Annotated in this window: 48 protein-coding genes (1 of these 48 cut by a window edge); 10 read left to right on the top strand and 38 right to left on the bottom strand. The window is 66.0% G+C overall.

Translation table 11 applies throughout. The features are described from left to right. Positions 1-176: 176 nt before the first annotated feature. On the bottom strand, positions 177-1,127 hold the full coding sequence (locus VN706_11860; GenBank protein HXT16320.1) for a YMGG-like glycine zipper-containing protein: 951 nt from the start codon (positions 1,125-1,127) through the stop codon (positions 177-179). A gap of 106 nt (positions 1,128-1,233) precedes the next feature. Here VN706_11860 and VN706_11855 point away from each other — a divergent pair, with 106 nt between their 5' ends. The 6 genes from VN706_11855 (at position 1,234) to VN706_11830 (ending at position 9,750) form a co-directional block, all read left to right on the top strand. Next, positions 1,234-3,165 carry an ABC transporter ATP-binding protein gene (locus VN706_11855; GenBank protein ID HXT16319.1) on the top strand — a complete coding sequence of 644 codons (1,932 nt, stop codon included), beginning with the start codon at positions 1,234-1,236 and terminating at the stop codon, positions 3,163-3,165. A gap of 9 nt (positions 3,166-3,174) precedes the next feature. Next, entirely contained in the window at positions 3,175-4,014 is an 840-nt protein-coding gene (locus tag VN706_11850; GenBank protein HXT16318.1) for a HAMP domain-containing sensor histidine kinase, read from the top strand. 13 nt (positions 4,015-4,027) lie between these two features. Further along, entirely contained in the window at positions 4,028-4,387 is a 360-nt protein-coding gene (locus tag VN706_11845) for a response regulator (protein HXT16317.1), read from the top strand. A 291-nt stretch (positions 4,388-4,678) separates the two neighbouring features. Next, entirely contained in the window at positions 4,679-6,289 is a 1,611-nt protein-coding gene (locus VN706_11840; protein HXT16316.1) for an alkaline phosphatase family protein, read from the top strand. Positions 6,290-6,311: 22 nt separating this feature from the next. Further along, the gene (locus VN706_11835) at positions 6,312-8,603 is read left to right on the top strand and encodes a TonB-dependent receptor (protein HXT16315.1); all 2,292 of its coding nucleotides are present in this window, start codon (positions 6,312-6,314) and stop codon (positions 8,601-8,603) included. Next, positions 8,584-9,750 carry a DUF4249 family protein gene (locus VN706_11830; GenBank protein HXT16314.1) on the top strand — a complete coding sequence of 389 codons (1,167 nt, stop codon included), beginning with the start codon at positions 8,584-8,586 and terminating at the stop codon, positions 9,748-9,750. Before VN706_11835 ends, VN706_11830 begins: the two co-directional genes overlap by 20 nt. A gap of 52 nt (positions 9,751-9,802) precedes the next feature. On the opposite strand, the gene VN706_11825 is transcribed toward VN706_11830, so the two are convergent. The 6 genes from VN706_11825 to priA form a co-directional block, all read right to left on the bottom strand. Continuing rightward, entirely contained in the window at positions 9,803-10,219 is a 417-nt protein-coding gene (locus tag VN706_11825) for a hypothetical protein (protein HXT16313.1), read from the bottom strand. Further along, positions 10,216-11,337, bottom strand: coding sequence for a hypothetical protein (locus VN706_11820; GenBank protein HXT16312.1), 1,122 nt, complete (start codon positions 11,335-11,337; stop codon positions 10,216-10,218). Before VN706_11820 ends, VN706_11825 begins: the two co-directional genes overlap by 4 nt. A gap of 32 nt (positions 11,338-11,369) precedes the next feature. Further along, a complete protein-coding gene (locus VN706_11815) occupies positions 11,370-13,067 on the bottom strand; it encodes a M56 family metallopeptidase (GenBank protein HXT16311.1) in 1,698 nt (565 codons plus the stop codon). Continuing rightward, positions 13,060-13,461: a BlaI/MecI/CopY family transcriptional regulator gene (locus tag VN706_11810; protein HXT16310.1), complete on the bottom strand. Its 402-nt coding sequence runs from the start codon at positions 13,459-13,461 to the stop codon at positions 13,060-13,062. Before VN706_11810 ends, VN706_11815 begins: the two co-directional genes overlap by 8 nt. Positions 13,462-13,773: 312 nt before the next feature. Further along, on the bottom strand, positions 13,774-14,844 hold the full coding sequence (locus VN706_11805) for a hypothetical protein (GenBank protein HXT16309.1): 1,071 nt from the start codon (positions 14,842-14,844) through the stop codon (positions 13,774-13,776). A 326-nt stretch (positions 14,845-15,170) separates the two neighbouring features. Further along, on the bottom strand, positions 15,171-17,426 hold the full coding sequence (gene priA, locus VN706_11800; protein ID HXT16308.1) for a primosomal protein N': 2,256 nt from the start codon (positions 17,424-17,426) through the stop codon (positions 15,171-15,173). Between the two features lie 94 nt (positions 17,427-17,520). Between priA and VN706_11795 the strand changes: the two genes are divergently transcribed. Beyond that, positions 17,521-17,823: a DUF4160 domain-containing protein gene (locus VN706_11795; GenBank protein ID HXT16307.1), complete on the top strand. Its 303-nt coding sequence runs from the start codon at positions 17,521-17,523 to the stop codon at positions 17,821-17,823. 31 nt (positions 17,824-17,854) lie between these two features. Here VN706_11795 and VN706_11790 read toward each other — a convergent pair whose 3' ends face one another. From VN706_11790 to VN706_11740, 11 genes are all read right to left on the bottom strand, one after another. Next, the gene (locus VN706_11790) at positions 17,855-18,070 is read right to left on the bottom strand and encodes a hypothetical protein (GenBank protein HXT16306.1); all 216 of its coding nucleotides are present in this window, start codon (positions 18,068-18,070) and stop codon (positions 17,855-17,857) included. Between the two features lie 150 nt (positions 18,071-18,220). Then, entirely contained in the window at positions 18,221-19,522 is a 1,302-nt protein-coding gene (locus tag VN706_11785) for a hypothetical protein (protein HXT16305.1), read from the bottom strand. A gap of 7 nt (positions 19,523-19,529) precedes the next feature. Then, positions 19,530-20,777: a hypothetical protein gene (locus VN706_11780; protein HXT16304.1), complete on the bottom strand. Its 1,248-nt coding sequence runs from the start codon at positions 20,775-20,777 to the stop codon at positions 19,530-19,532. Positions 20,778-20,836: 59 nt separating this feature from the next. Next, on the bottom strand, positions 20,837-22,150 hold the full coding sequence (locus VN706_11775) for a hypothetical protein (protein HXT16303.1): 1,314 nt from the start codon (positions 22,148-22,150) through the stop codon (positions 20,837-20,839). A gap of 2 nt (positions 22,151-22,152) precedes the next feature. Next, a complete protein-coding gene (locus tag VN706_11770) occupies positions 22,153-23,409 on the bottom strand; it encodes a hypothetical protein (GenBank protein HXT16302.1) in 1,257 nt (418 codons plus the stop codon). A gap of 7 nt (positions 23,410-23,416) precedes the next feature. Next, positions 23,417-24,700, bottom strand: a complete 1,284-nt coding sequence (locus VN706_11765; protein HXT16301.1) for a hypothetical protein — start codon at positions 24,698-24,700, stop codon at positions 23,417-23,419. After that, on the bottom strand, positions 24,700-28,404 hold the full coding sequence (locus tag VN706_11760) for a carboxypeptidase regulatory-like domain-containing protein (GenBank protein ID HXT16300.1): 3,705 nt from the start codon (positions 28,402-28,404) through the stop codon (positions 24,700-24,702). Before VN706_11760 ends, VN706_11765 begins: the two co-directional genes overlap by 1 nt. A gap of 26 nt (positions 28,405-28,430) precedes the next feature. Continuing rightward, positions 28,431-30,077, bottom strand: coding sequence for a M56 family metallopeptidase (locus VN706_11755; GenBank protein HXT16299.1), 1,647 nt, complete (start codon positions 30,075-30,077; stop codon positions 28,431-28,433). Further along, complete coding sequence (locus tag VN706_11750) at positions 30,074-30,475, bottom strand: BlaI/MecI/CopY family transcriptional regulator (protein ID HXT16298.1); 402 nt, start codon at positions 30,473-30,475, stop codon at positions 30,074-30,076. The genes VN706_11755 and VN706_11750 overlap by 4 nt, the downstream gene beginning before the upstream one ends. Before the next feature lie 271 nt (positions 30,476-30,746). Further along, positions 30,747-32,981, bottom strand: coding sequence for an ATP-binding protein (locus VN706_11745; protein ID HXT16297.1), 2,235 nt, complete (start codon positions 32,979-32,981; stop codon positions 30,747-30,749). A gap of 11 nt (positions 32,982-32,992) precedes the next feature. Further along, a complete protein-coding gene (locus VN706_11740; protein HXT16296.1) occupies positions 32,993-33,730 on the bottom strand; it encodes a GvpL/GvpF family gas vesicle protein in 738 nt (245 codons plus the stop codon). Positions 33,731-33,929: 199 nt separating this feature from the next. On the opposite strand from VN706_11740, the gene VN706_11735 reads away from it, so the two are divergent. Then, positions 33,930-35,423 (top strand): M20/M25/M40 family metallo-hydrolase, encoded by a 1,494-nt coding sequence (locus tag VN706_11735; GenBank protein HXT16295.1) that lies wholly within the window; start codon positions 33,930-33,932, stop codon positions 35,421-35,423. A gap of 8 nt (positions 35,424-35,431) precedes the next feature. Here the strand turns inward: VN706_11735 and VN706_11730 are convergent, their stop codons facing one another. From VN706_11730 to VN706_11705, 6 genes are read right to left on the bottom strand one after another with little or no spacing between them, the layout of a single operon-like run. Beyond that, a complete protein-coding gene (locus VN706_11730) occupies positions 35,432-36,853 on the bottom strand; it encodes a carboxypeptidase-like regulatory domain-containing protein (protein HXT16294.1) in 1,422 nt (473 codons plus the stop codon). After that, positions 36,850-38,199, bottom strand: a complete 1,350-nt coding sequence (locus tag VN706_11725) for a carboxypeptidase-like regulatory domain-containing protein (protein ID HXT16293.1) — start codon at positions 38,197-38,199, stop codon at positions 36,850-36,852. Before VN706_11725 ends, VN706_11730 begins: the two co-directional genes overlap by 4 nt. A gap of 60 nt (positions 38,200-38,259) precedes the next feature. Further along, on the bottom strand, positions 38,260-40,962 hold the full coding sequence (locus tag VN706_11720; protein ID HXT16292.1) for a carboxypeptidase-like regulatory domain-containing protein: 2,703 nt from the start codon (positions 40,960-40,962) through the stop codon (positions 38,260-38,262). A 14-nt stretch (positions 40,963-40,976) separates the two neighbouring features. Beyond that, positions 40,977-41,777 carry a hypothetical protein gene (locus VN706_11715; protein ID HXT16291.1) on the bottom strand — a complete coding sequence of 267 codons (801 nt, stop codon included), beginning with the start codon at positions 41,775-41,777 and terminating at the stop codon, positions 40,977-40,979. 12 nt (positions 41,778-41,789) lie between these two features. After that, complete coding sequence (locus tag VN706_11710) at positions 41,790-42,260, bottom strand: hypothetical protein (protein ID HXT16290.1); 471 nt, start codon at positions 42,258-42,260, stop codon at positions 41,790-41,792. A gap of 3 nt (positions 42,261-42,263) precedes the next feature. Continuing rightward, a complete protein-coding gene (locus VN706_11705; GenBank protein HXT16289.1) occupies positions 42,264-42,749 on the bottom strand; it encodes a hypothetical protein in 486 nt (161 codons plus the stop codon). 170 nt (positions 42,750-42,919) lie between these two features. Between VN706_11705 and VN706_11700 the strand changes: the two genes are divergently transcribed. After that, on the top strand, positions 42,920-43,597 hold the full coding sequence (locus VN706_11700) for a response regulator transcription factor (protein ID HXT16288.1): 678 nt from the start codon (positions 42,920-42,922) through the stop codon (positions 43,595-43,597). A gap of 375 nt (positions 43,598-43,972) precedes the next feature. Here the strand turns inward: VN706_11700 and VN706_11695 are convergent, their stop codons facing one another. Genes VN706_11695 through VN706_11680 form a run of 4 tightly spaced genes read right to left on the bottom strand, consistent with a single transcriptional unit; the run spans position 43,973 to position 47,671 of the window. Then, entirely contained in the window at positions 43,973-45,004 is a 1,032-nt protein-coding gene (locus tag VN706_11695; GenBank protein ID HXT16287.1) for a dipeptide epimerase, read from the bottom strand. 13 nt (positions 45,005-45,017) lie between these two features. Beyond that, positions 45,018-46,016 carry a serine/threonine-protein kinase gene (locus tag VN706_11690; GenBank protein HXT16286.1) on the bottom strand — a complete coding sequence of 333 codons (999 nt, stop codon included), beginning with the start codon at positions 46,014-46,016 and terminating at the stop codon, positions 45,018-45,020. 11 nt (positions 46,017-46,027) lie between these two features. After that, the gene (locus tag VN706_11685) at positions 46,028-46,672 is read right to left on the bottom strand and encodes a GvpL/GvpF family gas vesicle protein (protein ID HXT16285.1); all 645 of its coding nucleotides are present in this window, start codon (positions 46,670-46,672) and stop codon (positions 46,028-46,030) included. Then, positions 46,673-47,671, bottom strand: coding sequence for a magnesium transporter CorA family protein (locus VN706_11680; protein HXT16284.1), 999 nt, complete (start codon positions 47,669-47,671; stop codon positions 46,673-46,675). 80 nt (positions 47,672-47,751) lie between these two features. On the opposite strand from VN706_11680, the gene VN706_11675 reads away from it, so the two are divergent. Next, positions 47,752-48,870 (top strand): carboxypeptidase-like regulatory domain-containing protein, encoded by a 1,119-nt coding sequence (locus VN706_11675; GenBank protein HXT16283.1) that lies wholly within the window; start codon positions 47,752-47,754, stop codon positions 48,868-48,870. A gap of 5 nt (positions 48,871-48,875) precedes the next feature. Here VN706_11675 and VN706_11670 read toward each other — a convergent pair whose 3' ends face one another. The 10 genes in view from VN706_11670 to VN706_11625 are tightly spaced (at most 20 nt apart) and all read right to left on the bottom strand, a layout consistent with a single transcriptional unit that may run on beyond the window. Then, positions 48,876-49,802, bottom strand: a complete 927-nt coding sequence (locus VN706_11670) for a histone deacetylase (protein HXT16282.1) — start codon at positions 49,800-49,802, stop codon at positions 48,876-48,878. Continuing rightward, positions 49,799-51,103 carry a hypothetical protein gene (locus VN706_11665; GenBank protein HXT16281.1) on the bottom strand — a complete coding sequence of 435 codons (1,305 nt, stop codon included), beginning with the start codon at positions 51,101-51,103 and terminating at the stop codon, positions 49,799-49,801. Before VN706_11665 ends, VN706_11670 begins: the two co-directional genes overlap by 4 nt. Beyond that, entirely contained in the window at positions 51,087-51,707 is a 621-nt protein-coding gene (locus tag VN706_11660; GenBank protein HXT16280.1) for a DUF4159 domain-containing protein, read from the bottom strand. The genes VN706_11665 and VN706_11660 overlap by 17 nt, the downstream gene beginning before the upstream one ends. A 20-nt stretch (positions 51,708-51,727) precedes the next feature. Beyond that, entirely contained in the window at positions 51,728-53,767 is a 2,040-nt protein-coding gene (locus tag VN706_11655) for a DUF4175 family protein (protein HXT16279.1), read from the bottom strand. Next, complete coding sequence (locus tag VN706_11650; GenBank protein HXT16278.1) at positions 53,764-55,035, bottom strand: BatA domain-containing protein; 1,272 nt, start codon at positions 55,033-55,035, stop codon at positions 53,764-53,766. The genes VN706_11655 and VN706_11650 overlap by 4 nt, the downstream gene beginning before the upstream one ends. Then, on the bottom strand, positions 55,032-55,901 hold the full coding sequence (locus VN706_11645; GenBank protein ID HXT16277.1) for a DUF58 domain-containing protein: 870 nt from the start codon (positions 55,899-55,901) through the stop codon (positions 55,032-55,034). The genes VN706_11650 and VN706_11645 overlap by 4 nt, the downstream gene beginning before the upstream one ends. Then, complete coding sequence (locus VN706_11640; protein HXT16276.1) at positions 55,898-56,917, bottom strand: MoxR family ATPase; 1,020 nt, start codon at positions 56,915-56,917, stop codon at positions 55,898-55,900. The genes VN706_11645 and VN706_11640 overlap by 4 nt, the downstream gene beginning before the upstream one ends. A gap of 10 nt (positions 56,918-56,927) precedes the next feature. Then, the gene (locus tag VN706_11635) at positions 56,928-57,260 is read right to left on the bottom strand and encodes a hypothetical protein (protein HXT16275.1); all 333 of its coding nucleotides are present in this window, start codon (positions 57,258-57,260) and stop codon (positions 56,928-56,930) included. Further along, entirely contained in the window at positions 57,257-57,538 is a 282-nt protein-coding gene (locus VN706_11630) for a hypothetical protein (protein ID HXT16274.1), read from the bottom strand. The genes VN706_11635 and VN706_11630 overlap by 4 nt, the downstream gene beginning before the upstream one ends. Before the next feature lie 7 nt (positions 57,539-57,545). Next, positions 57,546-57,671, bottom strand: partial view of a GAF domain-containing sensor histidine kinase gene (locus VN706_11625; GenBank protein ID HXT16273.1) — the final stretch only. Its footprint extends 1,191 nt past the window's final position; 126 of the gene's 1,317 nt are visible here — the last part of the coding sequence; its start codon lies beyond the right edge, outside the window — the gene reads right to left on this strand; it ends in the stop codon at positions 57,546-57,548.

Genomic DNA, 57,671 nt, shown 5'->3' with positions numbered 1-57,671 from the left:
TCGGTGCGCGTCGGTGCGCGGCGTCCCAGCGCGCGCCGCGACTGACGGAGGGGCAACGCGAAGGGCCGGGATGTCTGGAGGCGAGGCGTGGCAATAGTGCCCGGCAGTATCGGCACTATTGCACTCGCTCGCCGGAAGACATCCCGGCCCTGAGCGCTTTGAGCGCGCGAAACAACTTACACGCGCACCGTCGCCGGCGAAGTGAGCTTCACCACGATCGACCCGCCCGACGGCACACACCCCTGATAGTTGGCGGTCGCCGACGCAGCCGCCGCACCCGCCGCGGCACCGGCAGCGCCGCCAATCACCGCGCCCTTGGTCGAATGACCGAGAATCTTCCCCGCGATCGCACCCGCCACCGCACCGATCGCGACCTTCTGCACGTCCTTGCTCTGCGGCTGATCCTTCACGCGATCCACCGACGCCGACGCGACCGTCGCCTCGATCGGATACGTCTTGCCGCTGAACGTCACCGAGTTCACCGCGAACTCCAGGACGATCGGATCGTTCGCGTTCTCGCTCCGCTTGAGACGCGTCACCGTGAGATTGACCGTCGCGCCAGCGGGAATGACCGCGCCGTTCGAGCCCGACACCGCGTTGTCCAACGTCGCCGTCACGTGATCGCCGACGTTGCTGGTGTTCGTGCAGACGCGCGAGTTCGAATGCGTGTTGAGCGTCGCGCCCGCGGGAATCATCCCCACGGCACCGCCGCCCGCCGCACCCGGATTCGACGCATTGCCCGGCGTCGTCGACGCCGTATTGCCACTCGGCGTCGTCGTGGTGGTCGTCGCCGGCGCCGGCGTGCGATCAACCGGACGCGAAATCGGACCGCTTTGCGCCCGCGGATGCGTCACGCGCGGTTGCGGCCGCGGCGTCGACCGATTGGTCGCCGGCGCCGGTGCCGCCGTCGTGGCAGCAGGCGTGTTCGGCACGTCCTTCAGCTGCGGCTGCGCCGTCGTGTCACGGTTCGCCAGCGCGAGATCACGATTGAGTGTGGTGTCCGTACCGAGCGCGGTGCTGTCCGCCTTCTTGTCGGCGCCGTGGCATGCAGCCAGCATCGCCGCGGCAGTCACCGTCGTCACCGTCGTCACCAAGGATGCTGCCAGGCGGCGGGTATATTTCGTCATGGGAATTCCTCCTGGAGTGAGCTGAACCGTGGCAACGAGTATGCCAACGCTGAGCTCTCTTCGACGCCTACTCCCTTACTACCGCCCCTACCGCGGCGATGTTGCATTGGGATTGGCGCTCGTCGTCGGCGCGGCAGCGTTCTCGAGCGTGGGACCATGGTTTTTGCGCGGCGCACTCGACGGCATTCGCGCGGGCGCCCCGCTCAAATCTATCTGGCTCCTGGGCGGAGCGATGGTAGCCGCGTCACTGATCGGCGGTGCCGGCCGTTACATGATGCGCGAGAAGATCAACGGCTTGAGCCGCTGGATCGAATACGATCTGCGCAACGATCTCTTTCGCAAGCTCGAGGAAGTCGACGCGACGTACTTCACGCGCATGCGCACCGGCGACTTGATGGCGCGGCTCACCAACGATCTGAGCGCCGTGCGTCAGGCGGTCGGTCCGGCGATCATGTACTTCGCGAACACGATCTTCGGCGGTGCGTTCGCCATTGCGTTCATGCTGCACATCTCGTCGCGGCTCACCGCCGTCGCGGTGCTCCCGATGATCATTCTGCCGGCGATCGGACTCTGGCTCGGCCGCCGCATTCATGCGCGCTTCGAGGCCGTGCAGGCGCAGTTCAGCGACATGACGACGCTCGCGCAGGAGAATCTCGCCGGCGTGCGCATCGTGCGCGCGTTTCGCCAGGAAGCCGCTGAAATGGCGCGGTGGGCGACGCTCAACGATGAGTATCTCGACAAGAACATGGGGCTCGCGAAACTCTACGGCATCATGCAGCCGTCATTCGGCATGTTCGCGGGACTCGGCATGGTTGCGGTCGCCGGCTTCGGCGGCGTGTTGGTGATCCAGGGCACCATCAGCGTCGGCAGCTATGTCGCATTCGGTCTCTACCTCGGCATGTTGACGTGGCCGCTCATCGCGCTCGGCTGGGTCATCAATCTCTTTCAACGCGGCGCCGCGTCGACCGCCCGGCTGCTCGACATCCTCGACGCGACGTCGCTGCTCGACGTGCCGCGCGCGCGCGTGCGCTCGCTGCCGACAGTCACAGCCGGACGCGGAATCGAATTTAGAAATGTGGGATTCCATTATCCGACTGAAGCCGGCGCGTCGCCGCGCTGGGTGTTGCGCGACATTACTTTTTCGGTGCCGGCGGGCGCGACGATCGGCGTCGTCGGCGCAACGGGCAGCGGCAAGAGTGCGTTAATGGATTTGGTGCCGCGCCTGTTAGATCCGCAGGAAGGCGAGATTCTGATCGATGGCGTACCGATCCGCGACGTCGAGCTCACCGAGCTGCGCCGCGAGATCGGCTATGTGCCGCAGGAGAGTTTTCTCTTCAGCGATACGATTGGCAGTAATCTCGTCTATGGCACTGAAGAAGGCGTCAACGCGGAATTCCGAGCGGAGGTGCGCAGCGCCGCAGCGAGGAACAATCAAGACGTCAACGCGGAATTCCGAGCGGAGGCGCGCGGCGCCGAAGCGAGGAACAATCAAGCCGTCAATGCGGAATTCCGAGCGGAGGTGCGCAGCGCCGAAGCGAGGAACAATCACCAAGATTCGGGGGCGTGGGCAGCGCGTATCGCACAGCTCGCGGAAACCATCGAATCATTTCCCGGTGGATACGAAACGATTCTTGGGGAACGCGGTATCAATCTGTCCGGCGGGCAAAAGCAGCGTGCGGCACTCGCGCGTGCGCTGGCACGGCGCCCAAGCATCGTGTTGCTCGACGATGCGCTGTCGGCGGTGGACACGCACACGGAAGCCGAGATTCTCCACGCGCTGCATGACGCGCTCGCGGGACGCACGGCGATGATCGCGTCGCATCGCATCAGCGCGATTCGCGATGCGACGTGGATCATCGTGCTGGACGAAGGACGGATTGTCGAGCAGGGACGGCATGAGGATCTTCTCGCCGCGGGCGGACGATACTGGGCGTTGCTCAGCCGCCAGCAGCTCGAGGAATCGATCGAAGCCGATGAGGGAGACGGCGACGGCGATGCGCTCTCCGACGCATTGGCGGAAACCAGCACCAAGGGGTAGTATCAACGCATGAGCCGGGTTGAAAGCGCCGACGAGCGAACCACGCTGCAGGCTACGCCGGAAGACAGTCGCGTGGCCGCGCTCGAAGCACAGCTCAAGGAAGCGGCGCTCGAGATCGCCGAACTTCGCGCGCGCGACGCGCTCAAGACGCAGTTTCTGGCGAACATCTCGCACGATCTGCGGACACCGCTCACCGCCGTCATCACGCACGCGGAAATTCTGCGCGACGGCATCCTGGGCGATCTGTCGCCGCGGCAGATGGAAAGCGTGCGCGGCATCATCAGCGGCGGTCGGCAGCTGCTCAATCAGGTGGGCGAGATTCTCACCTACGCGCGCGGCGCCGCGAATCAATTGACGCTCGTGCCGACCCGCTTCCCCATGCGGGACGTGCTGCGCGAAGTGAGCGGGCTCAATGAGTCTTTGCTCAAGAAGAAGCAGATCACGCTGCACGTCGACGCACCGGCCGAACTGCCGCACGTGACGGCGGACCGCGAAAAGATCGCGCACGTGATCGGCAACCTGTTCGGGAACGCGGTGGATTTCACACCGACCGGCGGGAAGGTGTGGTTGCGCGCGATCGAAGCACCGGAAGACGGCGTGGCCTCGATCCTGGTCGAAGTCGGCGACACGGGCGTCGGCATCGCGCCCGAGCATCACGATCTCATCTTCCGTGAATTCGCGCAGGTCGATTCGACGCCGTCCCGCCCGCACCACGGCACGGGGTTGGGCCTGACGATCGCGCGCAAACTGGTCGAGCTGCACGGCGGGCGCATCTGGGTGGAAAGCGAGCTTGGCGCGGGCAGCCGCTTCTTCTTCACGGTGCCGCTCGAGCCGGTCACGGACGACTGATCGCCTTTCCATCGTGACACACGCGCACGTTCTCCTCGTCGAAGACAGCGAGGCGGTGGCGGGCGCCATGCACATTCTCATCGAGAGCGCCGGCTACCGCTTCACGTGGGCCGAGTCGATCGCCGATGCGATCGCGCGCGGAACGACGGATCCGGCGCAGCTGGTGCTGCTCGATCTCACGCTGCCGGACGGCGAAGGCCTGGCGGCGATTCCGTTGCTGCGCGCCGCGGGCTGTGGACAGTTCGTGGCGCTCACGGGCCACGACGACGCCGCGACACGGCAGCGATGCATCGAGCACGGATGCATCGACGTCCTGGTGAAGCCTGTACCCGCTCGAGAGTTGATGCGGCGGCTGAGCGGGTGGTTGGGGTGACCACGTCCGAGACCGCCCACTACCCGAGAGCACAACACATAACAACGACAACGTCTGACAACATCTGACCAGATCTGGACCCGCGAAGCGATGTCGGTGCGGCGGCGGGAACCGTAGTTCGACAGATTTGGTCAGATCTGGTCAGATCGTGTCGTAGTATCTCTTCTAACGGCCAAACCAATCTCTCCCCCCGCGCCGCCCCGCCACCCTTTTCTCCGCCGGTACTTCGCCCTCAAGTACCGCGTCTTCCGCCGCGAACGGCGTCCCGCCGACGGACGGCGCGGACTCGTCATGCTCCAGATCGACGCGCTCCCGTACGCCGAGCTTCGGCGCGCGATCGAGCTGGGATATTGTCCGACAATCTCCCAGCTCGTGCGCGAAGAGCAGTACACCCTGCGCCGCTGGTTCTGCGGACTGCCCGCCGCGACGCCCTACTGCCAGGCCGGAATCTTCTACGGCACGAATGAATGCATTCCGGCATTCCGCTTCTACGACAAGACCGAACGCCGCGTCATCACCTGCAATACGCCGTCGGGCGTGCAATACATTCGCGATCGCATTCACGCGCCCGGCGCGCTCGCCGGCGGCTCGAGCTACGTGAATCTCCTCGACGGCGATGCGCAGACCGTCGCGTTCACGGTCGCCACGCGCGAAAAGATGTCAGCGTTTCGCCGACTCGGCGGATGGCGCATGGCGATGCTCATTCTCTTGCATCCCATCCGCATGCTGCGCATGGGATTTCAGGCGGTGCTCGAGTGGCTGCGCGAGGAATACGAGCGCGGCGTTGGCGAGCTGCGCGGAAAACGTACGCATAGCGAAGGGTTGTTCCCCTTCATCCGTGTCTTGTCCAACGTCATCGTGCGCGAGCTGCAGACGATGGCGATTCTCCTCGACATCTACCTGGGTGTCCCGATCATCTACAGCACGTTCATGCAATACGACGAGCTGGGACATCACTTCGGTCCATCGAGCTTTCAGGCGTTGCGCGATCTGCGCCGCACCGATGCCCGTATTCGCGAGATCCGTCGCATGATCCGCAACCTTGGCGGCCGTGAGTATGACCTCGTGATTCTCTCCGATCACGGCATGACGCCATCGTCGAGCTATCGGGTGCGCTTCGGCGAATCGCTTGGGCGCACGGTGGAAAAGATTCTGGAGCGCGATGCCACACGCACCGGCGAGCGTCCGCTCCGCTCGGCGGCGAGCTTCGACGTCACGTCTGAATACGCCGACGTCGGCGCGCAGGTCGTCGAGGCGGTGGCGCAAGTCACGCCGGAGAGTCAGCCGCGCTCGCGAAAGTTGATCCGCAAGGTTCGCGATTGGGTGCGCAGCCGATACGGTCTGCGCGAGCTGATTCTGCCGGAGAAGTATCGCATCGAGGAGGATCACGAGGTCGTGGTGACGTACAGCTCGTGCCTGGCGCTGCTCTACTTCGCCGACGACGTCCGCCCGCTCGAGCTCACGGACATCGTGACCGACGGCCGCCGCGCGATGCTCTACGCGGAGCTCATCGAGCATCCGGGCGTCGGCCTGCTCGGAACTCGCAACGGGCCTTCGGTACATCTCGAAAGCAGAATGGGACGCGCCATCGTCGTCGACGGACAGCTCGAGGTGCTGGAGGGCCAGAATCCTCTCGAGCCGTACGGAACGGGTGAGAAGGTGCTGCGCGCCATCGAGCATCTCATTCGGCAATCGAACACCGGTGACATCACCATTTTCGGAGCCTATGACGGATACGAGATCGTGTCGTTCGACGACCAGATCGGCGCGCACGGCGCGGCGGGCGGCAATCAACTGCATCCGTTCCTGATCGGGCCGCCGCATTTGCATCTCGACCGGGCGCGCATCGACGACGCGCGCGACATTCACTCGGCGATCATGCTGCGTTATGCGCGCGACTAGGCGCCGCGCGCTGTCACTCGGGATGACAAAATTGTTATTGCTCGCCGCGAGCGCCCTTCGCGCCCAAGGTGTGATCGCCGGCCACATCATCGATTCGACCACCGCTGAACCCCGCGCCGGCGCGAGCGTCTCGATCGTCGGCACGACACGCGGCGCGATCGCCAGCGAGAATGGCCGTTACGTGATCGCGAATGTCGCGCCGGGTGAAATCACGCTCCGCGCGCGGCTGCTCGGTTATAAGCAAATTGAAAAGCGCGTCGTTGTTTCCGCGAGTGACACCACACGCGTCGATTTCGCGCTCGCGACCGAAGCCACGGTGCTCGGCGCCGTGCGCACGGAAGCACGCTCCGTCGAACGCGACGCATTCGAATCGCGGCCGAGCGTAGGCACGGTGCAAATCACGGCGCGTGCGGCCGAGGGTGTGCCGAAGTTCGCGGAGCCGGACATCATTCGCGTCGTGCAGCTGCTGCCGGGCGTCGAGGCACGCAACGACTTCTCGACCGGGCTGAACGTGCGCGGCGGCGAGGCGGATCAGAATCTCATTCTGATGGACGGATATCCGATCTACAATCCGTTTCATCTCGGCGGCTTGTTCAGCACCTTCATCGATCCAACCGTCGGCGACATCACGCTGATGACCGGCGGCTTCCCTGCCCGCTACGGCGGCCGCCTGTCGAGTGTGCTCGACGTGCATTCGGCTGAAGAGCTGCGCACCGGCGTGCACGGTGCGGCCGACATCTCGGTGCTCGCCTCGACCGGTGAGCTCGGCGGGGCGTTCGCGCAAGGCAAAGGCAGTTGGATGATCGCCGGGCGTCGCACGTACGCCGACAAATTCGTGAAGCTGATCAACCCGAACGATCAGCTGCCGTATCACTTCCGCGACGAGCAAGCGCATTTCAGCTATGCCTTCACGCCGAGCACGAAGCTGACGCTCACGGCGTACGATGGTCGCGACCAACTCGATGCGAACATCGCCACGTTGGGCGACTCGGCAACCGCGAGCGGCGGCGCGTTTCAGTTTGGTTGGGGCAACCGGGTCGTCGGCGCATCGCTGTCCAAGTCGTTCGCGACGCGCCGGCGTTCGGCGCTCGGACGCTTCTTTCTCGGCGACAGCACGACGCTCGAGGAGCGTGCGTCGCTGACGACGTTTTCGACGACACTGGATCTGGGTGACGGCACGCTGACGCTCGCGAATCACGTCAGCGAACGTCGCCTCGCGGGAAGCGTGACCGCGCACACGTCGTCACACGACCGCTCGTTCGGCTACGACGTGTCGGCGTACGGCTTCACCTATGACGCCGTTTCGGAGCAGACCCAAACGTCGCTGTACGATCTTCGCCAGCATCCAACGTCCGCGGGATTGTACTTCGACGATCTCTGGCGCGCGTCGCCCAAGTGGCTCGTCGAAACAGGCGTGCGCGGCGAAGGGCTCACTGGCCGAGCCTGGACGGGCGTCTCGCCGCGCGTGTCGGCGAAGTATTTCCTCACGCCGGACTTCGCGCTGACCGGCGCCGTCGGCCGATTCACGCAGTGGACACATTCCCTCGCGCGCGAAGACATTCCCGTACGCCTGTTCGACTTCTGGGTCGCGAGCGATGCGACGACGCCTGTGTCGAGCGCGTGGCATTACATCCTTGGCTCGGAGCGCTGGCTCAGCCCAACGCGCTACGTGCGCGTGGAAGGATTCTACAAGAAGTACGGCACGCTCCTCGAGGCGAATCCGCAGGAAGATCCAAATGTGCGGGGCGACGAGTTCTTTCCCGTGAACGGCGACTCGTACGGGATCGACGTGCTGTTGCGCCAATTCGAGAAGGGGCCGCTCAGCGGCTGGATCGCGTACACGTATGCCGTCGCGGCCCGGCAGCTGGACACGCTCCGGTACTTTCCGGGACACGACCGGCGCCATGACGTCAATGTCGTCGCGCAGTGGCATCTGGCGCGATATGTCCTCGGCGTCCGTTTCGGCTATGCGACCGGCACGCCGTACACCGACATCGTTGGCCAGATCGTGCGGCGCGTGTACGATCCCGGACTCAATGCGTACGGCACGCGCGGCGGCGGCGCCATCGTGGAATTCGTGGGCGGCGCCCGGAACGCCGCGCGATTGCCGACGACGCAGCGGCTCGACGTCGATGTGACAAGAAATTATCACGTCGGAGGCACGACGATCGCCCCGTTTCTGAGTTTAGTAAACGCATATAACGCCAAGAATGTGTTTCTGTACGTGTTCGACTACACCACCAATCCGCCGACGCGCCAGGCGATCTCGCAATTCCCCTTCCTCCCGTCGGCCGGTGTTTCGATCAAGTTCTAGACTCCTCCTGGCGCTGTGCGCGTTCGCGCTCACCGCGTGCGAGTTCGACAAGATCGACCTCTCGCGCACGACGCCGACCATCGTCGTGCACGCGGTCCTGAACACCACCGCTCCGAACCAGGTCGTGCTCGTCGAGCGCACGTTGACCGGCGCGATCACGGTCGTGGACACGAACTTCACGGCCAACGATCCCATCGCGAGCGCGGGCGGCGACCCGGTGAGCGGCGCCATCGTCGAGATCATCGATTCCACCGGCAACGCCATCGCCGGCCTCGAGGATCGCGTGACGCGATCCGACCACTTGGGCGCCGGCGTGTATCGCGTCCCGCTCGCCGGCACCAACCTTCGGCTGGGCGCGCGATATCAGCTGCGCATTCGCACCGACAGCCAGACGGTCACGGCGTTCACGCGCATTCCTGCGCCGGACGTCACGTCGTCGGGCGGTTTGACACGTCCGTTCAATCGCGATCGCGACACGATGGTCGTGAAGTGGAATCCGGCGGCGATCGCGCGCAGCTACGCGGTGCGGATCGAGAGTCCGTTCAGCCCATTCTTCCTCTTCACCGACAGCACGCACGTGCGGATCACCGGTGACATTCGAAATCCGTTCGCGAGCGATCTCGAGCGCGTGTTGTTCCCGGGCTTTCGCCAGGACATGCTCGTCGCCGCCGTCGACTCGAACTTCTACGACTACTATCGCACCGGCAACGATCCATTCACGGGCAGCGGTGTCATCAGCCGCGTGACGAATGGACTTGGGATGTTCGGGTCGCTGGTGCCGCTGACGAGCGGCACGCTCACGGTGACCGCGGACCAGACCGAGCCCATCGAAGGCCGCTTTCGTCTGCAGCAGACGTCGACGAGCGATCCATCGCCCGTAGCGACCCAGTTCGTGCTCTACATCGAATCGAAAGCCGCGAAAGCGAATGCTCCCGACGCATTGAGCGGGCGCTTCAACTCGAACACGCCGTCTCCGCGCACGGACGGCGTGATCGGCGAGCAGCTCGGCAACGCGATCACGCTCGCGCTGCTCAACAATCAACGCGTCGGCGACACGCTCGACGTGTTCAGTGGCACGCTGCAGGGCACCACGCTCACGGGGACGTATCGCAAGAAGGGCACGACTGCCGTGTTCATCAAACAGTAGTGCTGGTGTCCGCCGCAATGCTCCACGCCAACCGGTACCGCCGCTGCTCCTGTTATGCCGCCGGTTGTCCCCGTGCGGCGATCGCGTCGATGAACGCGCGAACTTCGTCGCCGTCCATGCGCGTCGGCTCGTCGACGTCGCCGGCGCGGCGCTGTACGCCGCGGACGACCGCGTCCACGGTGACGAGCGGCGCGTCCGCCTCGGCGACGACGTTTGACTCCCATTTACCGCGATCGGGACCTTTGAGCGTCAGGCGATAGCGTGCGGTGTACACGACCGGACGAACGTTCGCGGCGCCGGCGTCATCAGGCGTCGCCTCCGGCCACGCCGCGACCACCGCGACGCCGCTCTCGACTCCGCCCTGCTTGATCGGCGAAAAGAAGTGCACTTCGGCGATTCGCTCGGCCGGCACCTGGGCGGCGATCGTCTTTAGAAAACGCTCACGCGTTTCGGTCAGGACGCCGGTCATCGCGCGGCGGGCTGCGACGTACCGCCGGCAATCGCGCGCGATTCGAGCTCGCGCTCGACGTACAATCTGAGAATGTGCATGAAGTCCTGGGCGTTCGTGACGACACCGAACGCCTGGTGAGTACCGCGGTCTTTGAGTTTGCTGACAACGAACTCCGACGAATCGACGCAGATCGTCGGCAGCTCGCGCATCATCCCGTCGTCCTGCTGCACGAACGCGGGCAGCATGTTCCCCGTCGCGATGGCGTGCAACGCCGTCGCGATCATGATGGCGAACGTCGCCTTGATGGCGTGCACTCGCATGGCATCCTGCGCCGCGAGCATGTCGGTGATGACGCCGGGCAGCGGTCCGTCATCGCGAATGGAGCCGGTCAGCACGAACGGCACGTTGTGCTTGACGCACGAATACATGATGCCGTCGGTGATGATGCCCTTCTCGACCGCGTTCGCGATCGACCCGGCGGCGCGCACCATGTTGATGGCGCGCATGTGCAGTCCGTGACCGCCTTGCGTGATCTCCCCGGTACCCGTCATGCCGAGCGTGGTGCCGTAGATCGACGCTTCAATGTCGTGGACCGCGACCGCGTTTCCGGCGAGCAGCGCGCCGACGTAGCCGTTCGCGATGAACCAGCTCATGTCGCTGCGTGCACGAGAATGAACGAGCGCCGGCCCCGTGACCCACACCGGGTACCCGCCCCGCTCCTTCTCCTCGACGAGCAGCCTGGCCATGTTCGCGTAGTCGATCGGCTTTTCGCGCGAGACTTCGCTCGACATGAACGTGAACGCGTCGGGATCGACGCCGTGCGGCACCATGTGCGTCTGCACGAAGATGCCCTGGCTGCCGTCTTCCTTGTCGCCGACCGCGACGAGATCGCCCGCTTTGAGGCGGCGCCCTTCGCGAACGTAGACAGTGCCGTCGCGCATGAGCACCAGGCCGGAATCCATGCGCGGTTCGCGCGGCGCGACCCACTGCCCGTTCACGCGAACGAACGTCGGAAGGTTGGTGGTCGAGAAGAAGCCCTCGGGCAGCACGCCGTCGACGGGAGCGGGAACGAATCGCGCGTCGGGAACGTTGGCAAAGCGCGAATCAGAGAAGTCGGGAGGCGAGAAGGTGGCCACGCCCGCAATTTCGCCGGGCGTGACCAAGGATGCTAGCGGTGATACCGCGCCACGCTGCGCTTGACGGGTCCGTTGTCTTGCGGCGTCTCGGTGACGACGAGGAGATCGCCGTTCGTGTCCAGCCATAGCGTCATTCGGCCGTTGACTTGAATCAGACCAGACTTCGGCCCCGCCGCCAAGGCGAAGTCAACGTGGCCGCTCCTCCACTGGGCATTCAGCGCGACGGTGTCGCGTGTCACGGTCATGGCATACTCGACGCCCTTGATGATCATCGTTCCCGCGATCGGCCCGCGCACGCGCAGCGCGCCGGCGCTGTCCGGTTCGGCGATCTCGAACGTGATCGAGCCCGAGTCCTGGACGAACTTCAACGCGCGATCGGTCTGCTCGAGCGTGTAGGTCTCCTGCGGCTTCCCGCTAACCGAGTCGTACGACACCCAGCGGCCGGAGATGTTCGGGACGCGCTGCGCGCCGGCCGCGGTGGCCGCGAGTGTGAGCGCGGCGCCAAGGGCGAGTGAGCGACGTGGCATGGGTGTACTCCGCGTAGGGTGTTGAACGACTGGCGTCGCATGCATGGCGATCGGCGATGTCATCGACGAAGGCGATGCTGCCGACGATCGGCCCGATGGCCCCGATGGCCCCGATGGTACTGATGCCGCTGATGTCGCTGATGCCGGCGCGGGTACCGACGCGGCGGGCGCGTGGCGCGGCACGGCGATCACGAGCACGACGAGCAGCGTTGCGACCGCCGCGAACCACGATCCGCCGAGCTCCACACGCGAATTCGGTCCGAGGATGATGCGCTCGACGCGGCGCCTGAGCGGTCCGCCGTTCGCCGCCGCCGACAGCGCGAGACTGGCGCGCGACTCCTCGAGCATGAGGAGCATCGTTCCGTATCGCACACGGTCGGCGCCCGAGACGAGGATGGCAAGATCGTCGCAGCAGTTCTCACGTTCTTCGCGAACCCGCGCCGACGTCCACCACGCCGCCGGATGAAAGAAGAGCAGCGTCTCGACGCTCGTCTGCGCGAGATTCACGATCGTATCGTACCGGCGAATGTGCGCGAGCTCGTGCGCGATCATCATCTCGAGCTGCGCCGGTGCCGCGCTCGCGAGCAAGCTGATTGGAACCAGGACCATGGGCTCGATCCAACCGACGACCATCGGCACGTCGACGCGCGCCGACTGGACAATGCGAACGGCGGCGCGAATACCAAGTCGTTGGGCAAGCTCGCCGGCGACTTCGCGGAGCTCGCCGGCGACCGCCGAGATACCGCGGTGTCCGAGCCGCCAGACATGCATGACGCCGACGCATGTGCGCAGCGACAAGAGGGCGATACCGAGCAGCCACGCGGCGACGAGCCACGGCAGTGCGCGGTCGATGTGGACGCGCAGCGAACCGGCGCGCGACGTGAGCGACGGCGATGCCGCCGCCCGCGTGCGCTGCACCGCAACGCGCATCGTGGATGCTGCGGGAGCCGCCGACGAAACAGCCGGCGTTGCATCGATCGCGAACGGCCCACGTTCCGCGTTGAGCGGCGCCGATCGATGAATGGTGAACAGCGTCGTGGCGACCGGCGCCGCGACCATGAGGCCGAGAGCCGAGAGCGCGATGAGATACCGCGTGGCCGCGGACGCGCGTCGCGTCATCCACAGCGCGAGGGCGGCCACGATGGCGATCACACCGCCTTCCCACGCGGCATGCACGAGCGTCCAACCGATGACGTCAATCATCGCGCTCCTCCTCTTCCTCGCGGCGCTTCATCGTGTCGAGCAGTCGGCGGATTTCCTTGATCTCTTCCGGCGATGCACGCCGCGTGGACAGGGCTTGCATCACGAGACCGGCGGCGGAGCCGTCGAAGGCGCTCTCGACCAGGTCGCTCACCAAGCGCCGCTTCACGGCCGTTTCGTGCACGGCCGCGGCGTACACGTGCGAGCGCGACGATTCGTCGCGCGTGACCAAGCCTTTCTCCGCCATGACCTGCAGCGTCTTGAGGACCGTCGTGTATCCGATGTCGCGCCGTCGCTTGATGCGCTCGTGCACGTCGCGCACGGTCTGGGGCCCGTGACGCCACAGCAGGCGCAGGAGCTCGAGCTCGGCGGGCGTGGGGACGGGGTGGGCGGACATGTGACGCAATCTACGACGGCTCTCGTACTTGTCAATACGAGAGTCGTCGTACTTCGGGTCGAAGCCGCCTGACCACGGCCAGGAGCGGACGGCCACGGACCGGCACGGAGACGGCGTCAGCACGTGCGTTGCACGTGAATTCATTTGAAAAAAACTCAGGATGCTTCGCGTTCCGAAGCATCCTGAGGGTCTCGTTCTTTCGCCGTCGTTCACCGTTCATTCAAGTTCCGTCACAGTTCATTCACACGACACGGCAGTTCACGGTGAACGCCGTCTCCGTGCCGTTCTGTGCTCGTCCGCCGGCGTCCGTGGTTACGGGTACGACAACACGCACCCACCCGCCCCACCATTGAACGCATTGCTCCACAGCGTTTGCACCGGGAACGTTCCCGTGCTGAGCGTGATCTTCGCCGACGCGCCCTGGCCCGATGAAATCCACGCGCACTTGTCGCCGTTCTCCGCACCGCTGCTGTCCAGCCAGCCGCCGTTCGGGAACTGATCGGAGATCGTCTCGGCCAACTCGTGACCGCCGACGATCGTGACCCCCGCGTTCGCGCCCATGTTCAGGAAGTTGGCGCCGCAGCTGGCACCCGCATCCGTGATGTACGGCAGGTTCGTGTACGCGACGTTGCCGGCCGTCGACGACGTCGAGCTGTGATACGCGCAATACTGCGAACCGAAGCCCGAGGAGTTGGCACCATGCGCCGTGGCGATGACGTACTGCGAGCTCACGTTGCTCGACGCCGTGGTATTCCCGAAATGATTCGCCGCACGCACCGCCTCGGCCGCGAGCTGCGACTGCGAGGGACGCCGCGGTGCCGCGGAGGCGTTGTCGAACCACACACCGATCAGAATGTTCGCGGGATTTCCGGCGTGCGTGCCCGACGAGCCGCATTGCACCGTACCCACCGCGACGCCCTGGCAGTACTGCGTCACGCTGTTCAACCAGCTGCTGCCGCCGACGCCTCTCAGGAAATTCTGAACGAGCGTTGCTTCGCCCGACGGATCGTTGCTCCACTGGGAGCCGTAGAAGACCACGTACACACGCGGCGACGTTTCGACGCCGATACCGCCCACACCGCCGTGATACGTGAGATTCGCCCCGGCGGTGGCCGCCGCTCCGGTGGCCGCGTTGCCGTGACTCGCGCGGAATGCATCCATCCCGTCGATCGTCGGGTGAATGATCGCGTGATCGAGCACCTCGTCATTGTCGTTGCCTTGCCCATTCCCCTTGTCGAACGTGGCGGAGATGTCTCGTGGCGCAGGTGGCGCCACGGGACTCGGCGATTTCTCCGAGCACGCGGCAAGGAACATCAGGGACACGATGGCGCCGGCAAACCGCGCGGCGTGGGGGCGGGGGCGGGGGCGGGAACGATGATGCATCTGCGGATTACTCCTGCGAACGATGACGCGTGCAGTCGTAAGCGACGCACGCAAGCAAGCACACCACGGCATCGTGATGGTCAAGCACACACTGGGTGTTTCAGTTGTTCATCGGTGGCGCCTTCGCCAGCCAGTCTTCCGACCGCGACGTTCCAGGACTTTGTGAGGCTCGCTCCGCCTCGCGCGCGTGCAACGCAATGCAACTCAACGCCCGCGCATGGGGGCCGATTTTACGGCGTACAGAAACTGTTAGCTAGATGTTTACGAACAGCGACGCACTAAGATTTTGTAATCTGGGAACTTTTTTGAAGCGGCCTGAAGAGCAGCTAGAGCAGCGCCACGGGGTCCCGATCGAGGGTGACGCGCATCTCTCCGTCCTTCGGCACGGGGAAGCGCTCCAGGAAATAGCGGCCGAGCCGGGTGAGGTCCGCGGCGCGTTCCGCCTTGAGCAGCACGTGCCAGCGCCAGCGGTTCTTGATCCGCTCCACCGGGCACGGCGCCGGTCCTATGATCGAGAGGCCCGCCATCGGTCGCTTGCGAAGCAAGCCGTGCAGCCACGTCGTCGCCGCCGTCGCGAGTGCGGCGGTTCCCGCCTCGGTCTTGCCGCTGAACACCACGTTCGCCAGCCTCACGTTGGGCGGATACGCGGGCGTCACCCGCCCATCCAGCTCGAGCCGCGCGAACGTATGGTAGTCGTGCGACACCGCGCATCGCACGGCGTGATGATCCGGCACGCGCGTCTGAATGAACACGCGGCCGCCCTTCGGACCACGTCCCGCGCGGCCCGCCACCTGGCTCAGGAGCTGAAAGCACCGTTCGCTCGCGCGGAAGTCGGGCAGATTGATCCCGACGTCGGCGTCCACCACGCCGACCAGCGTCACATTAGGAAAGTCTAAACCCTTGGCGATCATCTGCGTACCCAGCAGGATGTCGACCTCCCCGCTCGCAACGCGATCCAGAATCTCGGCGTGCGCCCACTTGCCGCTCGTCGTGTCGACGTCCATGCGGGCGATGCGCGCGCTCGAGAAGCGGTCCGCCAGCAGACGTTCGACTTGCTGCGTACCCAACCCGCGCTGGCGCAACACGGTCCCGGCGCACTGCGGGCACACGTCGCGCAGCGGCTGCGCGTGCTGGCAGTAGTGGCAGATGAGCCGCTCCGGCGTGCGATGATACGTCAGGCTGATCGAGCAATTCGGACACGTCTCGACGAAGCCGCACGCGCCGCACTGCACGAAGCTCGCGTACCCGCGGCGGTTGAGCAGGAGAATGCTCTGCTCCTTTTTCTGCAACCGATCGGACAGCGCGCGCTCCAACTCCTCGCTGATCACGAGCCGCAGCCAGGAACCCGCGTCCTCGGCTTCTCGCTTCGCCTTGCCGGCGTCGCGGCGATCGATCACGTCGACTTTCGGCAGCTTGCCCGCGCCGACACGATCGGGCAGCTCGAGCAACTGATACTTTCCGCCGTGCGCGTTGGTCCAGCTCTCGAGGCTCGGTGTCGCGCTGCCGAGCACCACGATCGCGCCCTCGGCGCGCGCGCGAACGATCGCGACTTCGCGAGCGTGATAGCGCGGCGTCTCGCCCTGCTTGTAGCTCGACTCGTGCTCCTCATCCACGACGATGGCGCCGAGGTTGGCGAGCGGCGCGAAGATGGCGGAGCGTGCGCCGACGGCGATGCGCTTGCGTCCCTCGCGCAGGGCGAGCCATTCGTCGTATCGCTCGCCGTCGCTCAACGCGCTGTGCAGCACGGCGATCTCGTCGCCGAACACGGCGCGAAAACGATCCACCGTCTGCGGCGTCAACGCGATCTCCGGCACCAGCACGATCGCCGACTTCCCCTGCTCCAGCACCACGCGGCGCAGCAACTCGATGTAGACGAGCGTCTTTCCGCTGCCCGTGACGCCGTGCAGCAGGAACACCTCACCGGGAGCGCCGGTGTGCAGGCGATTGATCGCGTCGCGTTGCGCCGCCGACGGTTCGTGCCGCGCCGCCGCTTGCACCGCGCGCCACGCGAATGGATCGCGCGAGATGACTTCGGTTTCGACCGACACGATGCCGCGCGCGACGAGCGCCTTGAGCACCGACGGCGAGAAGCTCAGTCGATCGGTGAGATGCTCGACCGCGACGCGTCCGCCGAGCGACTCGATGAGCTCGAAGAGTGCGCGCTGCTGCGGCGCGCGCGCGAAGATTCGCTCACGGTGAATGAGCGACGGCAGATCGCGCCGCAACTCGGCGACACGGCGCGTGCGGCGCACGGGTTCGGGCGTCGCATGCGACGAGAGCGCGGCGGGCAGCATGCTTCGAAGCGCGAGTCCGAGCGGGACGATGTAGTACTCGGAGAGCCAGCGCGCGAGCGCGAGCATGCGCTCGCTCATCACGGGCTCGGCGTCAGGGAGCGCCTGGACGCGTTTTGGCTTGACGCCTTCCTTCGGCTCGCCGACTCCGACGATGATGCCGACTTCCTTGTGCGTGCGGAATGGCACGACCGCGCGCATCCCGATGCGCGCGCGCTGCGCGTCGGCGTCGTCGACTTCGTAGGTGAAGTTGCGGAAGAGCGGCAACGGGAGGGCGACGTCGACGAGCATGGCCTAGCAAGTTAACGCGGGGGCACCGAGCGATCGTATGCCTCCCCGCGCCTCTTTGGGTCATGGTCCGATCGCGTCGCGCGCAGAACGGATCATGCGCGACCCGACGTTCCTCTCTTGTATAAACCCAACCGTTGGGTTATATATCATGCCGGCTGTGCTGCGTCTCGGCGGCTTCCGCGTTCTCGTTCTGTTTCCGCCGCGCGAACATCCGCCCCCTCACGTGCATGTGGTAAATGCCGACGGGATTGCGGTCATTCAACTGGTACAGGAACGCAAGTGCCAGACAACGATGCGGGTTGATGGCATGAAGCCAAGAGACGTGCGAAAGGCCGAGCAGATCGTCACCGAGCACACGGCGCTACTGCTGAAGCGTTGGAGAGAGATTCATGGCTAGACGATTCAAGACCGGGTCGCCGCGCGCGGCCTCAGCGTGCTACGATGCCCACCGGCACCGCATCGTCATAGAGCTCACGAACGGGTTTTTCGTCGGCGTGCCGATCGCCCGCCTCCGAGAGATTCGAGAGGCCGAGCCCGAACAGATCGCGGACATCGAAGTGATCGGTAAAGGCAACATCCTGCATTTCGAGGCACTTGACGCCGACTACAGCGTGCCGGCGCTGGTCGTCGAGGCGATCGGCCAAAGACTCGCCGCGCGTGAGTTCGCTCGCGTCGCGGGTGGGTCGACGTCGGACGCGAAAGCTGCGGCTGCTCGAGCGAATGGAAAAAAAGGTGGAAGGCCGCGGAAACGCGCCGCTTCAACGGAGTAACAACGCGCGGCGAATGGCGCAGCGCTAGCGCAGTCTCGCCCGCTCCAACCGCACCACTCCGTTGGGATCGATCACCGCCATGTAGATCACACCGGGCCCGAACCCCGCCACACTGCGAAACCTTGGCAATTGGACGCGGTCGATTACCACACCGCGGCGATTCACCACGTCGTACACCGGGCGACCGTCCGCGATTTGCGTCGTGCGAATCCAGAGATTGCCGTCCTCGTCACTCTCGACCGAATGCTCGCCGAACGCCGGAGCATAATCGGCCACCTCAGCGAGCCCCGGCCGCACGGCGATGTTTGGCGTCGGCGACGGATACCGACCCGCGACGCCGCCGCGACCCGCACCGCTGCCTCGGCCGCCGGCGACACGCTCATATTGGTCTTGCCGTTGCGCGACCGCCGAGTCGATCAACTGCCGCTTGCGTGCGTCGTCGACGTGCTGCCAGTCGAACGGAATTTTCGGCGACGACGACCAGTGGCCCGATGGATCGAGCCAATCGATGTGAAAATCGCGGCCGCGCACCACGGCGAGCGTCCCGTCGCGCAGGAGTATCCACTGGTCGATGATCGGCATCGGATCGGGCGTCGTCTCGATCGCGCTCGCCGAGCCGGTTTCGTCGAGCTTGATTTGCCTGCGGAATTTCGGAATGTGAAGCCACGCGAGTGTGTCGAGCCCGCGCGTCTGCGGATCGACACGTACGATGACGCTCGAATCGAGCCGCACACCGTCCGGCCGCAGGAAGTCGGGCATGTTGTGATTGAGCATCGCGCCGACCTCGGTCAGCTTGCCGTTCTCCACCAGCGGCATGCCGGTGCGCAGCGTCAGAACACCGCCAAGCACGCCGCGCCCGCCGAAGTACACGAGTCGTCCGCGCGGATCGAACGCGGACACGCCGCCCCAGCTCGCGGCGAGCATCGGCGCTTCTTCGGGACGCGGCATCGCCATGATGCGCCCGAGAACGCCGGCGGGCGTGATGATGAACATCGACAGCGAGGATGGCACCATGAGCAGCGCGGTGTCGCCACGATAGCGCACGAGCGTCGACCAGCTGTAGCTGTAGGTGTTCGCCGTGGCATCCGTCGAGTCGGCGACGACGGTGGCGCGCGAGAGCGTCGAATCGAGCAGGAGCACTCGCCGGCCGCGCGTGTCGTTGATCAACACGCGTCCGCCGGGCATCGCCAGCGCATTCGTCACGCTCGCGAGAACCATAGACGTGGGCGTCATGTGCTCGAGCACACCGATCTGGCGAATTTGCGGCGGCGCCTGCGCGTCCGCTGCCGATGCCGTCAGCACAATGACAAGAATTAGCAATCTCATATTGCCCTTAATGGATGCGAGCACGCTCGAGGTGAACGGCTCCGGTCGGATCCTGCACGGCCATGTAGATGACGTCGCGGCCAAACCCGGCAATCGTGCGGAAGCTCGGCAATTGCACCCGATCGATCAGTTCGCCCCGTCGATTCACGACGTCGTACACAGGTCGACCACCGACGAGCGTCGACGTGCGAATCCACAGGTTGTCGTTCATGTCGGCGAACGCCGCGTTCGCTCCGAACGGCGGCACGTAATCGGGCACGTCCTGGATCTCGGCGCGGACGATTATTCCTGGAACTTCTTGGCCGCCCATCCCACTGCCGACGCCGCCACTACGCCCTCCGCCGCCGCGTCCACCGCCGCCGCGTCCCGGCCCAGACTGAGTCGCACGCCGGCGCGCCAGGCTGTCCCTCCGCGTTTGATCTTCCTTCGTCGCCGAGTCGATGATCGCCATCTTGCGCGCGTCGTCGAGTCGCTGCCAATCGAACGGCAGCTTCGGCGCAGACGTCCAGCGACCGCCGGCCGCCAGGAAATCGACGTGAAAATCCCGCCCGCGGACGATCGCGACGGTCCCATCGCTCAGCACCGCCCACGCGTCGACGACGGGGAGCGGACGGTACGTCTGCTCGATCGCGGTGTTGTATCCGTCGTTGTCGAACACGAATCGCTGTGGCGTGTATGCGATCTTGATCGCCGCGATCGTGTCCGTGCGGCGCGCGGAGAGATCGACCGCGACCAGGAACGCGCTGTCCGGCTTTGGAATCTTCTGCTTGCCGGTCATGGCGCGGCCGCTCGCGTCCGTCGCGCGCAACGTGCCAATACAGCACCGCACGACGATGCCTTCCGGTCCAGCGGCGGTGTGATAGACGAGACGGCCGTGCACGTCGAATCCGGGAAGTCCAAAAACCGGGAACAGATGCTGCGCGTCATCAGGGTGCGGCACGGCAAGGATGCGCCCCAGCCGGCCGTCGGGGCGGACGACGATCATCGACAGCGATCCGACGTCGACGAACAATGCCGAATCACCGCGGAAGTGAATCAACGAGCCGACCTGCCGGCTGTACGCCTCCAACGTGGCGTCCGTCGTGTCGGCAATGACGATCGGGTGCGACAGCGTCGAATCGAAGACCAGGAGCCGCCGGCCACGCGCATCGTTCACCAGGACGCGGCCATCGGGCAGCGGAATCGCGCCGGTGGCGCTGGCCAGCGAATCCGTCGTCATGTGTTCCAGGCGGCCGATCTGGCGAACGGCGGGCATCTGCGCCCTTAGCGCGGGAGCCATGACGAGTGCTGTAATGAGCATTCTCATATCAGGCCCTAGTGGATACGAATCCGCTCGAGATGGACGAGACCGGCCGGGTCCTTGACCGCCGTGTACGCCACACCGGGACCGAATCCCGCGATCGTACGAAATGCCGGCAACTGCACGCGATCGACCAGCTCGCCGCGACGATCGACCACGTCATACACCGGCCGGCCGTCCGCCATGGCGGTCGTGCGAATCCAGAGATGGTCGTCCGCGTCAGCGATCGCGCCGCCTTCCTCGAACGGGCGCTCGTAGTCGGGGACGTCCGATACGTCGGCGCGCGCGGTCACTTCGGGAATCGGAGTGCCGCCGCGTCCGGGCCGCGCACCGCCGCCACCTCCGCCACCGCCGCCGCGCCCACCGCCGCCACCGCCGGGGCGCGCAGCCGACCGGGTATTGAGACGCTCGTCGATCGCCTGCTCGGCTCTTGCACTCGAGTCGATGACGGCGAGTTTGCGCGCGTCATCCACACGACGCCAGTCGAACGTGAGCTTCGGCGACGCGCTCCATCGGCCGTCGGTGCCGAGCCAGTCGATGTGGTAGTCTCGACCACGCACGACAGCGAGCGAACCATCGATGAGCACCGCCCACGCATCGACATACGGGTACGGCATGCGCACGCGTTCGATCGCTTGCACGTACCCTTGCTCGTCGAGCCGAATGCGCTGCTTCTCCCATTCGAGCTTGATGGCTGTCAGTGTATCGGAAGCGCGCGTCTCGAGATCGACACGCACCAGGAATCCACTGTCCGGCTTCGGCACGGGCCGCGAGCGCTGCGATCCGTCACCCATGCGCGCGGGACGCTCGACGCAGCACAGGATGAACGTGCCTTCCATCCCGGCAGGCCCGTGATAAATCAATCGGCCCGCGGCGTCGAAGCCCGGCAGACCGAACACACTCCCGATGAGAAATTGCGCCTCGTCCGGATTCGGCACCGCCTTCACACGTACGATCTTTCCCGACGGATCGATGACGAGCATCGACAGCGATGCGATGTCGACGAAGATCGACGTGTCGCCGCGATAGCGGACGAGCGTGCCGGCATCGCGACCATACGCGTTGGATGTCGCGCCCGTCGTATCGGCGACGACGATCGGATGAGCGAGCGTCGAGTCGAACAGCAGCAACCGGCGGCCGGTGATGTCGTTCACCAGCACTCGGCCGCCAGGGAGTTGCAGCGCGTTCGCGGCGCTGGCGAGCGAATCATGCGTCGCGTGCTCGAGCCGCCCGAGCTGGCGAACCGCGGGGCGTTGCGCACCGGCCTCGATCGCAAGCAACGCGGCACTCGCGAATCCGCTCACCACCATACGTGCGAGTTTTCGCATGGTCACCTGATCCGCGCTCGCTCGAGCCGGACGATTCCCGCGGAGTCCTTCACCGCCATGTAAATCACGCCGGGGCCGAACCCCGCGAGGCTGCGAAACGCCGGCAACTGCACTCGGTCGATCACTTCGCCGCGCCGGCTGACGACGTCGAACACCGGCCGGCCGGCGACGACGTTCGTCGTTCGAATCCACAGATTGCCGTCCGCGTCCGCGTTGAGGATCGGACCGGAGTTGATCAGGTTTGGCCCACCGGCTTGCGACGGAAACGGCGGCACGTAATCGAACACGCTCGAGAGCGGCGGTGCGACCGCGACAATCGGCGCGAGGTCGCCGCCGCCTCGACCGCTCCGTCCGCCACCGTTCACGACGCGATCGTACTGCGCCTGCCAGCTCTTGACGGTCGAGTCGATCAACGCCTGCTTGCGCGCGTCGTCCAGACGCCGCCAATCGAACGCCATCCTCGGCGTGGAGCTCCATGTTCCGTCAACGCCCAGCCAGTCGACGTGATAGTCGCGCCCGCGCACGATCGCGACGGTACCGTCGTGCAACACGATCGAATGATCGACCACCGGCAGCGGATCCGGCACGTTGACGATCGACGTCAAGTGTCCCGCGTCGTCGAGTTTCAGCTCACGATCGAGTTTTGGTATTCGAAGCCACGCAATCGTGTCCAGTTGCCGCGTCGGCGGATCGACGCGGAGCAGCGGCGCCGAATCCGTCCGCTCGGCCCAGCGCGTCATCTGGTCCTTGAGAATGAGATCCCCGCGGCCGAGCATGAGAATGCCGGGCAACAGGCTCAGCGCGTTGGAGTAGATGAGCCGTCCGCGCGCGTCGACGCCGCTGCCGGCGGCGATCATCGCTTGCGCGTCGTTGGCGCGTGGAATGGCCATCACTCGTCCAACCGCTCCGCGCGGTCCGATCACAAACATCGACAGCGACGTTTGATCGATCAACAGCGCGCTATCGCCGCGATAATGGATCAGATTGGCCGGACGTTGTCCGTAGATGTTCGCCGTGGCGGCCGTCGTATCGGCAACGACGGTCGCGTGCGCAAGCGTCGAATCGTACCGCAACACGCGATGGGCGATGCGATCGTTCACGAGCACACCGCCGTCGGGCATCACGAGCGCCGACGCGATACTGGCCAGCGAATCGGTCGTGACGTGCTCCAGGCGGCCGATCTGCCGCACTGGCGGCGGCGCCTGGGCACCGAGCGCCGCGCCGGCGAAGGCGACGGCGGCCGTGATGAGTATTCTCATAACACCCTCAATGGATTCGCGCCCGCTCGAGGTGCACACGCCCGGTGCGATCCTCGAACGTCATGTAGAGTACGCCATTCCCGAACCCGGCGATCTCGCGAAACGCGGGCAGCTGCACGCGATCGACGAGCGCACCGCTCCTGTTCACCACGTAGTAGACCGGTCTGCCGTCGACGACGGTCGTCGTGCGGATCCACACGTTGCCCTCGCTGTCGGGATGGATGGAGAAATCGGAGAACGGCGGCAAATAATCGGGCAGTTCCGCGGTCGACTCGGCCAGCGCGATCGTCGGAATCGCTTCCGCGCCGCCGCGTCCACGGCCCGAGCTCCCTGAGGCACCGCTCTGTTGACGCGCGTCCTCGTCGAATTGCCCCTGCCAATGCGCGACGACCGAATCGATCAGGGCGCGCTTTTGCGCATCATCCACACGCCGCCAATCGAACGCGATCTTCGGCGACGACGTCACGCGCCCCGCCGGGTCGACCCAGTCGACATGAAAGTCGCGTCCACGCACGATCGCCAGCGTGCCGTCGGGCAGAACCGTCCACTCGTCGATGAGCGGCAATGCGTCCGGCGTCAACGTCATCGCCGTCACGAATCCCTGCGCGTCCGCCCTGAAGCCGCGACGATAGTTCGACGTCTTCACCCATGCGACGGTGTCGAGCAATCGGGTCGCCGGGTCGGCTCGCACGACGGCCGCGGTGTCCGACGTTCGTAATTGTTGCAACAGCGACTCGCCGATCGGCGTCGGGGCTCCATCCGCATAGACCTGGAGTTTGCCAGACAGCGAAATCACGCCGGGCAAGCCGCTCGCGTGACCGAGATAGATCAACCGCCCGCGCGAATCGATGCCGGGCGCCGCCCATCGACCCGGCTTGAGGCCCGCGACGTCGCGCGCGCGCGGAATGGCCATCGTCCGCGCGATGTTTCCGGTCGGACCGATCACGAACATCGACAACGTCGAGGGGACGATGAGAAGCGCACTGTCTCCGCGATATCCGATCAGCGAAGCTAGGCTTTGCCCGTATGCGTCGGCGGTCGCACTCGTCGTATCCGCAACCACGACGGCATGGCCGAGCGTCGAATCCAGGAGCACGATCCGACGCGCGATGACGTCGTTGACCAAGATTCGGTTGCCGGTGAGGCCGACCGCGGAGAAGACGCTCGCCAGGCCGGCGGAGTCCGCCGATACGGCCTCGAGTTTCCCGATCTGTCGAATCGCAGGCGCTTGCTGCGCACGAGCGCCGGCCGCGACGCACACCGCCAATGAGAGAACTGGAATCGGCCGCATCAGCGACCTCCCCCGCCCCGTCCACCGCCACGCTCGGCCGCCACGCCGGCCGGCGGCGGGAACACCGGCGCCGAGAGATTCGGGGTGCCGGATCGCACCGCCAGGAGAAACCGTTTGTCGAGATGCGACGCCGTCAACGGCGGCAGCTTGCGCCGTTGGGCCGGCGTCAACACGCCGCTGAGCATCGGTGCCAGCTTGATCAACAGATCGACGGATGCCTCGCGCGCGTGCACGTATCGCACGTACGCATCGTGCTGGCTGTAGCGCTCCGGCAGCGATGCGTACGTGCGAACCACCGGCCCCCAGATCGAATCGAGTCGCACGAGATACCAGCGATTCAACGTCGCGATGCTGTCCGCCTGCGGTCCGGTGAGCTTGAGCGTGTCCGCGCTGCGCAGAATGGTCGCCATGGGATTGATCAAGCCGCCCATTCCGTACATCGCCCGCAACTCGGCGGCAGTGGCCTTTGGTCCCGCCGTGGTGCGTCCCTGATCGAGCGTGCGTGTGAGTGCCTGGCGCTCGCGCGTCGGGCCGAGATCGACTCGCACGAGCGCCGTGATCGCCACGGGACTGCGCAGCGCGCTCGCCGCCGGGCTGGTGTTGCCGAAACGTGGATTCACCTGATAGGTGAATCGCCGCGCCTGCGGGTCGAACCCGCGCACGTACAACAACTGATTGTCGGGCAGGACGAACTGTCCCCAGCCGTGAATGTGATTCTGGCCGTGCAGCAGCAGGTCTGCGCCGGCGAGCGGATTAGAGATCGAGAAACTGAGCATCGTACGCTCTGGCATCCGCACGGCGATCGGATTGAAGTCCACCCGGAGCGTCGCGGTCGACGTCCACGGTGCCTCGCAACTGTTGCGCGCCGCGAGCGCGCCGAGCTGGCGAGTCAGGCAGCTTCGCGCGCCGGGCGAACTGTTCGCCAGGAGACTCGACATCGCCTCGCCGACCGCGGGGTCCGAGGCATGCGCTGGATCGAAGACGAATGCGCGATCGTTCGACGCATACCCGTCGCCGTTCACGTCGCCCGCAACAACCGGCGTGTACGGCAACCTGGACAGAAAAGTTTGAAACCAGTTGAGGCGGATGACGTCGAACAGGTTATACCCGACGTTCCCTTGAAGCTGATGCCGCCAATCGAATGACGCCCGACCCGTCGCGATCGCGAACGGATCGCCGACGGTGCTGGAGAATCCATTCGTGCGCTCGCGTACGCTGTTCAGCGTGTAGGTAATTCCCCACGTGTAGTGCGTGTTCGCGCCAACGGGTACCAGCGAGAACTGCAGTTGCCGAGTTGTCGAAGAGAGCTCCGAGCGCAGCTCGGTCACGTGATTGAACTGCGCCGCGACGCGCCCATCGCGCAGCGCGATCGCGCCGGTCCCCGGCACGATGCTCGACGGATCGACGAACACCGGGCGCCGCGCCTCGTCGGCCAGTGTGAAGCGCGACGTGGGCTGCAGGTTGAGATCGACGAATCCCGGCAGCTGCTGGTTGATCGAATAGATGCCGCCGATGGTGAGCAGCGCGCGATTATCCAGCACCGCGCCGCTCCACTGAAGATTTGAGCGCACGCTGCGCGGCGCCGCGTAGTTCGGCGAAAAGAGCGTGACGTTCGGCGCCGAGCTCGCGAACGCGGTACCGGTCGTCCCGTCGGCACAGGCGCTTGGAATGTTCGCGGTGTTCGCGAATGCACTCCAATTCGGGACCGGCGCGGCTGCGCCGGTGCAGCTCACCTGCTGAACGCCTGTGGCGAGTCCGTTCGTCACCAACGGCTGGCTCACGAGCGACGGGTTCGGCGTACCCTGAAACACACCGATGCCGCCACGAACCACGGCGCGCGGCGCCCGCGCCGCACCGCTGAAGGCCGCGATCTCGGGTGTCGTCCCGTATGTCCACGCGAATCCGAGTCGCGGACTGACGACGGCACGGCTCGGCAGCGCGGTATTAGAGATATTGAATAGGCGGCTCACGTCCGCGTTGGCCGCCGGCGAGTCGACGAAATGGTTCATGTCGAGCCGCGCGCCATATGTGATCTGGAGATCGTGCGTGGGGCGATACGCGTCGCCGAGCGCGACGCTGCCGAGCCATTCGCCTTCGTGCGAGCTGATCGTCGACAATTGTCGCGTGAACGACGCGTCACGTCCAGCCGCCAGGTCGGCGAGCGAGTTGAACGTGAAGGTGCCGAGCGTGTTCGATCCCTGGTCGGCGTCGTACCCGTCGCGGCGCAGGTCCGTCGTCAACTTCACGCGATGCTTGTTGTCTTCGCTGAACCATGACAGTTGGTTCGTCGCCTCGAGCACCGTCGTGGTCGACCGGAATTCCGTGGACGCGCCGCCGAACAACACCGGGGTCACGCCGCCCGTGCCATCGTCGAACGTCGAGGCCACCAAGACCCGCCCAGACGGCAGATCGAGGTATGGCGTCGAGAATCGCCGCGCCGCCGACGCCGAAAGGCCGCTTTCGCTGAGGACGAAACCGTAGTACGCCGAATGGTGCGCCTGAACCCCGCTGTTCCAGCTCGTGTTGTCGAACGCCGACGACGGCACGCCGGTCGTGGACAACTGTGCCGGCGACATGCGATTCCACGCGCCGTTCATCGTGACGTTGAACGCCTGTCCGCTGTTGGACGTCGGCGGCGTGAAGTCGAAGCTCCCGAGCACCACTCCCTGATCGCCCAGCCGGCTGCTCGGAAAGCGGTCCACCGTCGCGGGCACTCGTGCGTTGCCGAGAATGCCGACGAGCCGCGCGACCGAGTCCGTTGAAATCCCGACGGTGCGCAGTCCGAGCGGATCGGTGTTGAGCAGCGTGTGCAAGTCATTCGACGAGCGGCCGAGCTGATATGAGAAGTTGTAAAACGCTTCGTCGAAGCGAATTGGTCCCGACATGCCGCCGCCGAGATTGGCGTTGGTGTACTCCTGGCCGAGCGAGTGCCCCACACGGTCCGTCCACTCGAGCGGCGGCGTGTTGAGCAGCAGACTGCCGGTGCGCCGAATGAAGTTCGATCCGGAACTGATTCGCACGTTCGTGTGGCCGCCGCTGAACTGGCCCTGCGATACGTCGTACGGCGACAGCGCGACACTCACCGTGAAGTCACCGTCGCGCGGCAGGTCGGTGGCAACGCTGTTCATGCCGTTGAGCGACAGCGAGTTCTGCGTTGGATCGAGGCCGAGCGCCGAGTAGCCGGAGGGATCGCCGTCGACGCCGGGGATGAAGAGCAAACCCGGCGTCGTCGCCGCCATCACCGTCAGGTTGCCGAGATTCTCGATCGCCACGTTGGACGTGTTCACGACGCGATCGAGCCCGCTGATGTCGCTCGCGCTGTCGGTGCGCTGCGGCCGGTCGCGCTTGCCGAGCGTGACCATGGTGTCGAGTGTTGAAGACGAAAGCGTCAGCCGGACGTCCCCAATGAGAATATCCTCATCAGCCGTACGCTTGAGCTCGAAGCGCCGCGGCACGTAGCCGATCGCGCGCACGGTGATGAAGTAGTCACCCTCCCCGCCCGGGAACGTGATCGTGTAGCGCCCGTTGCGATCGGTGCGCCCGGTGCGATTGACGCCGCCGGAGAGCGTCGTCGCGATCACCGTCGCGCCGTTCAGCGGCTCGTCGGTACCGGACGCGCTCACTCGGCCGCGAATGACGTCGGCTTGCTGGGCGCCGAGGGCGGATTTAGGCGTGAGCGCGGCCGTCGCAATGACAAGAGCCATTGCGAGCGTACCCCGGAATCGATCGATCATCCCCCGCCTCTCGCTCGGCCGCGAAGTCCGATGAGTTGGTCGGCAGGCACGAATACGCCATCGGGACCCGCGGTCGCAGACGAGATGCTCGCGGGATCGAGATACGACCGAATGGCGGGCGGGAGCAAACTTCGCTGGCGTGACGACAGGAGTCCGGCCAAGGCCGGGACCAGCTCGTCGAGCGCACGCACCGTGCGGGCCGGCGCATCCGGAACGGGATTGTTTAGAGAACTATCACCATCGCCCGAGTGCACGGAGTAGTACGCCGACACCGGCGACCAGATCTCGTTCAGCCGGATCATGTACTTCCGGTTGAGCGTGGCGATGCTGTCCGCTTGCGGTCCGCTGAGCTGGAGGGAGTCGGCATCGCGCAGGAGCATCAACATCGGATTGATGATGCCACCGGGGCCGAAGCGCAGCAGTGAGGCGATGGCGTAATGAGAGAGTTGTGAAGTGTGGCCCGCCGAACGCGCGCGTGGCGACCGCACGTCGCGTGGCGTCACGGCTGCGTCTTGACCCGGCGACGCGGCTTTCGCGTCGCCCGGCGTGTCTCGTAACGCGGTGGCCGGCGGTGCTTCTACCACGAGAGTCTTCGCCACGCGCCGAACGGGCGCCGCGGCGCCGATGCTCACCGCCATGATCGAAAACAGCGCCACGACAGCGCCGCGCTGCGGCCACGCGACGGTCGATCGGCGATGCAACGGGTCGAGGATCGCGACGAGCCGCCCCTCGAACTCCTTGGGCCGCGCCATCGCGAGCGCCACCGACGGCGTGCGCCGACCGAAGCTGGTGACCATGTCGAGCAGGTGCTGCGCATATTCGCTGGGACGCACGCCGGCGCGCAGCACCATCTCGTCGCTCGCGAGCTCGCTCTCGATACGCAGTTTGCGCGCCGCGGTCCAGATGAATGGATTGAACCAGTACGCCACGCAACCCAGTGCGGCGATGCCGTGGCCCAGGAGATCGCGACGCCGAATATGGGCGAGCTCGTGAAGGAGCACCGCGCGGCGCCGTTCTCCGGTCCACTCCTTTGCAGATACAGGCAGCACGATCGCCGGCGAAAGCGTGTCGAACGTGAACGCCATCTCGACGTCCGGGCTCATCACGAGACGGGGCAATTCGTCGACGCCGAGCCGCCGTGCGGCATCGTGGAGCGCGTGTAGCCACTCCGTAGATTCCAGCGGCTGCGCGCGATGAATGAGCCGGCGAACGGTCGCCAGTCCGGCGAGCAGTCGCACGAGCAGCAGCAGCGCGCCGATCAACCACGCGAAGAACAAGACACGGGTGATGCTCAGATGATTGTGCGTGGATGAAGTCAGGCGAGCCGAGACGGAACGTGATGCATCGCTCGCCGGCGGCGCACCGTCGGCGTTCGGCAGCGATGAGACGCCGACGCCATTCGCCGTCGCGGACACGAGCGTCGACATCGGCGCGGGCAGCACAGCGACGCGCATCGGCATGTAGCGGTCGAACACGGGCACGAGGAGCGCACCGACGATCGCGGTAAGCCACACGAGATGCCGCGCCACGGCCGGTGCGCGATGCAGCACCCGGTCGCCAGTCGCGCCAAGCGCGAGCAGCAGCGTCGTCTTGAGAATGACGATCGCCACGGGACCCAGCGGCGCGAGCAGATCGAGTCTCATTCGTCCTCCTCGCGCTGTTGCGCGCGTCGAATGCGTTCCTGCAGCCGCGCGATGTCGCCGTCACTCAGCTTGCTGTCCGACATCCGCAACACCGCGGCGATGGTCTGATCCGTCGACCCGTCAAAAAAGGTGCGGATGACGTGGCGCAACGCTTCCTCGCGCACGTGCTCCGGACTCGCCGCCGGGAGATACACGTAGCGAAGATTTTCCTCGCGATACCGCACGTGTCCCTTCTCGACGAGTATCGAAAGAATCGACCGCACCGAGGAATAGCTGGGCGGATCGGGAAGGTCGTTCATGACGTCCGCGGCGGTGGCTTCACCGCGGCGGAACAGAATGTCCATGACCTGCCGTTCGCGGCGCGAGAGCGCCGGAAGCGCGGCACTGCGCTTGGGCATGCAAAACCTCAGATGCGGGTTTTTCCGCTACGTGCGGATTATTCCGCATCTGAGACTGTTTGTCAAGAGAAAATTTTCCGCGGGCAAAAAAAGAACACCACAGCGACCACGGACATGATCGGACAACAGCGGATCAGTTGGACACAGCGTTTTGAGTCAACGGCAGTTAACGGCAGTTAACGCCGTTCCGTGCCGGTCCGTGATCGTCCGACGTTGGTCCGTGGTAACTGTTTTTGACTCTAGTGGCGTCTCGGCGCGACCACTCTCCGGCCTATCGACTTTCTATCGAAAGCGGAAGGCGTACCCAGAACGTCGTCCCGTCCCCGAACACACTCTGCACGCCCACCTGCCCGCCGAGTTGCTGCGTCAACCGCCGCGTGATCGACAATCCCAATCCGGTTCCACCATACGAACGCGTGCGCGACTGATCGAGCTGGCGGAAATCTTCCCAAATCGTGTCGATCTCCTCGGGCTTGATCCCCACGCCCGTATCCGTCACCTCGAGCACCACCACGCCGTCGCCACAGTCCGCGGTGAGCGACACCGAGCCCTTGTTCGTGAATTTCACGGCGTTCGACAACAGGTTGAGCAGGATCTGCTTCACCTTCGTCTTGTCGGTGTGGATCTCGGGACACATCGGGTTCACGCGATGCGTGAACGTGAGCTTCTTCGTCGACACCATCGGCTCGACCTGCTGCGCCACTTCCCGAATGAGCTCGGGCAGCGTCACCGGCTCGACGTACACCGGCATCTTGCCGGCCTCGATCCGCGCCAGATCGAGAATGTCGTTGATCAGCGACAACAAGTGCGACGCCGCGGTGCGGCTGCGCGTGATGTAGTCGCGCTGGCCGGTCGTCAGATCGCCGCCGATGCCGTCGAGCAGCAGCGCCGAATACCCGATCACCGCGTTGAGCGGCGTGCGCAACTCGTGCGACATGTTCGCGAGGAAGTCGGACTTGAGCTTGTTCGCCTTCGCCAGCTCTTCCGATTGCCACATCAACCGCTCGTTCTGCTGCGCGAGATCCTTCGTCGCCGCGCGAACGCGTGCCTCGAGCTCACTATTCAGCTGCTTCAGCGCTTCGTACAAGCGCTCGTTCTCGGCCTGCTGCGTCAGATCGTGCAGCACCGACACGATGGCGATCGGTTCGCCGCGCTCGTTCCAGATCTTGCCCGACACGACTTCGACCGGCAGCTCGATCGCCGACGTCGGATGCGTGAGCGACATGCGCTCGCGGCGCATGCGTTCGTGCGTCAAGGCGAAGTCGGAGATGAACGACGTGAACTTCGTATCGTTCTGCCGAACCGCCTGCGATACGCGATAGCTCTGCTGAATTCCGCGCGGCCCGTGAAACAGCTGCTCGGCCTCGTCGTTCATCAGGATGATGTTCGTTGCGCTGTCGGTGACGAGAATCGGATCGGCGACGTTCTCGAGGATCAAATTCAGACGGTCGCGTTCGTCCGTCGCTTCGATCTCGGCCTGACGCACGCGCTGCACCTGGCGCTCGAGCTCGTGCGCGGCGCGGCGCAAGTCGGTGACGTCGCGCAGCACCGACAGCACGGCGTCCTCCGGACCCACGCGCTCGCCGAGTGGGTGGGCGAGCACCTCGAAGAGAAGATCGTGGCCTTCGTCGGGATCGACGAGATTGAGCTCGCGCGGGCCGCCCGTCGGCGTGCCGGCGATCGTCGCACGCGACAGAAAGGAGCTGAACAGCAGATTGTTCACTTCGACGGCGCGGCGCCGGCCCGGTGAATCTTCTTCGGTGACGAACAGCAGATGCTCGGCGCGCTTGTTCTGCACGACGATGTCGTTCGAGGCATCCGTGATCACCACGGGATCAGGAAGCGAGTCCACCATCTGCTGAAAGCGGCTGCGCTCCTGACTCACGCGATCGTAGCCGCGCTCGGCCTCGAGATGGGCGGCGACGCGGAAGAGCACCGGCCCCGCGAACATCACGACCGACGCGACTTCCTGCAGCATCGCCGCCGACAGCAGCGCGTCGACGATGACGACCCCGCCTGGTGCGCTGCTGAAACGGCGATCCTCGAGCGGCACCAGTCGCGCGCCGAGTGGGGCGAGCACTTGCTCGGCGTACGAGTCGGACCAGATCGCCGGCGCGCCGCGATAGTGCGGGCGCGGCATCGGCAAGGCGGTCCACGCGTCGAAGGGCACGCGAGCGCCGGCGCGCATCGGTCCTTCGCTCAGCACAGGCGACAGTGCGAGCGTGGCGACCATCCATGGATGACCGCGTTCTCCAATCGACAGCTCGGCGGGGGGCGGCTCGTCGAAGCCCACGGTCGCCGCAAGGGCGAGTTGCTCCTCGCCGGTATCGAACTGCAGCAGGCACGCACGGCGCGCGTTCGTCAGCGAAAGGATCGCGTTGAGCAGGAACGTGGCGGCCGCCGACAAATCCGGCGCTTCGGCCAACGCGGAAAGGAGCGCGAGATGACTGCGCTCTCCCGGCTGCGGAGCAAGGCCGCGGCTCGTCGATTCCAAGGTGGATGCCACCGTTTACCGGCTTAGTCGGCCTTCTCGAGCTTGAGCTTGATGTTCACGAAGTTGTACGGCGGCCACGGACCGGAGTACTTGAAGGACAGTACGTCTTCATACTTGCGGCTGGTTTCTTTCACACGCTCGTCGAAGCCCTGTTCCTGCGCGCGATCGACCAGGAACGCCGCGTTGAGGATCATGCGGTCGCCGATCGGTTTGTTCGAGCGGCTCGCCACCGCGACGGGCTTCAAGGCATCGTGAATGTCGGCGACGTATCGCGCGCTCATGTCCTCGAGCGCCGCGTCGATCAACCGGCCGAGCTGCATGCGCGCGAAGTAGGTGGACGTCGTCGTGTGCCGGCTGATCTCGTCCTTGAGGCGGCTAATCTCGTCGTTCGCGCGCTCGATCGTGGCGATGACCTTCTCGCGGTCCCACAACACCTTGAGGCCGAACTCGATCTTGTCCTGCATCTTTTCGAGCACGTCGCTGAACGCCTGATATGTCGAGCGTAGCAGCTCGGTCACGTCGTCTTCCGAGCGAAAGACGGTGCCGAACGACATCGGAATCACGGTATGCTCGCGCATCACGGTTTCGTTCACGAACTCGTGGGCAAGGACGTTTTCGCGCGTCGGATCATAGATCACGATCGGCGTGTCGCTGACGACGGCCGCCAGGTCCTGAAACGCGACGGTGAAGACGCGCTGGCCGCCGCCTATCCCGATTGCGCCGAAGTCGCGCGGGCGATCGCTTCGAACGATACAGTACACGTACTTACCACCGTCCAGAGCAGGAGAAGGACCTGCATCGGTCGCATGCGTCTCCAACATTGAGGACCTCGTGGGATGTTCGTCGGGCGGGAAGTCTTGGGAGTAAGATTCCCGGCGGACAGACAAAGCGCTAGGAGCCAGTGCATTCTTTATACCGACGAGGTCGCCGTAACTCATGGTCAATTCTGAACTTTTCCTAATGAACAGACGATTTTTGCGCTACTTGTTTACGGCGTTTTTGGCGATGTCCGCGCGGACCGTGACGGCCCAATCCGCCGACGCGGCTTCAATCCGGCATCAGGTGAGGACGTTCCGGTCGGAGCACGAGACGAACATCCTGAACGAGCTCGAGAGTTTTCTCGCCATACCGAATCTCGCGAGCGATACGGCGGGTATTCGGCGCAACGCCGCGCGGCTCGTTCAGATGATGGCCGCGCGACACATCGCGACGAAGCTGCTCGAGTCCCCGAGCGGCGGTCCGCCGGTGGTGTATGGCGAGTTGGAATCGCCCGGCGCGACGAAGACGGTCGTCTTCTACGCGCACTACGACGGGCAGCCGGTGGATACGACGCAGTGGGCGACGCCGCCGTGGCGGCCGGTGCTGCGTGACGGGCGGCTGTACGCCCGATCGGCAAGCGACGACAAGGCGCCCATCGAGGCGATGCTGACGGCGATCGATGGCTTAAGCGCCGCCAACATCAATCGGTCGGTGAATCTCAAGTTCTTCTTCGAGGGCGAGGAAGAGGCAGGCTCGCCGCATCTGCACGACAATCTCGTGCGCAACGCCGGCCTGGTCCGCGCGGACGCGTGGCTCTTCGGCGACGGTCCGATCCATCAATCGCGTCGCCAGGAAGTCGTGTTCGGCGTGCGCGGCGTGACGGGCGCCGAGCTCACGGTGTACGGTCCGTCGCACGGATTGCACAGCGGCCACTACGGCAATTGGGCGCCGAATCCGGTGACGCGGCTGGCCAATCTCATCGCGAGCATGCGCGACGACGATGGTAGAATACTCATTAAGACTTACTATAACGACGTGCGGCCGATCACGGCTGCCGAACGCCGGGCCATCGCGAACGTGCCCTCGATCGACTCGGCCATGCGCGTCGAGACGCAGCTGGCGGCGACCGAAGCGAACGACGCGCCGCTGGTCGAACGCATCATGCTGCCGGCGTTGAATCTTCGCGGCATTCGGGGCGGCGGCGTGGGCGCGACGGCGTCGAACACCATTCCCACCGAGGCAACGGCGTCGATCGACTTCCGGCTCGTACCCGCACAAACACCGGAGCACGTGCGCGCGTTGGTTGAAGCGCACTTGAAGTCGCGCGGGTACTTCATCGTGGACCACGTGCCGACCGCCGCCGAGCGTATGGCGCACGCGAAGATCGTGAAGGTGGCGTGGGAGGCAGGGTATCCCGCGACACGCGTGGCGATCGACTCGCCGCTCGCCAGGGCCGTGCTGCATGCCACGCAGGATGCGAGCGATGCGCCGGTCGTCGCGCTGCCGACGATGGGCGGGAGCTTACCGCTCTACGACTTCGAGCAAGTGCTGCACACACCGCTCATCGTGCTGCCCATCGTGAATCACGACAACAATCAGCACGCGGCGAACGAGAACCTGCGCTTACAGAATCTGTTCGACGGCATCGAAGTCTACGCCAGCGTGGTCGCGAGCCTGGGCACGTACTGGAAGTAGTCGAAACTTCAAAACTTCGGCCGCGTCCACACGGCGATGAGCCCGCACTCCTTGAGCGGGTTCATGTTCCGCGCGTATTTCGCCGGCGCCATCGATTCGCGCGGATACATCTCGACGCCGACCAACTCGTCGCGCCGCGTGTCCTTCACGATGTCGTCGAACGAGTCCGGCGTCGGCTTGCCGTTCAGGATCATCGTCGGCGAACAGGTGCCGACCGGCGCGCCGAATCGGTTCTCGGACGCGGGGCGATTCATGATGACCGACCATTCCGCATGTTGATACTCGACCTGCATTCCGGGCAGCTCGCGCACGAGCTCCGCAACAATGTCGGTCGTCGACAGGGTCTTCTCCGGCGACGCAAAGTATCCGGCGCCCGTGCGGCGGTTCTCCTCGAATGCATCCTGCCGACGCTGCAACTCGACGGCTGCGCGAACCGTCATGCCGTCGAGCCGAGTGACCCGATGCAGCGTGAAGTCCGCAATGTTCGTGCGGCCGGCGAGCAGTTGCACCTCGTCTTCGGTCGGCGCGAAGCCGACGGCGCGCACGTTCACAGCGCGCGAGCCCGGAACGAGACGGGTGAGCCGGAACGTTCCGTCTTCATCGGTCACCGTATCGCTCCTCGTGCCGAGCACGAGGATGCGCGCCGCGGCAACGGGCCGGCCATTCTCGTCGCGTACGCGGCCGGTGAGTCGCGTCGGCGTCGAATCCGCTGCCGCATCACGATGATCCGTGAGCACGTACAACGACAGATGCCGGAATGTAAATGGCGCGACCTCGACGGCGATCGCGCCGCTCGAGTCGGCGCCGCTCACCGCGCGGACGCGAACCTCGGTATGCATCGGTACGTCGCACACGATGAATGCGCCCGAGTCGTCGGTGCGCACGCTGTCGCCTTGCGTGCTCGCCTTGAACGAGCTCCTTGTCTCGTCCACGTTGGGCCACGTCGCGAACACCAGCACCTTCGCGAGCGGCATCTCATTCTCGGCATCGTGCACATGGCCGATGATGGCGGTGCGCGCATTCGGGTCGCCACACGCGCGACGGAGAATGGTGAGCGGGCCGGGCGTGCTCAGCGCGATCGTATGAATGCGATCGGTGATGGTGATCGTGACGTCCGACAGCTGTGCGCCGAGGGAGTCCAGGAGCGGATGATAGAAGCCGGCGACGTAGCGCCCGCTTGGCACGTTGGGGATGGCGAATCGCCCGATGGAATCGGTGGTCGCCGTGAAGCGCCGGTTGCCGAGTTTCGCGTCGGCCGCAACCAGTTGTACGTTCGCGCCCACGAGGGGCCGCTCGCTGATGCTGTCCCAGACGATGCCTTTGATCGCGGCGCGCTGAGGCGCCGGCGGTGCGTGCGGCGGTGGGTGCGGCGGCGCGCGAAACGCAAACGTCGCCGCGAGCAGCGCGAAGATCAGCACGCGCGCGGTCATCGCGAGCGCGTCCAGAACGCGACGACGCCGCAGTCGAGAAACGCCGGCAGATTGTAATCGGCTGGAACTTGCGAGCTGCGCGTGTACACCTCGATGCCGACGAGATCGTCGAAGTCGATCATGCGCACGATGTCGTCGTAGAACAGCTTGGTCGGCTTGCCGTTGAGGACGAGCTGTGGACTGCAGTTGCCCTTGAGCGTGTTGAGCTTGATCACCCATTCACCGCCGCGGCGTCCGTCCTTGTCGACGAACACGCTGGACAAGCCTTGCATCATGTGCGCGACGGGATCGACGTGAAGGACCGGGCCGGTGGTCGGGTCGAGAAACTGTCCCCCGCCGGTTCGGCGATGCGTCGCGAACGCGTCGGTGCGTCGCTGTGCTTCGGCCGCCGCGCGTGCAACGACCGGTGAGAGGACAGCGACGCGTTCGAGCGTGACGCTCACGGTGTCGGTTCGACCGGAGAGCAATTGCATCGGCAGCTCGGCTGGTGCGAATCCAACGCCGCGCACGACGAGCGAGCGAGATCCGATCGGCACGCGCTCGAGCGCGAACGCGCCGGCCGCATCCGTCACGGTGTCGTGCGTAGCCCCGAGAATCTGCACGCGCGCCGCCGCGATGGGATGTCCGCCCGCGTCATGCACGTGACCCGTCACGCGCGCGGTCGCCGCTCGGCCCACATACATCGAGACGTGGCGCACGCTTCCACTCGGTACTTCGACACCGATCGTTCCGCTCGAGTCGCTCTTGTTCAGCGCGCGCACGCGTACCGCGGTGTCCGCCGCGATGCCACAGATGACGAACGAACCCGATTCATCGGCCGGCCCACTTTGCAGGCGCGCCTGTGCGGGTTCCTTCGTGCGGCGGTCGACGGTGAGCCAACTCACGAGTGCGGACGCACCGGGCAGCGGCAGCTCGGTGTCGGCATCGTGGATCTGACCGAATACCGCGGCATTGGCCGTTGGATCGGATGGACACATCGCGCGCAGGAGTGCGTGGCCCGACGGCGTCGACAGAACGACGGTCTGCTCGGGTTGCGCGACGGTAACGGCGAACTCGCGCGGCTCCAGCCCAAGCGTATCGAGCGTTTGATGAAAGAAGCCGGCGTCGTAGTGGCCGAACGGCACGTCGGGCACCGTGAATTGTCCCGAGGAGTCGGCCGTCGCGGTGAACTGCTTTCCGTGCAGCGCCGTGTCGGCGGCGACGAGTTGGACCTTCGCGCCGGCAAGTGGTTTGTTCGAGATGCTGTCGAAGACGGCGCCGTGGAGTGTAGCGCGTTGGGCGGCGGCGGGAGCCAACGCCAGCATCGACGCCAGCAGCGAAACCGCGACCTGGGGTGGAGGACGCATGCGTTAGACAATGCGCAAAACGCGCCCGAATGCAAGAGGACGCGGCGCGTTCGCCTAGCGCTACTTGTCCTGCTGGTTCTTCACCTTGAGCGTGCCTCCCGACGTCGTGAGCGTGACGGCGCGCTTGCGCGGCACCACGCGCAGCTCGATGTCGCGCGTGGTGCCCGGCGCGAGGTCCAGGTCGACACGTTCGTTCTGGAACGCATGGAAGTCCGGGACTTCGGCGCCAGGAAGCACCGCGAGCGTCCAGCGGCCAGGGGTAATCGCGCCGAAGTTGATCGCGCCCTTGTCGTCGCTCGTCTGATACAACGTGTCGCGGGTGCCGAGCAGCGCGACCGTCACGTTCGAGAGCGTGCCGGTCTGGATGAGCGAATCACCCGAGGCAGCGCCGGTCGTCGCGAAATCGAGCAAGCTGATTTGCCCGCGCAAATGCGCGCCGCGAGCGACCGACACCGCGAATGACGCGGGACGATCCGACGCGCCGTTCACCGTGACGACGGCGTCGCCCGTCAACATCGTCTGCGCCGTGGTGCCCGCGCCGTCCAGCGAGATGCCGTGCGTGCCGGACGAAAGCCCGAACATCGACACTTCGCCCTTGTGATCGGTGATTCCAATCTGGTCGCCAACGTGAACGAGAACGCCCGAGAGCGGCGCGCCAGAGGCGTCGGTGACGCGGCCTTCGACACGACCCAGGCGACGCTGCCGGCCAACAGGAAGGCTGAGCGGCCGCTTGACTTCGAGATACATCGCGTTGTTCGCGCGAACACCCTGCGCGGCGGGATTCATCCAGTAGTGCGCGCGCAATCCGATCGTCGTCTCGGTCGGAAGGCGGTACTCGAGACGGGCGTCACCCTGGCCGAACCACACGGCCGCGGAGTCGGCGCTGAGGCTCCGGCGCATCGACGACACCGACGACGTCACGGTGAGTCGCAGCGCGCCCAGTGCGAACATGCCAACCGCGCCGCCGCTGTTCGTCGGGCGGCCGTCGGCGCCGAGGGTGCGGCCGTCGGAGTGCTCGCCGAAGAAAGACAGTGCACCGCCGTTCGCCAGCCGGAGATTGAGCGACCCGCCCCATCCGAGGTAGTTGCGCGATATCTGCATGGGGCCATCCGTCGCGCTGCCCGCGCTTCCATCCAGCGACAGCGACGCGGGACCGAGCGGCAGGGTCGTCGTCGCGCGAAGGCCGCGCTGCGCGCCGTTCACCGGCAGCGAGTCGGTGACGTCGCTGCGCGACGTCCAGGCATAGTCGACGCTCCCCCATGCGCCGTAGGTCGCGCCGACGGCGCCGGTGCCGAACTGATCGTGCGAGGCGCCGTCGTGCAACGCGCCGTACCCGTGAAACGATAAGTCGCGCGTGGCCGCGAGCGAGACCGACGCATCATTCTCGCCGGCCCCGCGCTGCGGGCCGGCGTAGGCCGCGTTCGCACGTTGATGTAGGAAATCATAGTTTAATTTTCCTAATGCGCCGACGAGGTGCGACCGCTCGGCGACGGCGGGATGCCCAGCGTTGTCGCTCGCTGCCGTCTCGACCGAGAGCGTGCCGACGTGCGGGACCGGCACGCCGCCGGCGAGCGAGAAGAGCCCCGTCGGCATGCCGTCGCCCGTGCGGCCGACGGCCGTCAGATCGAAGTGCATCGGCAGCTCGCGCGGTGTGCCGACGGTGAGCCCGGCTTCGGTGGGTGCATTCGTCGCCCAGCGCGACCGCTCCACGTAGGCGCCCGTGTGAAGGAACGCGTGCGCCGCATCGACTTCGGCGCCGAAGCCCAGCGACCCCGCGGACGTCAGGTCGGAGTAGCCGTACAGTGCGTCGCCCACGTGTGCCGACAGATTCTCGCGCTCGAGCGAGAGACGGTATTCGTCACGGTCGTTGAACACCGACTGGCCTTTCGCCGGAACGTACGCGGCATAGTCGATCATCGTCTTGGTTCCGGGGAGCAACCCTTTGCCGGCAATCGTCGCCGGCGAGACACCGCTGCCCGTCGGTGCCGCGCGAATCGACAACGTCGACGGAATGGTCGCCAGGTTGTCGCTCATGCCGCCGCTCTTCGGGACCATCGTCGTACGCGACGTCGCCGCGACGCGCACGCGCGAATCATGTTGATCTTCAGCGACCAGCTCGAGCAGATCGTCCTGCGCCTTACCCCGAACCGTGGAGGCGTTCATGCGCACGTTCACCACGCTGCGTTCGCCCGGCGCGAGCGAGACCACCGGAACGCTGACCGTCGCGCGTACGCCGCGGCTCGAGTTGGCCGACAGCGCAACGTTCGTCGTGACATTGCCGCGGTTGCGCACCTGAAAGCGTGCCTCGTACGCGGCGCCCGAGAGAATCCATCCTGGCGCATCGAGCGCGATGAGCTCGATGGCGCGCACTTCGTCGACGCGAACGATCACTGAATCAGAGACCGTCTTGCCATTCGACGAAACCGTCGCGCACACGACGTACGTGCCCGCGACGGTCGTGCGCGGCGCTTGCACGCCGGCGAGCCAGAGATCGGTGCCGCTCGCCGAGAGATGCACCGTCGCCGGGCGCATCAACGGCTCCCAGCCGCGCGGCAGCACGAGCTCGGGCGTTACGGTAACGCTGTCGTTCGACGCGTTGTGCAGGCGGAACACCGCCGTCGCCGCCGAGCTGGAGTCGATCACGATGGTGTCGCGGCGGGGCGCAACGATCGAGAGCGAAGACGCTGCCGGCGCCTGCGCGAAGGCGGGGATGGCCGCGAAGGCCATCCCCGTCATCGTCACGAACACCGGCAACAGTTTCATTGAATTAGTACTTCTTAATACTTGACGTCGTACTGCGCGGCGATCACGGCTTCGTCACCCGTATCCGCGAACAGCATCGCCTTGTACGTGCCCGGCGTCAGCTTGCCGAGCACGAAGTGCTGGCGAATCGACGAACCGGGATACAACAATCCGCGCGTCTGCTTCGCCTTCGCCTGCAACACGCCGTTCGCGTCGTAGATCTCGACCCAGAGCGTGGGACGATACCCCCGATCGCCGTTGTCGAGCACGTCGACGTCGAACGTCGCCGTCCCGTCGGTCGTCTTCACGACGCCGGGATCCACGAACTTCACGGCGCGCGTGCCGCTCATCTGAATGTGCGTGGCGACCTGAATCGCGTAGCGCATCACGGACCCCAGCTCCACGGTCGGCTTCGCGCCGCTCTTGCCGGGCTGCGCGGTCTGGCCTTCGACCATGATCGCGCTCCAGTACGTGCCCTTGAGCGAATCCGTCTTCGGCACCACCACGGTGTACGGCACCGCCACTCGGCCATTCGCCGGTACGACGATCTGCGTCGTCTGCGGCGTCACCCAACCGGCGTTCGAGCGCAGGGTCGTGCCTGGATCGTTGAACTGCCCGGTGCCGTCGGCCGCGAACTGATAATCCGTCTGATAGATCCGCGCGGTCTGCGGCTCGGTCGACGGATTCACGATGATGATCGTGCTCGTATAGCGTTCGCCGGGCGCGGCGATGCGCTCCTCGACGGTGTTGCTCAGCACGACGATCTGCGCGCGAACCGACACGGGCAGTACGGCGACCGAAGCGAAGGCCAAGACGCGAAACAACGAACGACGCATTTTATGGAATCCTCAAGGCGCGCTGACGATCGTCAGCGTGACCGTGCGAGACTGTTTGGGAACGACGCCGGCGGCGGGTGTCGCCGACAACGTGTACGTGATAGTGCCACTGGAGCCGAGCGAGAAGTCGATGCCGGTCAGCACGTCGCGAGGCGTCGCGTCGAGCACGACGTTCGGAATGCGCACCGCGTTCGACGGCGCGTCGAACGTGACGGCGAGGGTCACCCCGGCCGGCATCGGCGCATTGAGCTGCGCCACGATCTTTCTGGAATTGGTGCCGCCGATGTTCGCGAACGTATACGTGGTGCTGCTCTCGACCACCGGCAACGCCATGGAACCGGCGGCGGCGCCCTGCACCTGCATCGTGGCGGGGGAACCCGACACGCGAAGCGTCGCGAACTGCGCGCCCGCGTGCCGGCCCACCAGAAACAGCAGAGACAGCGGAAACAGCAATGCCACCAAACCGCTACGCACCCTACGCACGGGTCACGCGCCGCCGGTGATCGTGTACGTCACGACGCGCGACGCCGAGGTCACGACGCCGGCCGCGGCCGTCGCATCGAGCGAGTACGTCAACGCCAGACCGGCCGCGTTGAGCTTCGAGATGCCGGTGACGACGTCGACCGCCGTCGTGCTGAGCGGCTTCGCGCCCGAGCTGGTCGCGCCGGACGGCGCGGCGAGTGTCGCGGAAAGCGTCAGGCCCGTCGGCATGGCCGTGGTGATGCTCGCCATCACCTTGGCGTTCGACTGGTTGGTCGTGACCGACCACGTGGCGCCGGAGGACGTCACGGTCGTCGGCGCGCTGCCGGCCGTCGCGGTCGTGATGCCGAGCGACGGGCTGCCGCTCACGGCGATCTGGTTGATGGCATCGACCTGAAACGTCACGGTCTGGGTCGCCGACTGCGCGAAGGACGTGGCGGCGCTGGTGACGCCGAGCACGGCGGCCGCGGCGATGATTCGGGTTACTTTCATGGATTCCTCGTGAGTGATCGCGTCGTTTGCGACGCGTCGGCTGGGCGCCATCGCCCAGCCCGTGGCGTGCCGAACCATTGTGGTCCGTCACGCAAGTAAGATTGACCGATGCGGATTACAGGACATTTCGTCCGGAATTACATTCTCGTAATGATTCGGGTGGCTGCCTGATGCGTGCCCTGGTCGTCGACGACGACCCGACGATGGCCGACATCGTCTCCACGCTTTTAAAGGAAGAGGGGTTCGTCGTGGACGTGATGGACACGGCCGAGGCGGGGCGCGTGCAGGCGCTCGTCACCGACTACGACCTCATCATCCTCGATTTCAATCTTCCCGACGGCAACGGCATCTCGGTGATCCAATCGCTGCGACGCGAGCAGCGCGACACGCCGATCCTCATGCTCACGGGGTCGGCAAGCCCGGGGACAACGGTGCTCGCGCTCGACGCCGGAGCCGACGACTATCTCACGAAGCCCATCAAGTTCGACGAATTCTCGGCACGCGTGCGCGCGCTCGTTCGCCGCGGCGGCGCCAAGCGCACCGAGCACCTGTCCGTCGGCAACGTCGTGCTCAACCGACTGAGCCGAGCCGCGCTCGTTGCGGGGAAGCCGTTGCATCTCACGCCGCGCGAGCTCTCGCTCCTCGAGCATTTCATGATGCACGCGGGCGAAGTCGTGTCGCGCACGGAACTGCTCGACAAGGTGTTGGAGCGGAGCTTCGACCCGGGCACGAACGTGGTGGACGTGAACGTCACGCGCCTGCGCGGAAAGCTTCGGGACGCGTCGGCGACGGTGTCGATCGATGCGCGGCGGGGGGTGGGGTTCGTGTTTGGGGCGAAGTCTTTGTGATCCTGACCGTGAGCGGAGTAACGCTCTACGTGAATGAACAAAAGCGCGCGACAGCATTTGCCGCGGATTGACGCGGGCACGGCACGGGCACCGCACGGACGCGAAAGCGAGTAGGGCATCCGGGTCTCCACGCCCAACGAGCCGGGAATCTCTTACTGAGAACGACGTCGGGAAGCTACGTGAAGGGACACGAGGTTGTTCCTAACGAAAGTCTCGGCTCGTTGGGCGTTTGAGTCTGGAGAGTGTACAACACTCTCGCGTCCGTGCCGTGCCCGTGCCGTGCCCGCGTACGTCCGCGGCAAATGCTGTTGCGTGGTTCACGCCGTCTGCGGCATCGGCACTTCCGCGTCCGCTCAGGATGACAACTGAGCGGGGTTACGCTCCTCGAACGGGTTCGACCCCAAGCCCCGGCCGATCCGGAATCACAATCCGCCCGCCCGCGATCTTTGCGCCATCATACGGATCATCCGACAACAACGCCGCCCCGTCAAAATCCGCGTAGTCGAGCAGCGGCGCGAAGTGCGCCGCGGCCGTGATGCCAAGGCTCGTCTCGATCATGCAGCCCGCCATCACCAGCATGCCGTGCGCGCGCGCGGTCGCGATCATCTTGAGCGCCTCGCGCAACCCGCCGCATTTCGACAGCTTGATGTTGATGCCGTCCGCCACGCCGGCGAGCTTCGGAATGTCCGCCGCGACGACGCACGATTCATCGGCGATCACCGGCAACTTCGACCGCTCGCGCACGAAGCGAATTCCGTCGAGATCGTGCGGCGGCAACGGCTGCTCGAGGTACTCCACGCCGCACTCGACCAGCACGTCGACCATGCGCAGCGCCTGCTTCGCGGTCCACGCCGCGTTCGCATCGACGCGCAGGATCTTGTCCGGCGCCGCGTCACGAACCTGGCGAATGATTCGTTCGTCGTGGTCGGTACCGAGCTTTACCTTGAGCACGGGATAGGCGCTCGCCTCATGCACGCGCTGCCGCAGCTCGTCGTCATTCGCGGCGATCGCGATCGTGAAGCTCGAGAGCGGCGCTTTCGCGGGATCGAGACCCCAGAGCCGGTACACCGGAACGCCGAGGCGCTTCCCCGCCAGATCGTGTAACGCCGCGCTGATCGCCGACTTCACCGATCCGTTGAACCGCAGCGCGCGATTCATCTCCGCTTCAACGTCCTCGAGCATCCACGGATTCGCCGCTTCGACGATCGGCTTGAGGCGGTCGAGCGCGGCAAGCGCCGTGTCGGCCGTCTCGCCGTAGAACCGATTCGGCGCCGCTTCGCCCCATCCTTCCATGCCGTCGTCGTCGATCACGCGCACGCGCATGAGCCGGTGCTCGCTCGCGCTGCCGCGGGCGATCGTGAACGGATGCTTCGTGTGAACGATGGAGACGTCGTGCAGAAGCTTCATGAGAGAACCTGTATCACTGGGTGCCCGCGCGTCTCGCCAGCGTCGCGTTGCGATAGGCGCCCTGCCCGTCCGCCGCCGTGCGCAGAAACGCGATCAGGGCATCGGCAAGATCGTATCCTCGCGCGTAACGAGCCGTTGGCTGCTTGGCGAGACAACGCACCACGATCTCGGAAAGCGCCGCCGGAATGCGAGCGTTGACGTCGACAGGCGCCGGCGCGGCCTCATGGACCTGCTTATAACTCACTGAAAACGCGTCGGCGCCGTCGAACGGCGGGAACCCGAGCAGCGCTTCGTAGAGCACGATGCCGATCGCGTAGATGTCGCTGCGCCCGTCCACGAGCTTGCCCATGGCCTGCTCCGGCGACATGTAATGCGGCGTGCCCATCGCTCGGCCGCTCGCCGTGAGCCGGCCGTGAAACCGCGCCGTCGCGATGCCAAAATCCGTGATGCACGCGTTGCCGTCCTCGTCGAACAACACGTTGTCCGGTTTCACGTCGCGATGGACGACGCCGCGGCGATGCGCGTAGTCGAGGGCGCAGGCGACCTGCGCGGCCACCGACGCCGCGCGCGCCGGATCGACGAAGCGAGTCTTCTGAATCGCGTCGGCCAGCGAGCCGCCCTCGAGATACGGCATGACGATGAACACCACATCTTCCGTCGCGCCGTAATCGAGAATTCCGCAGATGTGCGGATGCACCAGCTTCGCCGCGGCCTCGGCTTCTCTCCGAAAACGCTCCGCCACTTCTTCGTCGCGCGCCAGGTGCGGGTGCAACACCTTGATCACGACGCGCCGCGAGAGCTGCACCTGTTCGGCGACGTACACGTCGGCCATGCCCCCGCCGCCCAACCGCTTGACGACGCGATAGCGATTTCCCGCCGCGCGGCGCAACCGCGTCAGCTCTTCATCGGGCCGCTCGAACGGCGTGCGATCGAGATCGGGCAGCGCGTCGCCGCACCGCGTGCAGGCGGCCGACGACGCGCGATTCCATGTCCCACATTGAGGGCAGAACATGCGCTACACTCTCAACCGCCGAACTGCATTCGCACGAAGTCGTACGGCGCCCACGGCCCGGTGACGTCGAAGTGCAGGAGATGATGCGCGTCCTGCTGCTCTTCCACCGCCTTCCCGAAATCCTTCCACAAGTCGCGCTCGACGAGAAACGCGGCGCTCAGCACCAGGCCGGTCACTTCCTCGAGGCGCAGCGGCACCGCGGCGACGGCTCTTCGCCGCAGCGCGCGAAATGATTCGGCCGCGGCGGCGGCGAGGTCGGACCCCGCCTCCAGCTCGCCGCCCTTTCCGTCGGCGCGAACCACGTGCACGCGCGCGACCTCGCGATCCTCGACGAATTGCAGCGCATCGTTGAGCGACACGTAGTGCAGCTCCATCCAGCGCTTGAGCACGTCCGCCGAACGAAAGACCGCACCGACGGGCGCCGGCAGTACCGCCGAGCGATGAAAGGCGGCATCGACGATGGCGCGATGCCGCTCGACCTCGGCGTCGCCGGCGTCGTCGAGCGCGAACACGCGCTGCTCGGTCACCACCGCGCTCAGATCGCGGAAGGGCACGATCATCGTCTCACTGTGCGATCCAGTGCCGTCGGTCGCCGGCGCCGTTACGGCGTTGTGCGGCGCGTCAGCCAGCGTGATCGCGTGCAGGCGAAGTGCCATTCAGAGCAGCTTCCAGAAGCGAAGGATGAGAAGGAGCAGGAGTCCCAGGCCAAACTGAATTGCGAACATCCACCAGAACGCGTGCGCATGATGCTGCAACGGGATGTACTCCACGTTCATGCCCCACATCCCGCTGATCACGACGAACGGAATGCTCATCGTCGCAATCACCGACAGGCCCTTCGTGATGGTGCCCAGCCGGTTCGAGACCTGCGTAAGATAGCTGTCGAGCACACTGCTCAGCAGATCGCGATACGAATCCAGTGAGTCGTTGATTCGGAGCACATGATCGTACACGTCGCGAAAGTATGTCTGTGATTCAGGCGACAACAGCGCGCTCGGCCGGTTGGTGAGAATGCTGAACACCTCGCGCTCGGGCGCCACATGCCGGCGCAGCGCCAGCACGAGCCTCTTGACCGCGAAGATCTCCTTGAGCGCCGAGCGGTCGAAGTCGACGATTACCCGCTGCTCCAGGTTATCCACGAATTCGTCCAGCTTGTCGAGCAACGGAAAGTAGGCGTCGACCGACGCATCCATGATCGCGTGGACCAGGCGGTCGCTGCCGCGCTCCAGCAGCTCCGGTTTCTTCTCGACCCGGCTCGCCACGTCGTCCACCGGCTGCGACGGACCATCGTGCACCGTCACGGCCCAGTTGGCGCCGAGAAAGAACGACAGGTCGTACGTCTCGAGATCGTACGGATCCGGCGTGCCTTCATGAAAGCGCACGCCGACGACGATCATGAACAGGAACTCCGGATATTCCTCGAGCTTGGGCCGGCTGTTGCGCGCGGTCGCGTCTTCGATCGCCAGCGGATGCAGATTCTGAATCTTGGCAAGGAAGTCCGCCTGCGCCGGCACCGACAGATCGACGTCCACCCACAAATGGCCGCGGCGCTCGGCGATGATGCGATTGACCTCGTCCAACGTGAGGTCGCGGCGGGCATCCTTCGAGTTCGGCTCGAAAAAAACGATGCGAGGTGCGGCGGGCGTATCGGTCATATGAAGTTGTAAGGGTAGTCGTATGGCAACTAACCGGCCTGCCCTTGCGGTCTCCCGTGCCATTTTGTATACAGTTGACCATGCGACTCGCAATCGCGCTCTTGGCCCTGGCGGCACCACTGGCCGCCCAACACGCTGACAGCCTGTCGCTGCGCGTGCGCGTGACTGACAGTGCCAGCCATCCCATCCCGGCCGCCGAGCTCTCGGTGGTCGTCGGCCTCAACGACGTCCAAGCGACCGGCACCACCGGAAGCGACGGCGTTCGCATTCTTCGATTCGCGCATCCACATGCGCCAATCGAGATCATCGCCCGCAAGATCGGCTTCACGCGCACCAGTGCGTTCGTCACGCCGCGCGTCGACTCGGCGTCCGTGACGTTGGTGCTGCATCGTCCGGTGCAGGCGCTGCCGGCGGTCACCGTCAACGCGATCGAAGACATCAAACGTCGCGCCTATCACGTGGACGCAGACGAGATCGCGAACAGCTCGCGCCCGATCTTCGACGGTATGGACGTGCTGCTCAAGCTCAAGCCGGACATCGTGTACGGGCGCATTCAAGGCTGCGGCGTGGAAGAGGTGTGGGTGAACGGCAAACGCATCTACAACGTCCCGTATTCTTCCATGGTCGAAGCGCGCCAGCCGAAGCCGCCCGATCCGAGCATGCGCACGCAGGGTCGGCCGTTGCCGGCGTCACCGCTGTCGCGCGCGTCGCTCACGGAAGTGTGGACGATCATGTCGATGATCAAGCCCGAGCACATCGCCGAGATGAACTACGCGGACTGCTTCGACAACACGGTCGACAAGCTGCACGCGCAGGACGCGTTGTTCGTCGTGCTCAAGGACGGGATCGGCTTCGACACGCGCCGCGGCTCGTACGTCGTCGACGATTCGGCGAGGAAGCCGTCGGCTCGCGCGATCACCAATGTCGCCGCCGTCAGCCCGGTGGTGTATCGCAATCGGCTGCTCGGCATCTTCGACGCGCGCACGGGCGATCCCGTCCCCGACGCGATCGTCACCGATGTCATCAGCGGCACCTCGGCGCGCTCGACGCCGACCGGAACGGTGACACTCCTTTTTCTTCCCGAAGGCACGACGACGATCCGCGTAACGAAGCCCGGCTACGCCGAGGCGAAGCTCGATGTGAAGATCTCGCCGGCGGACACCATTCCGATCACGCTGGTGCTCGAGAAGGTGCACTGACGGTGCTATTCGAGCGCCAGCATGTGATGCACGCAGGCCTGAGCGAGCCGCTGAGGCGCATACCCTCCCTCGAGCGCGCTCACCACCCGGCCGCCGCACCACTGCTCGGCGCGTTCGACCAATCCGCGCGTCAGCTGTTCGACGTGCTCGTACTCGAGCGTGAAGCCGCCGAGGGGATCGCCGGCGAGTGAGTCGAAGCCGGCGGAGATCAGCACGATGTCCGGCGTAAAGTCGGCGGTCGCCTCGTCGATCGCCCGCTCGAGCGTGTCGACGTAGACCGATGCGGGCAGACCCGCGCGCATCGGACGATTCCAGACGTTCGCGTGGGGACCTCGATCGTCGGCCGCACCGGTGCCGGGATACCACGGCCACTGATGCATGGAGATGAATCGAATGTCGCGGTCGTCCTCGACGAGCGCCTGCGTACCGTTGCCGTGATGCACGTCCCAGTCGACGATCAACACGCGTTCGGCGCCGTGATGCCGGCGCGCATAGTGCGCGCCGATCGCGACGCTGCCGAAGAGACAGAAACCCATCGCGCGATCGCGCACGGCATGATGTCCCGGAGGACGCACGCCGCAAAAACTGCGGCGCGGTCCGGCTCCGAAGGCGAAGTCCAACCCGTCGAGCACCGCGCCGGTCGCGGCCGTCGCGGCGTCCCACGATCCTTCGCTCGCGACCGTATCGACGTCGAGCTGTCCTCCGCCGCTCGCAACGATCGCGCGGACCGTCTCGATGTACGCGCGATCGTGTGCCAGCGCGAGCTCGTCCACCGTGGCGTGTCGCGATTCCACGTGGTGAATGCGACCGATGAGCTCCGGGTGCTCGCGCAGCGCCGACGGTATCGCGCGCAGCCGCCCGACGTGCTCGGCATGCCCCCAACCGGTATCATGCCGCCCGCAGTCGGAGTTGGAGATGAACGCGATGGTCATCGCAGCCCCCGCAGCCGCAGGGAGCCCCATTCCATCAATAAGAGAACCATTATGAGCGTTATGATAATTCGCGGATCGGTGCCGCGACGCGCTGGCGGCGCGGGCCGGGGCGCGCCGAGCCGATCGGTGAGATAGGCGAGCGGTGCGCTCTCGCCGACGTCGAGCGCGTTCGACATCGAGACGGGCGCGTACGCCACCGATCGCAGGACGCGCGACCACCATTCGCGATGCGCCTCCTCCGACCCCGCTTCGCCGGCCATGCGCCACCGCCACGTGTCGTCGTAGCCGATCTGCATCACGCGCCCCGCACGGACCCGGCGTGCCGCGACGACAATGGCGTCACCGCGGCGCTCCAGCGCGAGCGCGCCGGGTCGCAGCCGCGCGACGGGATAAAAACCGGTGGTGCCGAGACGGATCGTATCGTTCGCCTGCACGCGTGGGCGCGTGCGCACGCCCGCGCTTCCCGCCGCGAGCTCGGAGAACGCGCGCGCATTTGCGGCCGGTCCGACGAGCACGAGTCCACCACCCGAGCGAACGAATCGCTCAATCGCGCCACTCATGGCCTGCGCGGTGGAATCGATCGCAATCACGGCCGCGAAACGATTCGTGTCGAGCGGCGCCGCGCCGCCCCCCGTCACGTCCGCGCCCGGCGCGACGACGAAGCGCGTGACGACGCGCCACCCACGCTCCTCGAGCGCCGAGACGATGAACTTGCCTTCCCACCCCGCCGCGCCCACGACGAGCACGCCGCGGATGGAGCTCGTATCGTGGGTGTTCGCGATCACTGATTGCCCGCCGACGTCCGCGCGCAACGCACCGACAACGAGCGGCGTGGTGAGCGTGACGCCCAAGTCCATGACCTGTGCGCTGTCGATGTCGCTCGCGTCGTCGCGCAGGCGAACGCGCGCACCCGTCGGCGCCGCGATGTCGATCCGCGCGCCGCGGCGTGGATCGGGCACGGGCTGCACGCTCATCGCGACGGCAGCGGGCGCGCCGCTCCACGACACGGAGTGCGCGGCGGCGACATCGGCATGCGCGAGCGCGGCCAGCCAATCCGTCGCCCACGGTGCGGGCGCGCTCGTGGCGTCGAGGTGAATCGCGACAGCCTCCGACGTTCGCGACAGCTCCGCCAGCCGAGCAGACAAATTCTTGTCACATGGAGACAAGTTTTTGTCACATGCCTGCACGTGCTCGACGCGCCGAACCGTTGAGCCGATGAAGCTCCCGCCGAGCAGCCAGCCGAGCAGCGCGAATGCGCCGATGCGACAGGCGGATTCGAAGCGGCTACGCGGTGAGGGCATACACCACCAGATTCACCGCGAAGCGCGTGTTGTCCACCGACATGAATCGCTTGCTGTCGGGATGATAGTTCCACTCGGAGCTATAGTCCTTGCTGCTGTAGAGCACGCCGATACGACCGGCGTGCTCTACAGCCAATAGATGCTTGTGCACGAGATTGTCTCCCCAGCCATTGAGCTCGTGGCTCGTTGTGGGTGGACCCTCGAACTTGAAGAATGCTGAATAGAGTGGATGATCGTTCGGCAGGTCGGCGAGCGGAGCGACGGTGCGCGCGATCTCTTCCGTCGCCGTCCGGTGGAACGTGCCGTCGACGTCGTGGTTGTGGTCGTCGACGAACAGCAACCCGCCGCGCGCGACGAACCGCCGCACATTCCGCCGCTCGGCATCGCTGAATCGCACCGGCAGGTGGCCGGTCAGATACAGCAGCGGGTACCGCAGCATGCGCTCGTCGGAGAGCGGGACGATGACGCCCGTCGGCGCGACGTTGATCTCGGTGTAACGCGCGATCGTATCGATGATGTTGGCGGGCAGGAGCGGCGCGCTGTCCCAGTCGCCGGATTCGTATTGCGCCGTGGCGAATACGAATTCGCTTACGAATTCGCTCATGATGGGTGCCATGAGCCGTTTCATGGCATCAGTCCCCAGCGCGACAGCGAGTCGCGCGCGGCCGGCGCGCCGGCCAGCGCGCGGCGTGCTCGCACGAAGGCGGTGGTCGCACGGACGCCGTTGCCGGAACGCATCGCCGTGGCGGCATCGCCCACCGCCGTCGCAAACGCCGGCTCGACCGACAACGCCGCGATGCGCAGCACGAGCAAGGAGTCGAGTGCCGCTCGGGTATCGCGCGCCGAGAGCTCGGCAATGCGCAGCAGCCGCGTCGTCAACATGACGCGCGTGGAATCCACCGCGGTCAACGGGCGCCGCGCGCTCGACCCGCCCTTGTCCTTGCCCGTAAGCCGCACCTTCGCGAGATCGATCACCACCGGTGGCGGCTGTCCGCGTAAATAGAGACGCTCGGCTTGCCGCGCGCGTTGAATCGCGGCGAGCGCGAGACGCATGTGCGGCAGCGCGCGGCCGGGCTGCCCGAGCTCGAGCTCGGTGCTCGCGTCCCACATCGCATTGTACGCCTCGAGCAACGGCTTGTTCGTCGCGACGACCGGGCTCTCACCACCGGCGAAGTCGATCGGATCGGTCGAGCGATTGGTCGCCGAGTCGGCGCGCGCGATCAACTCTTCCATCGATTTCGCGCGGGCGGGCGATTCGTCGTCGGTATGCTCTTCGCCCGTCGGCTCGCCAAGTCGCGAGAACACGATCTCGCCGACGGTGCGGCGCAACCGCTTTTGATCGACGGCGATCGAGTGCGATTCGCGGACGAGCGTGTCGCGCGCGAGCGACGGGCGCCGCTTCTCGAGCGCTGCGGCGAGCTGGATCAGCATTCGCTCGCTGATCAAGCTCTTGTCCGCCTCGCTGGGCGGCACGGCATCGACGGCCACCGAGTCGTACTCATCGGCGCGTGCGATGCGAATCGTTCGTGTTTCCGATGCACCGATGCCGGGACCAGTGACGTTGTTCGCGTCGCGCGCCACCGCGCGCAGGTGCACGATGTCGCCCGGCTTGAGCGGCAACGAGTCGAATGGCAGCGACGCGACGAACGTCGCGCGTGCTCCGTGCAAGGGCCGCGCGCCAAGCGTTCCGGATTTGAATGTGAACGTTTCGCCTTCGCCGGAGCTCACGATGTATTCGAACGCGGCGCTCGCGAGTCCGAAATCGTCGCTCACGTCGGCCGACAGGATCAGACGGCCGCGCGCGGCGCGAAGCACCGAATCGTGCGCCGGTGCGGTGAGCGTCACCGTGGGCGGATTGTCCGCGATCGGCTCGATCGCGACGAGACGCTGATCCGGCCCGTCGCGCAGGCGAACTGTCAGAGGTTTCGAAACACGAACCGTGACTGACCAGCGATCGCCGTGCGATGACGCGGCGAGGGCATCGCCGCCGGTGATCGCGACAATTCCCGCCGCATCGCCGCGTCCTTCCAGCACGACAGTGCTGCCGACGACGACGCGCAAGTCCGCGGGGTCGTCGATCGTCGTCGCCGCGCTGTCGGTGTACGCCGGCGGCTGGAGGCGCGCGATCAGCGGCGACAGCCGCGACGCGCCCGGCGGGCGCGGGCCCCCGCGCGCGAGAGCGTCGCCGGCGCGCGGCGATCGAATTCGAGCTACCGCGCCCGCAGGCAGGGCGAACAAGACGACGACCGCGGCGATTCCAGCGGCAAGCGGAATCGCAACGGCCCGAAGCGCGCGACGAATGGCGCTTCGCGTCCACCGATCGCTCCCGCCCGCGCGAACGAGACGCTCGTCTCCCGTCTCCACCGCCGACGCGAGCGCGAACTGCAACGCCGGTTCTCGCTCCTCGATCCACAGCGCGACGCGCAGCAGCGACGACACGCGGCGGTCGCGCCATGCGAGCGCCGCGGCCGTGATCACCGCCGACGCCACCGCGATGAGCAGCAGCGACCGTCGCGAACCCACCGACAGATCGACGAACGCATCGGCGATCGCCGCGCCGGCGACCAGCGACAGCGCGGCGACGATCCCCCACGCGACCGCGCGCACGGTAATACCAACGCCGAGAATCACGCGCACCATGCGCAGCCGTGCGAAGACGCTCATGTCGTCCGCGCCGGTCCGCGACGCACCGCGAGCTCGGCGATCAGCACCAGCGCGCCGAACGCCAGCAGCCACGGCGTCCACCGCGAGCGAGTCCCGTCGTCGCGGAGCTGGGCTGCCGGCGCGAGCGGGCCGGCGCCGCCAAGCGATATGAGCGTTGTGGAATCAGCAACCGCGAACGTTGCGTCGCCGCCGCACGGTGCAAGCAAGCCGCGCGCGAAGTCCCGGAACGGCGGTCGCAACGTCACGTCGCTCGATTCATCAATCAACACGCCAACGTGGCGAATACAGCCGCCGCCCGTTGGACGCTCCATCGCGGCGATCTCACCATCGGCCCAGCGCGCGATCGCCGTCCCATTCAGCACCCACAAACGCGGCAAGCGTGCGACGAGCACACCGCTCGTCGAGACGACGCCGCCGATCGCGTCGATCGTACGACGCGTCGGCCAATCGGCGTCGGCCTCCGCGACCGGCCAGTGCACGAGTACGTGACCGCTCGCGGTCGCCCACGCGGAATCGGCCGTCGTCAGCTTGTCGCGCACGACGCGAACGGTCGCGGCGCCGTCAGTTGAAACAAAGCCGGCAAGCGCAAGCCCGGCGGCGACCGCGTCGTTCGTATCGGCTCTGATCTCGACGCGCGGCACCGTGCCAGCGCTGGCGATCGGACGAGGTGCGACACGAACCAACCGCACCCGCCCTGGCCATGCGGCGCGAATTCGTGCGGTCGCATGATCAATCTCCTCGCGCGCGAACGGCGAGACCACGATCAGCTCGAGAGAATCGTTCGCGCGCGCCAACTCCGCCCCGGCGCGCATCGCCTCGGCGAATCCTGCCGAGAGCGAACCGCGCGCATCGCTCTGGACCAGCGAATCCGTGGCACGCACGCGACGGCTCGCGGCGCTGTCGAGCGGTACGATGACGTCACCGGCGCGCGCGAGCGCGCGAACGCTGTCTCGCACTTCTCCGATGCTCGCGACGTCGCGCGATCGATCGGCGACGATCACGCGCGCCGTTCGCCCATGCGTCGTCGAGAACGCCGGCGCGGCAACGGCGGCACAGATCGCGACAATCGCCAGCGCGCGCAGCAGCAACAACACGATGTCGCTCAATGCGTAGGAGCGCGTGCGCGCACGAATCGCGCGCTCCGGAATGAATCGCGCCGTCGGCAGCGGCTCGGCGATCGGTCTGCTGCGCGCAATGAAGTGCACGGCCACGAGACCGATGAGCGCAGCCGCGCCAACGCCAAGGGCCGATGGAAGCAACCAGCTCACGACGCCACTCCGACCCCGCCGGCGATGCGGCGCACCGCGTGCGACGCCGGCTCATCGGTCACCACTTCAGTGTACGCCGCGCCCGCCGCCCGCCAGAGACGCGCGATCTCGGCGCGCCATTCGCCGAACGCATTCTGATAGTCTCGGCGCGACGCATCGGCGAGCAAACGCTGCACGCCCGGCAGCTCGGGATCGGCGGCCAGCAGCGTACGGCGCGGCGGTTCGAGCTCCTCTTCGGCGACGACGTGCGCGAGATGCACTTCTCCGCCTCCAACGATGTGCACACGCGCGGCGCGCAGCATGTCGTCCGAATCGCCGAGCATGTCGGTGACGATGACGATCCGCGGTGCACGCAGCGCGGCGAGCACGGGCGCGAGCGGCTCGAGTCCGTCGGGATCTGCCGCGTCCACGACGCGCGCGATCTCGTCGACGACGCTGCGTCGTGTGCGCGGTGGCAGCACGCGAACGTGCCCGCGTGCATCGTGCAATGCGACGCCGACCGGGTCGCCCTCCGCGTGAGCGACCGCGGAAAGTCCCACGGAAAGATTCTGCGCGTGAATCCATTTGAGACGCGACAGAATCGGATAGGCCATCGAGGCCGACGTGTCGAGCAGGATCATCGTCGGAAGCACCGCGCGATCGTTCGCGAGGCGGATGTAGGCGCGATCGCTCCGCGCGAGCAGCCGCCAATCGAGACGCCGCGGATCATCGCCCTGCCGATACAAGCGATACTCCGTGAACTCGGCCGACGTCCCGCGCGTTCGGGAGTGATGCGCTCCGACCACCGCGCTCGACACCGCGTGCCGCGCCGGCCAGCGCACGCCGCGCACGGCGTCGAGGAGCGCGCCGTACCGGGTGATGGTCACACGCGAATGTCGCTGCGCGGCGGCTCGATACGCGCCAGCAAGTCCTCGATGATCCGTTCCACGTTCACGCCCTCGGCTTCGGCGGCGAAGTTCGGCAGCACGCGGTGCCGCAACACCGGACGCGCAACGCGCTTGATGTCGGTCGGCGACACGGCGAGTCGCCCGTCGAGCAGCGCGTTGGCCTTGGCGCCAAGCACCAGCGATTGGCCGGCGCGCGGACCGGCGCCCCAGCGAACGTACTGGTGCACCAGCTCGGGCGCGGCGGATTCATCGGGACGCGTCGCGCGCACCAGTGCGGCCGCGTACCGCAGCACCGATTCGCTCGCGACGACTTCGCGTGCGAGCTGTTGGAGCGCAAGCAGCTCGTCGGCGCCGAGTACCGGTGCGATCGACTCGCTGTTCACGCCGGTCGTGCTGCGGAGAATGGCGATTTCTTCATCCTCGCGCGGGTAGCCGACGCGAATGTCGAACAGAAAGCGATCGAGCTGCGCTTCGGGCAGCGGGTAAGTGCCTTCCTGCTCGATTGGATTCTGCGTCGCGAGCACGAAGAACGGTTCGGGCAGGCGCATCGTGTCGCCGCTCGCGGTCACGCTATGCTCCTGCATCGCTTCGAGCAGCGCGGCCTGCGTGCGCGGCGGCGCGCGGTTGATCTCGTCGGCGAGCACGATGTTGGCGAAGATCGGCCCGCGCACGAAGCGAAAGCTGCGGCCGCCCGTCGCCGAGTCTTCTTCCAGAATCTCGGTGCCCGTGATGTCGCTCGGCACGAGATCGGGCGTGAACTGAATGCGCCGGAAATCGAGATGGACCGCTTCGGCGAGCGAGCGGACCATTAGAGTTTTTGCAAGTCCCGGAACGCCGACGAGCAGCGCGTGGCCGCCGGCGATGAGCGCCGCGAGCAGCTCGTCGAGCACTTGCTCCTGACCGACGATGCGACGCCGTACTTCGGCGCGCAGCCGCCCCGCGGCCGCCACCAGCGCGTCCCGTCGTGACAGGAGTGTTGCCGGTACGGCCGCCATGCGCGAGCGGCTACCGCACCGGCCGGCGCCGGCGGTGCGTCAGCAGCAGGATCGATCCGTTCACGACGCCGGCGTCCGCCAGCGACGCCATCTCGTCGAGCACGACCCAGCCGCGCAGCTTGAGCACGAACTCCTCGAGGACGTCGCTCTCGGGATACAACGCGGCGAGCGCGCGCTGTTTCACCTCGAGCACGCTGTCGGTGGGCAGCACGACGATGCGCACGACGTCCCACACTTCAGGCATCTCGACGCGGATGGTGATCGCGTCCGCGGCGCCCTCGGGCGCGAGGGTGATCGTCGATTTGCGCGCGCGAAGGTTCGAGACGAACGGCGCCTTCATCACGCGCCCACCGGCGGCAGCGTCGCGAAGAAACGCGACACCTGCATGTCGAAGAGGTACGTGGATCCGGTGACGCGCGTGCCACCACCATCAGCCGGCGCGACGCCGATCACCAGCTCTTCCGTGCCCTGGCCGCGAAACGACACGAAGCTCGGACCTTCGCGATCGATGAACGCCGCATACAGCGTCGGACGATTCGAGAAGAAGGCCTTGGCGCGCGACACGACTTCGTCGCCGCTCAGGCTCGTGACAGTTTCCTGAAGGGTTTGTGCGCTGTGCATGCGTGTATCACGACCTCAGTGGTAACTCCAACCGGAACGTCGAGCCCTGACCGGGCGACGACGTCAACGAAATGTCTCCGTGCAGCATCCGCGCAAGCCGCCGAGCGAGCGCGAGACCAAGTCCCGAGCCGCC

The organism is Gemmatimonadaceae bacterium, from assembly GCA_035606695.1.
In the GTDB taxonomy this organism is placed as follows: domain Bacteria; phylum Gemmatimonadota; class Gemmatimonadetes; order Gemmatimonadales; family Gemmatimonadaceae; genus JAQBQB01.
The sequence above is the reverse complement of the archived record's forward strand: the minus strand, read 5'-3'. Positions and strand labels throughout refer to the sequence as shown.

Excerpts from the sequence above, each read along its gene's own strand:
- VN706_11860 (HXT16320.1), bottom strand. The coding sequence starts at position 1,127 with ATGACGAAATATACCCGCCGCCTGGCAGCATCCTTGGTGACGACGGTG.
- VN706_11850 (HXT16318.1), top strand. The coding sequence starts at position 3,175 with ATGAGCCGGGTTGAAAGCGCCGACGAGCGAACCACGCTGCAGGCTACG.
- VN706_11840 (HXT16316.1), top strand. The coding sequence starts at position 4,679 with ATGCTCCAGATCGACGCGCTCCCGTACGCCGAGCTTCGGCGCGCGATC.
- VN706_11835 (HXT16315.1), top strand. The coding sequence starts at position 6,312 with ATGACAAAATTGTTATTGCTCGCCGCGAGCGCCCTTCGCGCCCAAGGT.
- VN706_11825 (HXT16313.1), bottom strand. The coding sequence starts at position 10,219 with ATGACCGGCGTCCTGACCGAAACGCGTGAGCGTTTTCTAAAGACGATC.
- VN706_11815 (HXT16311.1), bottom strand. The coding sequence starts at position 13,067 with ATGATTGACGTCATCGGTTGGACGCTCGTGCATGCCGCGTGGGAAGGC.
- VN706_11810 (HXT16310.1), bottom strand. The coding sequence starts at position 13,461 with ATGTCCGCCCACCCCGTCCCCACGCCCGCCGAGCTCGAGCTCCTGCGC.
- VN706_11805 (HXT16309.1), bottom strand. The coding sequence starts at position 14,844 with ATGCATCATCGTTCCCGCCCCCGCCCCCGCCCCCACGCCGCGCGGTTT.
- priA (HXT16308.1), bottom strand. The coding sequence starts at position 17,426 with ATGCTCGTCGACGTCGCCCTCCCGTTGCCGCTCTTCCGCAACTTCACC.
- VN706_11795 (HXT16307.1), top strand. The coding sequence starts at position 17,521 with ATGCGCGACCCGACGTTCCTCTCTTGTATAAACCCAACCGTTGGGTTA.
- VN706_11785 (HXT16305.1), bottom strand. The coding sequence starts at position 19,522 with ATGAGATTGCTAATTCTTGTCATTGTGCTGACGGCATCGGCAGCGGAC.
- VN706_11780 (HXT16304.1), bottom strand. The coding sequence starts at position 20,777 with ATGCCCGCCGTTCGCCAGATCGGCCGCCTGGAACACATGACGACGGAT.
- VN706_11775 (HXT16303.1), bottom strand. The coding sequence starts at position 22,150 with ATGCGAAAACTCGCACGTATGGTGGTGAGCGGATTCGCGAGTGCCGCG.
- VN706_11770 (HXT16302.1), bottom strand. The coding sequence starts at position 23,409 with ATGAGAATACTCATCACGGCCGCCGTCGCCTTCGCCGGCGCGGCGCTC.
- VN706_11765 (HXT16301.1), bottom strand. The coding sequence starts at position 24,700 with ATGCGGCCGATTCCAGTTCTCTCATTGGCGGTGTGCGTCGCGGCCGGC.
- VN706_11760 (HXT16300.1), bottom strand. The coding sequence starts at position 28,404 with ATGGCTCTTGTCATTGCGACGGCCGCGCTCACGCCTAAATCCGCCCTC.
- VN706_11755 (HXT16299.1), bottom strand. The coding sequence starts at position 30,077 with ATGAGACTCGATCTGCTCGCGCCGCTGGGTCCCGTGGCGATCGTCATT.
- VN706_11750 (HXT16298.1), bottom strand. The coding sequence starts at position 30,475 with ATGCCCAAGCGCAGTGCCGCGCTTCCGGCGCTCTCGCGCCGCGAACGG.
- VN706_11735 (HXT16295.1), top strand. The coding sequence starts at position 33,930 with ATGAACAGACGATTTTTGCGCTACTTGTTTACGGCGTTTTTGGCGATG.
- VN706_11730 (HXT16294.1), bottom strand. The coding sequence starts at position 36,853 with ATGACCGCGCGCGTGCTGATCTTCGCGCTGCTCGCGGCGACGTTTGCG.
- VN706_11725 (HXT16293.1), bottom strand. The coding sequence starts at position 38,199 with ATGCGTCCTCCACCCCAGGTCGCGGTTTCGCTGCTGGCGTCGATGCTG.
- VN706_11720 (HXT16292.1), bottom strand. The coding sequence starts at position 40,962 with ATGAAACTGTTGCCGGTGTTCGTGACGATGACGGGGATGGCCTTCGCG.
- VN706_11715 (HXT16291.1), bottom strand. The coding sequence starts at position 41,777 with ATGCGTCGTTCGTTGTTTCGCGTCTTGGCCTTCGCTTCGGTCGCCGTA.
- VN706_11705 (HXT16289.1), bottom strand. The coding sequence starts at position 42,749 with ATGAAAGTAACCCGAATCATCGCCGCGGCCGCCGTGCTCGGCGTCACC.
- VN706_11700 (HXT16288.1), top strand. The coding sequence starts at position 42,920 with ATGCGTGCCCTGGTCGTCGACGACGACCCGACGATGGCCGACATCGTC.
- VN706_11695 (HXT16287.1), bottom strand. The coding sequence starts at position 45,004 with ATGAAGCTTCTGCACGACGTCTCCATCGTTCACACGAAGCATCCGTTC.
- VN706_11690 (HXT16286.1), bottom strand. The coding sequence starts at position 46,016 with ATGTTCTGCCCTCAATGTGGGACATGGAATCGCGCGTCGTCGGCCGCC.
- VN706_11685 (HXT16285.1), bottom strand. The coding sequence starts at position 46,672 with ATGGCACTTCGCCTGCACGCGATCACGCTGGCTGACGCGCCGCACAAC.
- VN706_11680 (HXT16284.1), bottom strand. The coding sequence starts at position 47,671 with ATGACCGATACGCCCGCCGCACCTCGCATCGTTTTTTTCGAGCCGAAC.
- VN706_11675 (HXT16283.1), top strand. The coding sequence starts at position 47,752 with ATGCGACTCGCAATCGCGCTCTTGGCCCTGGCGGCACCACTGGCCGCC.
- VN706_11670 (HXT16282.1), bottom strand. The coding sequence starts at position 49,802 with ATGACCATCGCGTTCATCTCCAACTCCGACTGCGGGCGGCATGATACC.
- VN706_11665 (HXT16281.1), bottom strand. The coding sequence starts at position 51,103 with ATGCCCTCACCGCGTAGCCGCTTCGAATCCGCCTGTCGCATCGGCGCA.
- VN706_11660 (HXT16280.1), bottom strand. The coding sequence starts at position 51,707 with ATGAGCGAATTCGTAAGCGAATTCGTATTCGCCACGGCGCAATACGAA.
- VN706_11655 (HXT16279.1), bottom strand. The coding sequence starts at position 53,767 with ATGAGCGTCTTCGCACGGCTGCGCATGGTGCGCGTGATTCTCGGCGTT.
- VN706_11640 (HXT16276.1), bottom strand. The coding sequence starts at position 56,917 with ATGGCGGCCGTACCGGCAACACTCCTGTCACGACGGGACGCGCTGGTG.
- VN706_11630 (HXT16274.1), bottom strand. The coding sequence starts at position 57,538 with ATGCACAGCGCACAAACCCTTCAGGAAACTGTCACGAGCCTGAGCGGC.